Annotated in this window: 60 protein-coding genes (2 of these 60 cut by a window edge); 16 read left to right on the forward strand and 44 right to left on the reverse strand. The window is 38.1% G+C overall.

Annotation, left to right across the window (positions count from 1 at the left end):
- From CKK03_RS14135 to CKK03_RS14170, 8 genes are all read right to left on the reverse strand, one after another.
- Positions 1–238, reverse strand: partial view of a DUF58 domain-containing protein gene (locus CKK03_RS14135; RefSeq protein WP_099363186.1) — the beginning only. It extends 953 nt beyond the left edge of the window; only the first 238 of its 1,191 coding nucleotides appear in the window; its start codon is at positions 236–238; its stop codon lies beyond the left edge, outside the window.
- Positions 238–1,188 carry an AAA family ATPase gene (locus CKK03_RS14140; RefSeq protein WP_099363187.1) on the reverse strand — a complete coding sequence of 317 codons (951 nt, stop codon included), beginning with the start codon at positions 1,186–1,188 and terminating at the stop codon, positions 238–240. The genes CKK03_RS14135 and CKK03_RS14140 overlap by 1 nt, the downstream gene beginning before the upstream one ends.
- Before the next feature lie 202 nt (positions 1,189–1,390).
- Positions 1,391–3,418, reverse strand: a complete 2,028-nt coding sequence (gene ptsG, locus CKK03_RS14145) for a glucose-specific PTS transporter subunit IIBC (protein WP_099363188.1) — start codon at positions 3,416–3,418, stop codon at positions 1,391–1,393.
- A gap of 200 nt (positions 3,419–3,618) precedes the next feature.
- A complete protein-coding gene (glcT, locus tag CKK03_RS14150; protein WP_099363189.1) occupies positions 3,619–4,461 on the reverse strand; it encodes a glucose PTS transporter transcription antiterminator GlcT in 843 nt (280 codons plus the stop codon).
- A 153-nt stretch (positions 4,462–4,614) separates the two neighbouring features.
- Positions 4,615–5,883 (reverse strand): ATP-binding protein, encoded by a 1,269-nt coding sequence (locus CKK03_RS14155; RefSeq protein WP_099363190.1) that lies wholly within the window; start codon positions 5,881–5,883, stop codon positions 4,615–4,617.
- Positions 5,884–6,200: 317 nt separating this feature from the next.
- Positions 6,201–6,956 carry a VOC family protein gene (locus tag CKK03_RS14160; protein ID WP_099363191.1) on the reverse strand — a complete coding sequence of 252 codons (756 nt, stop codon included), beginning with the start codon at positions 6,954–6,956 and terminating at the stop codon, positions 6,201–6,203.
- An 85-nt stretch (positions 6,957–7,041) separates the two neighbouring features.
- Complete coding sequence (locus CKK03_RS14165) at positions 7,042–8,424, reverse strand: L-cystine transporter (RefSeq protein WP_099363192.1); 1,383 nt, start codon at positions 8,422–8,424, stop codon at positions 7,042–7,044.
- Between the two features lie 156 nt (positions 8,425–8,580).
- Positions 8,581–8,988 (reverse strand): VWA-like domain-containing protein, encoded by a 408-nt coding sequence (locus CKK03_RS14170; RefSeq protein ID WP_099363193.1) that lies wholly within the window; start codon positions 8,986–8,988, stop codon positions 8,581–8,583.
- 337 nt (positions 8,989–9,325) lie between these two features.
- On the opposite strand from CKK03_RS14170, the gene CKK03_RS14175 reads away from it, so the two are divergent.
- Both CKK03_RS14175 and CKK03_RS14180 read left to right on the forward strand, forming a co-directional pair.
- A complete protein-coding gene (locus tag CKK03_RS14175; protein WP_099363194.1) occupies positions 9,326–9,604 on the forward strand; it encodes a hypothetical protein in 279 nt (92 codons plus the stop codon).
- Between the two features lie 75 nt (positions 9,605–9,679).
- Positions 9,680–10,240 carry a thioredoxin family protein gene (locus CKK03_RS14180; RefSeq protein ID WP_099363195.1) on the forward strand — a complete coding sequence of 187 codons (561 nt, stop codon included), beginning with the start codon at positions 9,680–9,682 and terminating at the stop codon, positions 10,238–10,240.
- A gap of 108 nt (positions 10,241–10,348) precedes the next feature.
- Here the strand turns inward: CKK03_RS14180 and CKK03_RS14185 are convergent, their stop codons facing one another.
- Positions 10,349–10,849 (reverse strand): hypothetical protein, encoded by a 501-nt coding sequence (locus CKK03_RS14185; protein WP_099363196.1) that lies wholly within the window; start codon positions 10,847–10,849, stop codon positions 10,349–10,351.
- 669 nt (positions 10,850–11,518) lie between these two features.
- On the opposite strand from CKK03_RS14185, the gene CKK03_RS14190 reads away from it, so the two are divergent.
- Positions 11,519–11,749 carry a group-specific protein gene (locus CKK03_RS14190; protein WP_099363197.1) on the forward strand — a complete coding sequence of 77 codons (231 nt, stop codon included), beginning with the start codon at positions 11,519–11,521 and terminating at the stop codon, positions 11,747–11,749.
- A 53-nt stretch (positions 11,750–11,802) separates the two neighbouring features.
- Here CKK03_RS14190 and CKK03_RS14195 read toward each other — a convergent pair whose 3' ends face one another.
- Both CKK03_RS14195 and recQ read right to left on the reverse strand, forming a co-directional pair.
- Positions 11,803–12,303 carry a spore coat protein gene (locus tag CKK03_RS14195; protein ID WP_099363198.1) on the reverse strand — a complete coding sequence of 167 codons (501 nt, stop codon included), beginning with the start codon at positions 12,301–12,303 and terminating at the stop codon, positions 11,803–11,805.
- A 91-nt stretch (positions 12,304–12,394) separates the two neighbouring features.
- Positions 12,395–14,182 (reverse strand): DNA helicase RecQ, encoded by a 1,788-nt coding sequence (gene recQ / locus CKK03_RS14200; protein WP_099363199.1) that lies wholly within the window; start codon positions 14,180–14,182, stop codon positions 12,395–12,397.
- A gap of 331 nt (positions 14,183–14,513) precedes the next feature.
- Here recQ and CKK03_RS14205 point away from each other — a divergent pair, with 331 nt between their 5' ends.
- On the forward strand, positions 14,514–15,566 hold the full coding sequence (locus tag CKK03_RS14205) for a YeiH family protein (protein WP_180271252.1): 1,053 nt from the start codon (positions 14,514–14,516) through the stop codon (positions 15,564–15,566).
- A 728-nt stretch (positions 15,567–16,294) separates the two neighbouring features.
- Here the strand turns inward: CKK03_RS14205 and CKK03_RS14210 are convergent.
- The 5 genes from CKK03_RS14210 to CKK03_RS24150 form a co-directional block, all read right to left on the reverse strand.
- Positions 16,295–16,717 carry a hypothetical protein gene (locus CKK03_RS14210; RefSeq protein WP_099363282.1) on the reverse strand — a complete coding sequence of 141 codons (423 nt, stop codon included), beginning with the start codon at positions 16,715–16,717 and terminating at the stop codon, positions 16,295–16,297.
- Between the two features lie 94 nt (positions 16,718–16,811).
- On the reverse strand, positions 16,812–19,175 hold the full coding sequence (locus CKK03_RS14215; RefSeq protein ID WP_099363201.1) for an FdhF/YdeP family oxidoreductase: 2,364 nt from the start codon (positions 19,173–19,175) through the stop codon (positions 16,812–16,814).
- 366 nt (positions 19,176–19,541) lie between these two features.
- Positions 19,542–19,904 (reverse strand): Na-translocating system protein MpsC family protein, encoded by a 363-nt coding sequence (locus CKK03_RS14220; protein WP_099363202.1) that lies wholly within the window; start codon positions 19,902–19,904, stop codon positions 19,542–19,544.
- A 61-nt stretch (positions 19,905–19,965) separates the two neighbouring features.
- Complete coding sequence (locus tag CKK03_RS14225; protein WP_099363203.1) at positions 19,966–21,231, reverse strand: L-lactate MFS transporter; 1,266 nt, start codon at positions 21,229–21,231, stop codon at positions 19,966–19,968.
- Between the two features lie 76 nt (positions 21,232–21,307).
- On the reverse strand, positions 21,308–21,439 hold the full coding sequence (locus tag CKK03_RS24150) for a hypothetical protein (protein ID WP_281254505.1): 132 nt from the start codon (positions 21,437–21,439) through the stop codon (positions 21,308–21,310).
- A 185-nt stretch (positions 21,440–21,624) separates the two neighbouring features.
- On the opposite strand from CKK03_RS24150, the gene fdhD reads away from it, so the two are divergent.
- A complete protein-coding gene (gene fdhD, locus CKK03_RS14230; protein WP_099363204.1) occupies positions 21,625–22,434 on the forward strand; it encodes a formate dehydrogenase accessory sulfurtransferase FdhD in 810 nt (269 codons plus the stop codon).
- A 139-nt stretch (positions 22,435–22,573) separates the two neighbouring features.
- Here fdhD and CKK03_RS14235 read toward each other — a convergent pair whose 3' ends face one another.
- Complete coding sequence (locus tag CKK03_RS14235; RefSeq protein WP_099363205.1) at positions 22,574–23,023, reverse strand: SRPBCC family protein; 450 nt, start codon at positions 23,021–23,023, stop codon at positions 22,574–22,576.
- A gap of 173 nt (positions 23,024–23,196) precedes the next feature.
- Here CKK03_RS14235 and CKK03_RS14240 point away from each other — a divergent pair, with 173 nt between their 5' ends.
- Together CKK03_RS14240 and mscL are read left to right on the forward strand one after the other, a co-directional pair.
- A complete protein-coding gene (locus tag CKK03_RS14240; RefSeq protein ID WP_099363206.1) occupies positions 23,197–23,493 on the forward strand; it encodes a hypothetical protein in 297 nt (98 codons plus the stop codon).
- Positions 23,494–23,567: 74 nt separating this feature from the next.
- Complete coding sequence (gene mscL / locus CKK03_RS14245) at positions 23,568–23,945, forward strand: large conductance mechanosensitive channel protein MscL (RefSeq protein ID WP_099363207.1); 378 nt, start codon at positions 23,568–23,570, stop codon at positions 23,943–23,945.
- Positions 23,946–23,990: 45 nt separating this feature from the next.
- Here mscL and CKK03_RS14250 read toward each other — a convergent pair whose 3' ends face one another.
- From CKK03_RS14250 to CKK03_RS23720, 7 genes are all read right to left on the reverse strand, one after another.
- Positions 23,991–24,509, reverse strand: a complete 519-nt coding sequence (locus tag CKK03_RS14250; RefSeq protein WP_099363208.1) for an acyl-CoA thioesterase — start codon at positions 24,507–24,509, stop codon at positions 23,991–23,993.
- A gap of 41 nt (positions 24,510–24,550) precedes the next feature.
- Complete coding sequence (locus CKK03_RS14255; RefSeq protein WP_342744909.1) at positions 24,551–24,985, reverse strand: GNAT family N-acetyltransferase; 435 nt, start codon at positions 24,983–24,985, stop codon at positions 24,551–24,553.
- Between the two features lie 133 nt (positions 24,986–25,118).
- A complete protein-coding gene (locus CKK03_RS14260) occupies positions 25,119–26,084 on the reverse strand; it encodes a bile acid:sodium symporter family protein (RefSeq protein ID WP_099353655.1) in 966 nt (321 codons plus the stop codon).
- A gap of 140 nt (positions 26,085–26,224) precedes the next feature.
- Complete coding sequence (locus tag CKK03_RS14265) at positions 26,225–26,953, reverse strand: exonuclease domain-containing protein (RefSeq protein ID WP_099363210.1); 729 nt, start codon at positions 26,951–26,953, stop codon at positions 26,225–26,227.
- Between the two features lie 15 nt (positions 26,954–26,968).
- The gene (locus CKK03_RS14270) at positions 26,969–27,940 is read right to left on the reverse strand and encodes a DUF294 nucleotidyltransferase-like domain-containing protein (protein WP_099363211.1); all 972 of its coding nucleotides are present in this window, start codon (positions 27,938–27,940) and stop codon (positions 26,969–26,971) included.
- A 64-nt stretch (positions 27,941–28,004) separates the two neighbouring features.
- Complete coding sequence (locus CKK03_RS14275) at positions 28,005–29,267, reverse strand: ammonium transporter (RefSeq protein ID WP_099363212.1); 1,263 nt, start codon at positions 29,265–29,267, stop codon at positions 28,005–28,007.
- A gap of 211 nt (positions 29,268–29,478) precedes the next feature.
- Positions 29,479–29,631 carry a hypothetical protein gene (locus tag CKK03_RS23720; protein WP_180271253.1) on the reverse strand — a complete coding sequence of 51 codons (153 nt, stop codon included), beginning with the start codon at positions 29,629–29,631 and terminating at the stop codon, positions 29,479–29,481.
- Positions 29,632–30,035: 404 nt separating this feature from the next.
- Between CKK03_RS23720 and CKK03_RS14280 the strand changes: the two genes are divergently transcribed.
- Complete coding sequence (locus CKK03_RS14280) at positions 30,036–31,397, forward strand: YjiH family protein (RefSeq protein ID WP_099363213.1); 1,362 nt, start codon at positions 30,036–30,038, stop codon at positions 31,395–31,397.
- Between the two features lie 209 nt (positions 31,398–31,606).
- Here the strand turns inward: CKK03_RS14280 and CKK03_RS14285 are convergent, their stop codons facing one another.
- From CKK03_RS14285 to CKK03_RS14300, 4 genes are all read right to left on the reverse strand, one after another.
- The gene (locus CKK03_RS14285) at positions 31,607–32,614 is read right to left on the reverse strand and encodes an ABC transporter ATP-binding protein (protein WP_099363214.1); all 1,008 of its coding nucleotides are present in this window, start codon (positions 32,612–32,614) and stop codon (positions 31,607–31,609) included.
- 19 nt (positions 32,615–32,633) lie between these two features.
- On the reverse strand, positions 32,634–33,443 hold the full coding sequence (locus CKK03_RS14290; RefSeq protein ID WP_099363215.1) for an ABC transporter permease: 810 nt from the start codon (positions 33,441–33,443) through the stop codon (positions 32,634–32,636).
- A 3-nt stretch (positions 33,444–33,446) separates the two neighbouring features.
- Positions 33,447–34,250, reverse strand: a complete 804-nt coding sequence (locus tag CKK03_RS14295) for an ABC transporter permease (RefSeq protein WP_099363216.1) — start codon at positions 34,248–34,250, stop codon at positions 33,447–33,449.
- 108 nt (positions 34,251–34,358) lie between these two features.
- The gene (locus CKK03_RS14300) at positions 34,359–35,660 is read right to left on the reverse strand and encodes a purine/pyrimidine permease (protein WP_099363283.1); all 1,302 of its coding nucleotides are present in this window, start codon (positions 35,658–35,660) and stop codon (positions 34,359–34,361) included.
- A gap of 340 nt (positions 35,661–36,000) precedes the next feature.
- Here CKK03_RS14300 and CKK03_RS14305 point away from each other — a divergent pair, with 340 nt between their 5' ends.
- Positions 36,001–36,984 (forward strand): Gfo/Idh/MocA family protein, encoded by a 984-nt coding sequence (locus CKK03_RS14305; protein WP_099363217.1) that lies wholly within the window; start codon positions 36,001–36,003, stop codon positions 36,982–36,984.
- A 37-nt stretch (positions 36,985–37,021) separates the two neighbouring features.
- Here the strand turns inward: CKK03_RS14305 and CKK03_RS14310 are convergent, their stop codons facing one another.
- The 3 genes from CKK03_RS14310 to CKK03_RS14320 all read right to left on the reverse strand — a co-directional run bounded on the left by CKK03_RS14310 (position 37,022) and on the right by CKK03_RS14320 (position 39,820).
- Positions 37,022–37,675, reverse strand: a complete 654-nt coding sequence (locus tag CKK03_RS14310; RefSeq protein ID WP_099363218.1) for an SDR family oxidoreductase — start codon at positions 37,673–37,675, stop codon at positions 37,022–37,024.
- A 70-nt stretch (positions 37,676–37,745) separates the two neighbouring features.
- Complete coding sequence (locus CKK03_RS14315; RefSeq protein WP_245864119.1) at positions 37,746–39,335, reverse strand: PH domain-containing protein; 1,590 nt, start codon at positions 39,333–39,335, stop codon at positions 37,746–37,748.
- Complete coding sequence (locus CKK03_RS14320) at positions 39,332–39,820, reverse strand: PH domain-containing protein (protein WP_245864120.1); 489 nt, start codon at positions 39,818–39,820, stop codon at positions 39,332–39,334. Before CKK03_RS14320 ends, CKK03_RS14315 begins: the two co-directional genes overlap by 4 nt.
- 213 nt (positions 39,821–40,033) lie before the next feature.
- Here CKK03_RS14320 and CKK03_RS14325 point away from each other — a divergent pair, with 213 nt between their 5' ends.
- A complete protein-coding gene (locus CKK03_RS14325) occupies positions 40,034–40,474 on the forward strand; it encodes a cell wall hydrolase (RefSeq protein WP_099363220.1) in 441 nt (146 codons plus the stop codon).
- 48 nt (positions 40,475–40,522) lie between these two features.
- On the opposite strand, the gene CKK03_RS14330 is transcribed toward CKK03_RS14325, so the two are convergent.
- The 4 genes from CKK03_RS14330 to ltaS form a co-directional block, all read right to left on the reverse strand.
- Positions 40,523–41,581: a tartrate dehydrogenase gene (locus tag CKK03_RS14330; RefSeq protein WP_099363221.1), complete on the reverse strand. Its 1,059-nt coding sequence runs from the start codon at positions 41,579–41,581 to the stop codon at positions 40,523–40,525.
- A 102-nt stretch (positions 41,582–41,683) separates the two neighbouring features.
- On the reverse strand, positions 41,684–43,144 hold the full coding sequence (panF, locus tag CKK03_RS14335) for a sodium/pantothenate symporter (RefSeq protein WP_099363222.1): 1,461 nt from the start codon (positions 43,142–43,144) through the stop codon (positions 41,684–41,686).
- Positions 43,141–43,428 (reverse strand): YhdT family protein, encoded by a 288-nt coding sequence (locus CKK03_RS14340; protein WP_099363223.1) that lies wholly within the window; start codon positions 43,426–43,428, stop codon positions 43,141–43,143. The genes panF and CKK03_RS14340 overlap by 4 nt, the downstream gene beginning before the upstream one ends.
- 123 nt (positions 43,429–43,551) lie before the next feature.
- Positions 43,552–45,507, reverse strand: coding sequence for a lipoteichoic acid synthase (ltaS, locus tag CKK03_RS14345; RefSeq protein WP_180271254.1), 1,956 nt, complete (start codon positions 45,505–45,507; stop codon positions 43,552–43,554).
- 501 nt (positions 45,508–46,008) lie between these two features.
- On the opposite strand from ltaS, the gene CKK03_RS14350 reads away from it, so the two are divergent.
- A complete protein-coding gene (locus CKK03_RS14350) occupies positions 46,009–46,647 on the forward strand; it encodes a metallophosphoesterase (protein WP_245864121.1) in 639 nt (212 codons plus the stop codon).
- Between the two features lie 169 nt (positions 46,648–46,816).
- Here CKK03_RS14350 and CKK03_RS14355 read toward each other — a convergent pair whose 3' ends face one another.
- Positions 46,817–47,242 (reverse strand): DoxX family protein, encoded by a 426-nt coding sequence (locus tag CKK03_RS14355; RefSeq protein WP_099363224.1) that lies wholly within the window; start codon positions 47,240–47,242, stop codon positions 46,817–46,819.
- On the reverse strand, positions 47,232–47,897 hold the full coding sequence (locus tag CKK03_RS14360) for an alpha/beta hydrolase (RefSeq protein WP_099363225.1): 666 nt from the start codon (positions 47,895–47,897) through the stop codon (positions 47,232–47,234). The genes CKK03_RS14355 and CKK03_RS14360 overlap by 11 nt, the downstream gene beginning before the upstream one ends.
- 243 nt (positions 47,898–48,140) lie before the next feature.
- Here CKK03_RS14360 and CKK03_RS14365 point away from each other — a divergent pair, with 243 nt between their 5' ends.
- Together CKK03_RS14365 and guaC are read left to right on the forward strand one after the other, a co-directional pair.
- Entirely contained in the window at positions 48,141–48,680 is a 540-nt protein-coding gene (locus CKK03_RS14365) for a helix-turn-helix domain-containing protein (protein WP_099353672.1), read from the forward strand.
- A 166-nt stretch (positions 48,681–48,846) separates the two neighbouring features.
- Positions 48,847–49,830 (forward strand): GMP reductase, encoded by a 984-nt coding sequence (guaC, locus tag CKK03_RS14370; protein WP_099363226.1) that lies wholly within the window; start codon positions 48,847–48,849, stop codon positions 49,828–49,830.
- 46 nt (positions 49,831–49,876) lie between these two features.
- Here the strand turns inward: guaC and CKK03_RS14375 are convergent, their stop codons facing one another.
- A complete protein-coding gene (locus CKK03_RS14375) occupies positions 49,877–50,305 on the reverse strand; it encodes a hypothetical protein (RefSeq protein WP_099363227.1) in 429 nt (142 codons plus the stop codon).
- Between the two features lie 35 nt (positions 50,306–50,340).
- Between CKK03_RS14375 and CKK03_RS14380 the strand changes: the two genes are divergently transcribed.
- A complete protein-coding gene (locus tag CKK03_RS14380; protein WP_099363228.1) occupies positions 50,341–50,586 on the forward strand; it encodes a DUF2164 domain-containing protein in 246 nt (81 codons plus the stop codon).
- Between the two features lie 49 nt (positions 50,587–50,635).
- Positions 50,636–50,800 carry a hypothetical protein gene (locus CKK03_RS23725; RefSeq protein ID WP_180271255.1) on the forward strand — a complete coding sequence of 55 codons (165 nt, stop codon included), beginning with the start codon at positions 50,636–50,638 and terminating at the stop codon, positions 50,798–50,800.
- Positions 50,801–50,893: 93 nt separating this feature from the next.
- On the opposite strand, the gene CKK03_RS14385 is transcribed toward CKK03_RS23725, so the two are convergent.
- A complete protein-coding gene (locus CKK03_RS14385) occupies positions 50,894–52,249 on the reverse strand; it encodes an MFS transporter (protein WP_099363229.1) in 1,356 nt (451 codons plus the stop codon).
- Between the two features lie 140 nt (positions 52,250–52,389).
- Here CKK03_RS14385 and CKK03_RS23730 point away from each other — a divergent pair, with 140 nt between their 5' ends.
- Positions 52,390–52,566 (forward strand): hypothetical protein, encoded by a 177-nt coding sequence (locus CKK03_RS23730; protein ID WP_180271256.1) that lies wholly within the window; start codon positions 52,390–52,392, stop codon positions 52,564–52,566.
- 16 nt (positions 52,567–52,582) lie between these two features.
- Here CKK03_RS23730 and CKK03_RS14390 read toward each other — a convergent pair whose 3' ends face one another.
- The 5 genes from CKK03_RS14390 to CKK03_RS14410 form a co-directional block, all read right to left on the reverse strand.
- Positions 52,583–52,813 carry a helix-hairpin-helix domain-containing protein gene (locus tag CKK03_RS14390; protein ID WP_142354023.1) on the reverse strand — a complete coding sequence of 77 codons (231 nt, stop codon included), beginning with the start codon at positions 52,811–52,813 and terminating at the stop codon, positions 52,583–52,585.
- Complete coding sequence (locus tag CKK03_RS14395; protein WP_099363230.1) at positions 52,797–54,410, reverse strand: ABC1 kinase family protein; 1,614 nt, start codon at positions 54,408–54,410, stop codon at positions 52,797–52,799. Before CKK03_RS14395 ends, CKK03_RS14390 begins: the two co-directional genes overlap by 17 nt.
- 96 nt (positions 54,411–54,506) lie before the next feature.
- Positions 54,507–55,565 carry an ABC transporter permease gene (locus tag CKK03_RS14400; RefSeq protein WP_099363231.1) on the reverse strand — a complete coding sequence of 353 codons (1,059 nt, stop codon included), beginning with the start codon at positions 55,563–55,565 and terminating at the stop codon, positions 54,507–54,509.
- Positions 55,566–57,056, reverse strand: a complete 1,491-nt coding sequence (locus CKK03_RS14405; RefSeq protein WP_425432869.1) for a sugar ABC transporter ATP-binding protein — start codon at positions 57,054–57,056, stop codon at positions 55,566–55,568.
- A gap of 110 nt (positions 57,057–57,166) precedes the next feature.
- On the reverse strand, positions 57,167–57,671 hold the 3' portion of the coding sequence (locus tag CKK03_RS14410) for an ABC transporter substrate-binding protein (protein ID WP_099363233.1). It continues 479 nt past the right edge of the window; only the last 505 of its 984 coding nucleotides appear in the window; its start codon lies off the right edge, out of view — the gene reads right to left on this strand; the stop codon is at positions 57,167–57,169.

The raw sequence follows: 57,671 nt of genomic DNA on the forward strand, positions 1-57,671 counted from the left end.
AAAAATCACCATCTTCTCCTTTAAAGAGCTTTACGGTTTCTTTATCGATCGAAACGTTGATTTTATTTCCAACATGTTTTAAATAAAATTTGTTCACAAATACATATAAAAGAAACAAGACCCCTACAAAAAGAAGCAAAAATACCTGTGAAAGAATCCCTACAAGTATAAAAACAGAAGAAAGAAATGACATATACGACAATTCATTTCCAATGGATATTTGCCGTTTCCAGTCCATTACTTCACTGCTCCAGCTTCCACCGGGACAGAAACCGTTGATAGCAGTTCATGTATAACCTGGCGATTTGTTTTCTTTAGTGACCCCTCCATCGTGAGCACCAGCCGATGAGAAATGACATATGGAGCCATATATTTAATATCCTCTGGGGTTACAAACATACGCCCATCCAAATACGCTTTTCCTTGAGCAGCCTTCATAAGTGCTAGAGTCCCCCTCGGACTGACTCCCACTTCAACATCAGTATGCTTTCTTGTTGAGTGTACGATTCTTAGTAAATAGTCTTCTACTTCATCAGAAAGTTTCACTTGCCCGACCTCAGCTTGCATCGATATAATCTCTTCTTTTATAAGGACCTCCAAAATTTCCTCAATCGGATTATTTTGACGATAGGTTCTCATAATTTGCTTTTCCTCTTCAAAGCTTGGATAACCTAAATCAATTTGGACAAAGAAACGGTCCATTTGCGCCTCAGGCAATGGAAAAGTCCCCTGCTGTGATTCGATTGGGTTTTGAGTTGCGATCACTACAAACGGTGATGGAAGTTTTAACGTTTCTCCATCGATCGTTACCTGACGCTCCTCCATGACCTCGAGCAAACTTGATTGAGTCCTAGGAGTTGCACGGTTAATTTCATCGGCTAATAGAATATTAGTCATTACCGGACCAGGGCGTAGCTGAAATTCCTGCTCTTTCGGATTAAAAAATTGAATCCCAGAAATATCACTAGGCAGTACGTCTGGTGTAAATTGAATGCGCTTAAAAATACCACTAATAGACTTTGCAAAACTCTTCGCAAGCATCGTTTTTCCCGTACCAGGAACACTTTCTAGTAAAATATGACCTTTATTAATAAGGGAATTTAGGACAAGTTCAATCACTTCGTCCTTCCCAATGATGACTTTCCCAATATTCTCTTTGATTTTTAGAACATTCTCTTTTGCAGACATAATTGCCCCCTGTTTTTATTAAATTATTAATCATGTGACAATTTAAATTTATCAAAAATGTGGGTATTTTCCAACATAATTATCCTGCATTGTATGAATTTTGTCCGTAAAAAAAAAAAGAGAGTACTAAACTCTCATTGCGCTCCTTTAAATAAAAACAGACAGACCCCTAGAATTAACCATGATCTGTCTGTTGTATTGATTATCCTTTTGTAATCTCGATGATATTTTCTTCAGAAAGATTTATGTTTCCTTGCTTTTTAAGAACGATTTCTTCGCCCTCTGCAAGGTTTGTAAAGACAATTGGAGTAATAATGGACGTTGCATTTTTCTTAATAAAGTCTAAATCAACTTTTAAAAGTTGTTGACCTTTTTCGACCTTATCATTCTCAATCACAAACGTTTCAAACCCTTGTCCTTTAAGATTAACTGTGTCAATCCCAACATGAATCAGAATTTCTCGGCCTGAATCAGATAGAATCCCAATCGCGTGTTTTGTAGGGAACAAGTTGATTACCTTTCCATTAACAGGTGAAACAATGACACCTTCAGATGGTACAATTGCAAAACCATCACCCATCATTTTACCAGAAAACACCGCATCTGGAACTTCAGTAATTGGCTTTATTTCACCTTTAATAGGCGAATAAAAACGATCAACACTTTGTTGTTCACTACTTACTGGATTTGTTTTTTCAATTTGGTTCGTTTCTACTTCACGGGGTTTCTTTCCGTTCATTACGTCTTGCATTTGGCTTTTAATTATTTCAGAACGTGGTCCAAAAATGGCTTGAATATTATTTCCAACCTCTAGCACACCAGCTGCGCCTAGTTTTTTCAATTCATCTTTATCCACATTTTTTATATCGTTCACAGAGACACGTAGTCGGGTGATACATGCATCAAGATGGGCAATATTTTCTTGTCCACCCATTGCATTCATGATGTTATAAGCGAGATCTCCAGCCTGACCTTTCTTTTCCTCTTCACCTTTTACTTCGCGTCCAGGTGTCATGAGATTAAACTTTTTTATTGCAAAACGGAAAACAAAATAATAGATAACTGCAAAAACGAGACCTACTAATATAGCAATCCACCAAGGCTCTCTACCTGGCAATATACCAAATAAGAAAAAGTCAATTCCTCCACCGGAGAAGGTGTAGCCGATATTAACACTTAAAGCTGTCATTAAAACAAATGATAATCCGTCCAGCACTGCATGGATTAAGAAAAGAATAGGTGACACAAACATAAATGAAAATTCAAGTGGCTCTGTGATACCCGTTAAGAACGATGTTAAGGCACCTGAACCTAATAAACCAGCTACTAATTTTTTATTTTCCGGACGTGCAGCATGATACATGGCAAGCGCAGCAGCCGGTAAACCAAACATCATAATTGGAAATTCACCAGCCATAAAGTTACCAGCGGTAATTTCCACTCCATCTTTCAATTGTGAAAAGAAGATCGTCATATCTCCCCTAACGACTTGACCAGATGCGGTTGTATAAGAACCGAATTCATACCAGAACGGCGCATGGAAAATATGATGTAAACCAAACGGAATTAACAATCTTTTTATAAATCCAAAGAAAAACACAGCAAAATACGAACCTTCTTCTATCAACCAAAGTGACGCACTATTCATTGCCTCTTGGACTGGTGGCCACACGACCAATAATAAAAGACCGGCTATAAAAGAAAACGCGGCAGTTGCAATCGGAACAAATCGTTTCCCTGCAAAAAAACCAAGAAATGAAGGCATTTCAATATCATGAAAGCGGTTATAAGCAAAAGCAGCTATAAGACCAACAATAATACCTCCAAATACACCTGTTTGTAATGTAGGTATTCCTAATACAGATGATAAAGCAGGATTATCAGAAAGCATATCAGGAGTAACTCCCTGCCATGAGCTCATTACCTGATTTAGAACTAAATAACCGACTAATGCAGCAAGTGCTGCTGCACCATCTCCAGCTAAACCAATCGCTACCCCAACTGCAAAGAGAAGGGCTAGATTACTAAATATGATTCCCCCAGCATCCTCCATTACCGAAGCAATAAGTTGAATCCAATCAGCTTCTAGGAACGGAAGATATTGAAGCATTGTTTCTTGCTGCATCGCATTTCCTATTCCAAGTAATAGACCTGCTGCTGGTAAAAGGGCTACAGGAAGCATTAGCGCTTTACCAATCTTTTGCAGGACACCAAAAACTTTTTTAAACACGGTTTAAAACCCCCTACTAATTTTTCATTCTCATGAGGTAGTCGCATAAACATAAAAAAGGCATGAGAAAGAGGTTAATCGAAAGAAGTTACGCGAATAATATTCCCCCAATAAAGGGCAATATATCCTGTCATACTTATTTCAATCATTCTCTTTACTCATGCCTGATCGAATCAGTAACACGTTAAAAACAATGTATACTATTTAATTTTCTTCTGAAGCCTTTGCAGATGCATCGTTATATAGACTGCTTCTGCGTCAAAAACTGGTTTCTTCATCGCTTGCTGTATTACCTTAATGAGTTTCCACGAGAGATTATAACATAACGGATATTCTTCTTTCAAGAGAGCAGTGATTTTTTCTGGTTCTTCTACTTTTTCTCCCACTTTTACACGTTCAATGACGAATCTCAAATGTCGTACAAGTCTCATATAATCAATGCTCTGTTTGTCGATCACCATTTTCAACTGATCCTCTACCAACTGAACTAATTTTGTCATTAGTTGAGAATGCTGATTTACTTCAGATAATTCTTTATTGGTTATTGCACTGTGGATGTGAAGGGCGATAAAACCAGCTTCTCCCTCGGGCAAATGTATATTACATTCTTCTCTAAATAATTCCATTACTTCCTTGGCAATATCGTATTCCCTAGGATACATGGTTTTCGTTTCTATTAAAAAAGGATTTCGGATTTCTAACCCCTGTGAAACCCTGGCAACAGTATACATCAAGTGATCGGTCAAGGCTACATGGATATGCTCATTCAACGAAGCATCTGTTCTGCTTTTGATTAACTCAATAGCGGAAATAATCACACTCTGTAAATCATCCTCTAAGTATGGTAGAAGCTTAATATAGTTCGTTTGTATTTTTTCATTTTTCAGGACGAACAGCTTTTCTACGCTAGCCGCTTCGAGCACCTCTTTCTGCTTTCGGTTAAAGCCGATGCCCTTTCCTATTAAAACGACCTCCCCATAGTCGGAGTGATCTGCAATGACGACATTATTATTCAAAACTTTAGATATAGTAATGACGGACATCTTAATTCCCCACTTTTTGACTTTGACATACAATTCATATCGTATATGAGAGAGAAAAAGAAATCAATATTTTTACCTTGTAATGAATTGTGTTAATCATGTGAAAGTCAAAGTGAACGAACAAAAAGAAGGAGTTTATTTCAACTATCCTTTTTATAATGTCTGTCTGACAGGTAAAGTAATGATAACTTTTGTGCCTAACCCAACCTTACTCTGAATACTAAAGTTTCCTTTATGGTCTTGGATAATCTTGTTACTCATTGTGAGCCCAAGTCCCATACCTTTTTCTTTTAATGTGAAAAATGGTTCCCCAATTTTTTCAAGTCTCTCTTTAGGGATACCCACCCCTGTGTCAATCACTTCAATTTGAACATGATCTCCCACTACTTTAGTACGAATTTTCGTTCTTCCTCCATCTGGCATCGCATCAATTGAATTTTTAATGACATTGACAAACACTTGGATTAATTCATTTATATCGCCATAAAGAACAGCATGTTCAGCGTCATTTTCCACGATAACCTTGACATTATATAGGGTAGCTTCGTGTGATGTGAGCTTGATGACATAATTAATCAGTTCTTTTAATTCGAATTCCTTTAAGGTTTTGCTTTGAGGCTTGGAAAATACGAGTAATTCACTCACAATCTGATTAATCCGATCAAGTTCTGAAAGGATAATATCGGAAATATGAGATGTTGATTCATTCTTTTCCTTCTGCAATTGGACAAAGCCTTTAATCGTCGTAAGTGGATTACGTATTTCATGGGCTATTCCCGCAGCCAACTCACCTACTACAGAAAGTTTCTCCCTTCTTAGCGCAAGCTCTTCAGCGGCTTTTACTTTTGAGATATCACGACCAATTGTTACCAGACCTTTTCTTCTTCCTTCATCGTCGAATAAAGGAACCTTGATTACATCAAATGTCTTGATTTCTCCACTTAGGAGAGGAAATGATTCTTCCACACGAGTAGTCATTCCTTGTTTCCATGCTTCCTCATCCGAGTCAACACAACCTAAGAATGGCTCTTTAAAGAACGGAAACATTTCTGCCAGTTCTTTATCTGTTTTGTTTTTATAAGGTTTACCATGAAGTTGGTAGAGGTCTTTTCCATATTCATTTACACGGATCCACCTACCCTCTCCGTCTTTAAAACAGACAAAATCAGGCATCGCATTAATAAGTGTCGACAACTCATTTTGTTCCTCTATTGCCTTGATATAGGCATCATGTTTCTTAATAATAAGATGAATAAGAACGGTTGTGAAAACGACAAAGATCAACCCTTTACCGATTTGATAATAATTATCATAAACGGAAGGAAATAGATCAATCACATATTCAGAGAAAGTTATCCATATTAGGCTTGCCAAGAAATAGATAAGTAGCAATCTCTTCTTGAAAAGTGTTTTTACAGACATGACAAGCACCCCACTACCATTTGACAACAAGAATATTTTCCTGTATAATAAAAATTTGTTCCCTATTAACTTTAACATAATTATTATATATAGATATAGATAAATTTAATTTTACGTTTTATCTTTTACATTTGAGAAAGACTTATTCACACTGGACCGGCTTCGGAGCCGAAAGGACGAAAGAGAGGTAGGGCTTTCGTTGTTTAAGATTTTCAAAATCTACCGCGGCATGTATGTATCATCAATTATGTAAATAAAGTTTTATTACGCTCAGAAATTAGAACCAACCGTGTATATACGGTTGGTTCTTTTTCGTTTTACAATAAATACTTAGCGCCGTGGAGACTAATCTCCTTTTGTGCTTTAGGTTCTATTCCAACTAGAAAAGGACGTTCCCCTCTTGGATGTTCCTTTAAGCTAATAAAGTATACATCGATTGTGTCAAAATGGACCTTTATTGCTTTTTGTTCAGTACCCGGTATCGTTGAGTTATCAACTGTGCCATTTAATACTTTTGCCCAAATATCTGCAAGATTTTCTGCCTGTTCCACAGCGTATGCAATGAAGGAAATGGATTTTGAGTCTGGAACATAAACCTCTTTTTCAATAAGCTCTTGTTCCCTAACTTTATCGTCATCCCCCCACTCAATGAAAAATGGCATTGGCTGGGTAAGATCAATAAAGAGCATCGACCATTGGAGAAGGGAGCCATCTGGTCGCATTCTGGAGCCTGGGAAAGGTCCTATTGTTTTGATGCCTTTTTGGGTAAGTTCCTGGTTGGTTTGATCTATCGAGTTGGTCCGAAAGGCAATTTGTGAAAGACCTTCTCCTCGTTTAAAGTCTTCATACAAATGACGGCTAAACGGGTGACTACCTTCCTTTGTAACCTCTAGATGGTTAATCCCAATCCATTCGATATAGGCAAGATTTTTAAAATAACAAAGGGTATTATAGGTCCCCCAAATCTCGTGATTACCACCTTTTGCCGTATGGAAACCAAGAAGTCGAAATGCTGTCATTGCCTCAAAAGGATCATTAACATAATGGACAACATGGTCAAAACGAATATCCACCCTATCATCTCCCTAGCCTATTTTTAATACATTTTATCATAAAAAAATAAGACCCTTACAATCGGGGTCTTATTTTTCACTTCTCTTATGCACCCAGTTGTTGAGATGGGTTTGTGTACGTTTCAGTGTCAAGTTCTTTCGTTACTTTACTTGTCAGAACACCTGCTGTCATACTACCGCTAACGTTCAGTGCTGTACGTCCCATGTCAATTAAAGGTTCAACAGATATTAATAAACCTGCTAATGCTACTGGAAGGTCAAGTGCTGACAATACGAGAATGGCAGCAAAAGTTGCTCCTCCCCCAACACCAGCAACACCAAAGGAACTAATTGCTACAATTACTACAACTGTTAAGATAAAGGTTGGATCCAATGGATTGATACCAACTGTTGGTGCAATCATTATCGCGAGCATCGCAGGGTATACACCTGCACACCCGTTTTGTCCAATGGAAAGTCCAAATGAACCTGCAAAGTTTGCAATTCCTTCTGGAACACCTAAATCATTTGTTTGTGCTTTGATGTTAAGTGGTAATGTCCCTGCACTACTACGAGACGTAAACGCGAAAGTTAACACAGGGAAAGCCTTCTTCACATACGTAATCGGATTTAATCCAGCTAATGTAATTAACAATAAATGAATTGCAAACACAATCAATAACGCAACATAAGATGCTACAACAAATTTACCAAGCTTATAAATCGCACCATAATCACTCGTAGCTGTCACTCGTGTCATAATCGCAAGTACTCCATACGGAGTTAAACGTAAAATTAACGTTACAACGCGCATGATCACCGAATAAAGGGCATCGATAATTTTCGCAAACAATTCTGCATTCTCAGGATCTTTGCGACGAACTCCAAGGAAAGCAATTCCTATGAACGCTGCAAAGATAACAATAGCAATCGTTGATGTGGAACGAGCCCCAGTAAAGTCTAAGAATGGGTTAGCAGGCAATAAGTCAACAATCTGTTCTGGGAATGTTTTATCTTGAATACCCGCATATCGTTCTTCTATCGAAGCACCTCTTGCTTGTTCAGCCTCTCCAGCTTCGATTTGAACAGCCTCTAAGTCAAATGCAACCGTTGTTCCAATTCCAACAAGTGCTGAGATTGCAGTTGTACCTATTAGAATTCCAAGGATCAGAACACTAATTTTTCCGATATTATTTGCCAATTTCATTTTTGTAAAAGCTGATACAATGGAAATGAACACTAGTGGCATTACGATCATTTGTAAAAACTTCACATAACCATTTCCGACAATATTAAACCAACTAATTGACTCAGAAATGATTTCTGAATCAACACCATAAATGAGTTGTAGGACGAGACCAAAGACAATCCCTAGTCCAAGTGCTGCAAATACACGTTTTGAAAACGAGACATGTTTTTTCTGCATATAAAACAATAATAGTAGTAATAAGACCATAAAAACGATATTTACAATACCAAGTAAACTCATATGTATTACCCCCTTTTTATTTACTAATGTATTAAAATATAATTGCTTACTGACCTTACGTCAAGTACAAAATAGCCTAATTCCAAATTTTTATGGATTTCCCCTCAAATTTAATACGCCTAGAACCACATGATTCTAGACGCGTTCATCCAATCTTTATGCAACTTTTATAGCCTTGCCAAACGGGACTTTTGGTACATAATCATCTGGTACAAGCCAAAACACTTCAGACTTTACATCTAACTCATCGTAAAAATAACCGGTAACATCGGTTATATAAAAAAGCGTATCAATTTTCTCTTCGTCCGCCCATTCCAGTACCTCAGTATAGGAGGACTTGCCATGCGTATAATATTTAATGGTAGGGTTTTGAATCGCTGTGATGGTTCTTATTTTAAAATCTGCTTGGACTAGCTGTGTTTCTGGGATCATTTCACCAAAAAACTTTATGATATTGTTTATCAAAACTGAACGGACCTGATTGGTTGATGTATCAACTGCTATTGCTATTTTTTTGCCTTTACGGTCCTTAAGTAAACCCATTAGTGACCTTTGCCATCTCACGCATCCTCAACTCCTCATGCATAATCACCAAAGGATGATTACCTGTCTACCTTAAGCGACTAGAAACTCGAGAAATTTCAACTCCTCCGAAGAGGCAAAAGGCGCCTCTTAGTCGGAGTCTCCGACGCACAGGAAGTGCTAGTGCCGACTTTACCACAGGACGTGGTGCCTTAGTCGGCCAATTTTCTCGTCTCTGGGCGAGTCGCTCTCAGTTTTCTCCTTGGCTCCACTATTTTGTCTCGTTTTTCGGCCAAATATGAACGGTTTAAATAACAATACTTGGATAGGTTATCGGCGTGCGCAAAGGTAAAACTATCAATAATTGGGGGAATGAAAAATGAAAATTACGAAACAAGAGTTAGTTCAAAAACTTGAATCAAATAACGGATATGGATTTGTTGAATTAAATGGTGTACTGCATGAGATTAGACTCCTTGCTGGAAATCAAATTGCTTTTTCAGGTGCATGTTGGAGATGGGAACAAACAGAAATGCCATCATCCAATGGGGACTATAACGTGGTAACAGATGTACTTATAGAAGGGGAACCGGTTATACCACGTTTTCCTACTCAGGATTCCTATGAATTCTACGAAACGGTTACAGATTTTTCATAAGCATCTTTGTGGTTAGATTTTCCTTTTTCATTTATAGTAAATGCAAACAAGTAAAAATTGAAGGAGGAATACATAATGTCAAACTTAAAACCATGGTTTGAAAAAGGCATGAACCAATACGATTACATTAACAGCATGCAAGTTCACAAGGAGAACCTATTAAAAGTATATAATGGGTTTCAATTAGACGAATCTGACAAAGAATTACTTCATGCGCTTCAGGAAAAAGAGTTAAAAGCAATCATTTTAGCAGCTGATTGGTGTGGAGATGCAATGGTCAATCTCCCTATTTTAATGAGAATTGCAGATGAGGCCTTACTTGAAACTCGCTATTTAATCCGTGATGAGAATTTAGAGTTGATGGATCAATACCTTACAAATGGAAAAGCCCGTTCGATTCCAATCATCGTTTTCGTTAATAAAGAGTTTGAAGAGGTTGGTAAATGGGGACCAAGATCTCCAGAGGCACAAGCGGTTGCTGATGAATTGAAGGCAAATGTACCTGATAAAGAGTCCCCTGAATACGAGGCGGCATTCAAAGCATTTGTTAAATCATTCACAGAACGGATCACTACAGATGAAGTACTTTGGAGAGACATTAAAAATAGCATAATGGCTACATTAAAAAACGCATAATTATTGAACACTAAAACATATACTATATTTGAGACCGTCCACCACTTCCAACTTCGCAACGTTTGCGGGACTAACCAGACCGGAATTGCGGGCGGTCTCTTTATGTGTTTAAATGGGTAAAAATAAATGCAACAAAAAGAGAAAAGTAAAAAGAAAAGCCGATGTGTAGTGGAACTTCCGGCGAAACCCGGAGGATTTTTTATGACGTAGGTATCCTGCAAAAAGAGTAATTGCTAGTAATAGAATGGCTAACATCCCACTAATCATCTTTGGATTTGTATACCCGATTAACTCCCCTAGCTTTACGAGCATGATTCCCCCATGAAACACAATTAATATCGTTCCGATGATCGCAAGCTTGATATGGGATTTCATCATTTGTCGTGACATTTTCGCAAGTGTTATTTTGAGTTTCCGTACCTTCGTCCTGCGGATGACGAGAAAGATAAAATACATATTTACATTTACGATAAATAAAATGATTGCGATTTGAGCGAAAACCTGCCCAAGTGTGACGATTTGCGATTCATGCGACCTAAAAATCCATATGTATATAAACGTACTGATCACGAGTAGTGCATTTAAAAGAATCCAAATATAATAGGCCATCTCTTACCTCCCCTTCTATCTTGTTCCCATTTTAACAGATGGTTATGAAACTGGTTGTGTGGGATGTCACTAGGTGTACTTGTAGTATAGGACTGCTTTATCCCATTTTTTTACATATACAGGGATGATAGACTGGTTTGCTGGTTCGCTTTTTCCTGATTTTATCCAATCAAAAGGTTGTTTACTAGGTTTTCTGGTTCGCTCTCTCCTAATTTCATCCAAGTGCAAGGATGATAACTAGGTTTGCTGGTTCGTTTTCTCCTAATTTCATCCAAATGCAAGGATGTTTACTAGGTTTGCTGGTTCGCTCTCTCCTAATTTTATCCAAGTGCAAGGATGTTTACTAGGTTTGCTGGTTCACTCTCTCCTAATTTTATCCAAATATAAGGATGATAACTGCGTTTGCTGGTTCGATTCCTCCTAAATATATCCAAATGCAAGAATGTTTACTAGGTTTTCCGGTTCGCCCCTTCCTAATTTTATCCAAATATAAGGATGATAACTAGGTTACTCACTCCTAATTTCACCCAAACAAAATGAAGGTACACAGTTTTCCAACAAACATTCTTCCCACAGGCTTCTCATTTACTGCATATTAGTTTCCATCCTCCTAACCTACTTACAAAATGTGCTAAAATTAAAATAGAAAAGGAAAATGGAGGGAAATTGATGTCTACTTGTAATATCGATCATTCGAAAGCCGATGTTGTTAAAAAGCTCCAGAGCCAGGAAAGCTTTTTACCCAAAAATCTCTATAACAAGGCGGCTCTGTTTTTAGAGCAAGAGCACACGCAGCTAACATTAAATGCATTGTTTCACCTATTAAAGAAATATGATTTAGCAACTAAAGAAGAACAGCAAAAGCGTAATCTTGCAATGGAGGAACTGTTTCAATTATAATTTTCAAATTTAAAAGGCACCGAAATGAGGTGCCTTTTTATCTTTGCCTCTCCTTACATAGAAAGGGCCTTATTAGCTAAAGTAACATCATTCCTAAGTAATTTTTCTAAATCGTAGGACGGGTAATAGCCGTTTTTAAGCATATAATTATATACATTTGCATGACATTGGATGGCTTTTTGAAGATGCTTTGAAAAAACATTTCGTAATTGTGGTGTAGCTGTTTCAGTTATCGCAATTGCATAATTACGCACAGCTGTTTTTGCGAAAGCTAATAAATCACCTGAATAAAATGCAGGATCCAGGCGTCTTTCATCTACTTCTCCACGCGGTGTCATTTTGTAAAACAGTAGTAACTCGTTTAGATTTGCTTCTAAGTCCCTGATTGTTTGTTGATAAAGTTGCTTTAATTCACGGTCTTGAACTTTCCCAATCGCATCCTTAAGCTTTATAAGTCCAATTGACTGATATACTACTAGCTCATGAAGTTCAAGTGTTTCATGCCAAGCAAGTGTTTTTTGTCTTTCGTCATTTGGGTTGCTATTATAAGTCATACTTTTCTCTCCCTACAAAATAGTCCTTAACAGTACTATTCAATAGGTGCTGTGATAGTTAATTGTCCTAGGTAAAATGGGCTAAGACCAATTAATTTGTGAGCGCACTTTTCTCCTCGACGTACTTGCGAATCACAGAAAGGAAATCCTCGCCATATCGTTCAAGCTTCATCTGGGCAACGCCTTTAATTTCAAGCAACTCTTTTTCTTCCGTCGGCGCCACTTCGCTCATTTCACGTAATGTACTATCTGAAAAGACAATATACGGCGGCACTTGATCCCTGGTCGAGATTTCTTTTCTGACCTCGCGAAGAATTTCAAATAGTGTATTATCAGTAACAACCTGTTTTTTCATCACCTGTTCCTTCTTATAAATTTTTACTTCCCCTTTAAGAACAGGCAGAGCTTTTGCATCAAGAATAAGCACTGGGTACTGAGAGTTTGTCAGTTTAACATATCCTTCGGCAGCTAAATAGTCAATTAATCCGACAATTTGTTTTTCGGAATATTGCTTGAGCAGTCCATATGTGGATAAGGATGTAAACCCTAATTCAAGGATTTTTTTGTTTCTTGATCCTTTCAACACCTGGGAAACCAGCGTTTTTCCAAATCGTTCTTTCATTCGTTTGATACAAGAAAACACCATTAGCGCTTCTGTGGTTACATCTATTTTTTCACGGTCATCCGTACAGTTAAAACAACGACCACATTCGGGACTTTCGTTCTCCCCGAAGTATTCTAAAATATAGGTTTGTAGGCATTTTTCTGTATGACAATAATCAATCATTTGCTGTAGCTTATGATATTCTTGCTCTTTTTTGCCTTCATCCATTGTCGATTGCTCAATCAAGAACTTTTGTAGCTGGATATCCTGTGAAGCGAATAATAGGTAACAATCACTTTTTTCACCATCACGCCCTGCTCGTCCCGCTTCTTGATAATACGCTTCTATATTTTTCGGGAGGTTATAGTGGATGACAAATCTTACGTTGCTTTTGTCGATCCCCATCCCAAACGCATTTGTCGCAATCATGACATTGACCGTATCAAATAAGAAATCCTCTTGAGCCCTTTTTCGCTCCTCATCAGAAAGTCCAGCATGATATTTTCCTACTAAATGTCCCTCTTTTTCTAAAGACGCATGAAGTTCATTGACTTCCCGGCGCGTTGCAGCATACACAATTCCAGATTGGTTCTTATTTTCTTTTAAAAAGCTTTTGACAAAATCTCGCTTGTTCTCACCTTTTAGGATATTAAATGTTAGATTTTCTCTAGCAAACCCGGTAATAAAAACAGCAGATGGGGTAATTTGCAATTGGCTGCAAATATCATCCTTTACTTCAACCGTTGCGGTTGCAGTCAAAGCAGCAACAACGGGCTTTTCCGGTAATTCCGCAATCATATATTGGATGTTTCGATAGCTAGGCCTGAAATCATGTCCCCACTGTGAAATACAGTGTGCTTCATCAACGGCAATCATTGAAATGGGGATAGAAGATAATAGGGATCGAAATTGAGAGGATTCGAGTCGTTCAGGAGCAATATAAATGATTTTATATCGGCCAAGCCTTGCATCCTGCAGTCTTTCCTGAATTTCCTGCAAGGAAATACTACTATTGATATAAGTAGCCGCAATTCCAACTCCGAGCAAAGTGTCTACCTGGTCCTTCATCAAGGAAATCAAAGGAGAAATAACGATTGTTATTCCTTCAAAAATCAAGGCTGGAATTTGATAGCATAAAGACTTCCCGCCCCCAGTTGGCATAATCGCGAGTGTATCGTTTCCTTCTAAAATGTTCTCAATAATGGATTCCTGCCCAGGTCTGAAGGAAGAATATCCAAAATACGACTGTAATACCTGTTTCGCTTGTTCAATCATAAAAAACACCTTTTTAAAATTTTTTTATTGATTTTGGCAAAAATGTGCGTTTGACGTAGTGTACTACCCCACATGTCCGCATGACTTTGTGCATACTATACAGTGTGGTGTTAGCTCCTTATTCTTTATCTGTTCGTGTTAGGAAGTGAGTATTCACTTCCTCTTTTTTAGTCCCAAACGTTTTGAGTTTGCGAAGACGTTGCCACAGGACGTGGCATTCTTTGTCTTTGATCAATAGATAAGATAATTATAAAGGAAGAACTTAAAGGTGTGAAGGGTGTCCACGATATGGTAAGATAAAACTTATTAAATATATTGAGGGATGAAACACGTGAGTAATGCAAATCTACAAGTATCACAATCTTACGAAAAAAAATCTTTTTTATTAGAGCATACACATTCACTTCGAAATAAACTTCCTGGTGTTGCTCTCGTTTTTATTATAGGCGTTTTGGCGAACTCACTAGGTAAGGATTTTCCGTTGATCGGTGGGGCTGTAATTGCCATCATCATCGGAATCATGGTCCGAAACTTTTTGGGTATTCCGACTGTTTTCTCAGAAGGAATTTCCTACACGTTGAAAACGTTGCTTAAGACAGCCATTGTTCTACTTGGTTTTGGTCTTAGTTATGCGAGTATCTTTCAACTAGGATATGAAGCCATTTTATTAGTTGTAGTAGCGGTTTTAGCGGGAATTCTTTTTACATTTTTATTGGCCAAGCTCTTTAGGTTGAGTGGAAATATTCCCATTCTTGTTTCTCTAGGAACGGCGATATGTGGAGCTACAGCCATTGTGACCTCAAGCCCCATTGTTCGTGCAAAAGAGGAAGAAACCGCATATGCGATTAATACCATCTTTGCTTTCAACGTTTTGGCGGTGTTGTTCTACCCACTAATAGGACAACTTATTTCCATGCCAGACCATATTTTCGGAATTTGGGCAGGTGTCGCAATACATGATACTTCATCCGTAGTAGCTGCTGGATATAGCTATAGTAGTGCTGCTGGCGATACTTCTGTCATTATTAAGTTGATTCGAACACTTATGCTCGTGCCAGTTACTCTCATTCTATCTATCATTGTTTCTATGAAATCAAAGGGAGCCGCAGGCAGCAAAGTCAAAATAAGCAAGGTATTTCCGATTTTTATCTTATTTTTCGCTGGAGCGGTGGCGGTCAATACGATCTTCTCGCTTCCAACATCGATTACGAGTGTAACAGATGGGGTTGCTAAATTTCTAATCCTTATGGTCATGGCAAGTGTGGGGCTCGGTACTGATTTCAAAAAGATCAAATCAGTGGGCCTACGTCCATTATTCTTAGGGTTACTCTCATCTGTCATGATGGGGCTGTTAACACTAACTATTATCCAACTTCTTTATTAAAAAAGATATTGAGGGTTTCCCTCAAGAGAGTATGGAAGTTAGTGATATTCTGGATAAAAAATAATTGCGTGTCACCTTTAATTAGGTTGACATGCTTTTTTATGTTCTTGTCGAAGAAACCAAGGTTCTCTTTACTAGATTTGTAGTACGTTCGCGGGTTAGGAATGTGGGTAACTCAGACTAAGACCAATTAGTTCCAAGGTTGGTTGTCATAATTCGTGGCTGATTGGGACTCTTCATAAGAAATTCCGGCGATGGATGTCAGAATCCATGACTCATTCGGACTCTATTTGATAATTTCCGACGATGGCTGTCAGAATCCATACCTGATTCGGACTCTTCATAAGAAATTCCGACGACGGCTGTCAGAATCCACAGCTGATTCGGACTCTTCATAAGAAATTCCGACGATGGCTGTCAGAATCCATACCTGATTCGGACTCTTCTTGATTATTTCCGGGGTTGGCTGTCAGAATCCATTGCTGATTCAGACTCTACTTGATAATTTCCGGCAATGGCTGTCAGAATCCCTCGTTGATTCAGACTCTACTTGATAATTTCCGAAGATGACTGTCAGAATTCACAGCTGATTCTGACCCAACTTTATAATTCCCGGCGATTACTGTCCGAAACCTCAACTATTACATTCTTGTTAAAGCGCTTCACCAATACTTGTTCAAAATATCTTTTTCTGTAGTTAGTAACAAGCCTAGTGTGATACCACAAATTCATTCCCCAACTTCTTTTCGTTCCTCTAAGATGTCACAAATCATTTGGATGTGAAATGTTGCCCATGCTTTTTCACGAAAATGAAGAATCACACTAAAGAAAAGCAAGGCAAAGTAAATGATACTGAAAAGAATCAAATACAAATAACCCTTCCCAAACAGGAACTTTTGCAATTGGCTTGCAAAAAGAAACAAAAACCACGGGATTGCCGTAATTAATATAGGAATGATGCCAGAACCATTTTGCTCTTTTAACATGCGGTAATAAATGATTTGTAACGTGTGTGAATCAATTTTTCCATAAAAAGACTTGATACCTCGCACTTCCTCCATATCTTTAACATGTTGGAAAGTGGAATCATGATCTATATTCTTTTTTAGCCTAAGATAAATTTTATGTGCATCTCCACGAAACGAAATCAACGGTAACATCCCTTCATCCAATCAGAGTATATTGTTAGCCATTCCCGCTTTTGCACATGAAAATGCCCCCAATTTTCGCTTGGGGACATTAGTTTTATGCTGGAGGATCAATATTTAAATCATCCGCAATTTCTTTTTCTTGATATTGTGTATCTTTTCGAGCATTGAAGCGCTCTGCTTTTTCCACATACACCGCAATATTGTAATCAGGAATACCAGCAAATTTTTCATAGCGTCCTCTTGGTAATAAAAAGTTACCTTCTGGGAAGTGAACGCCTAGATTTTTTCTGGCGATATCAGCAAATTTGGCTTTTCCTTGGAATACTCCAAACCCATTGTGAACAACGATTGCTTCACCGTCTGCAACACGAAGCTCCTTCGCGTCCATTGGATTTATTAGTACATCATAACGGCCAGCCCCATTGAATGGATCAACCTCTTTATAAATCATCGAATTAAATTGCTTTCCACGGCGAGTCGTGAGTACGAATTGTTCTTCCTTTTTACCGAAATCAGGGATATCAACAGAGATTAGACTTCCCTTGCCATCCGGAGTCGGACACACTCCACCTTCACAAAGCCATGCTCCTCCCCATTGGAACACATCCCCTTTTTTCTTGAGGTGTTGTATGCCGTTGTAGTTCGGATTGGCAATGGCAATTTCATCACGAATTTCCTGTCCGCTTTTAAAATCAATTAAATGTGCGTTTTCAGGTTTAACTCGCTTGGCAAGGTCAACATAGATCTTCCACTCAGCGCGTGCTTCAGCAATTTCGTTTTTATTGCCTTCAATTTCAGGTGAAAAATAAACCATACGCTCAGTTGATGTTGAAGTTCCTCCACCCTCTTGTTCATATCTTGTTTTTGCCGGTAAAACAATAACGGCTTCTTTTGCATCCACGAGTGTTGAAGTGTTTAAAATAATATCTTGATGCACACGGATATCTAGTTCAGACAATGCTTTTTCAACAAACGTAGGGTCTGGCATCGTTTCAAGGAAATTGCCTCCAGACATATAATAAAGTTTTACCTTTCGCTCATGATCCTCTGGGAGTACGATATTTTCGAGAGTAACACCCACAATATCCCCTTGCCATTTTTGTATCTCAAAGCCCCAAATCTCTTCAAGGCGCTTCCTATTTTTTTCATCAAATTCGCCACCTGGCAGTACAAATGGATCGGCTCCCATTTCACCAGAACCTTGTACAGAAGAGTGCCCACGAAATGGCATTAGTCCATTATACTTGCGACCTAAGTGGCCTCGAAGCAAGGCAAGATTTGCCACCTGTGAAATATTATCTGTTGCAAATGAATGCATCGTTAAGCCCATTGCCCATGTGTACACGGCATTTTTACTCTTGGCTAAAAGTTCTGCAAGTTCTCCGATTCTCTCTTTTGATACACCGGATGACTTTTCAATTTCATCCCAACTTTGCGCTTGGGCATGCGCTTTCAATTCTTCATACCCATTTACATGTTGATTCACGAACTTATGATTAATCGCAGAACTTTGATGTTTTTCTTCCATTTCAAACCAATGCTTCATAATTCCAAACATGAAGGCAATGTCTCCACCAATGCTAACTTGGTAAAAATCATCTGTGAGTTTTGTTCCGAATAGGGCAGATTCCATATTAGATGGGATCCAGTATTTATCCATTGCAGGTTCCCTGTGTGGGTTAATTACAATAATTTTTGTACCACGCTTTTTAGCTTCAAGCATGTATTTCGTTGAAACAGGTGAACTGTTTGATGCAACACTTCCCCAGAATACCAATACGTCTGTACCCATCCAGTCCTGATAGTTGGAAGTTGATGCCCCAACACCGATCGAACGCTTCATCGCTGTTTTACTTGGCGAATGACAAATACGGGAAGCGTTATCAATATGGTTCGTTCCTAAGAAACGAGATACCTTAGCCGCCACATAATAAGATTCATTGGTAATCCCTCGAGAAGTCAGATAAAAAGCATACTGCTTCGGGTTTAACTTTTTCATTTTGTTTGCAATCATATCCATCGCTTCATCCCAGGAGATTCTGGAAAACTTTCTTTCTCCTTTACGACGGATCATCGGATATGGAATTCTTCCGAGCTTTCTTAGTTCAGTGCTATTAAGCTTACGAAGTTCATCGATATCTGCATGAAGAATATCCGATTGAATCGCTGGCATTGTACTTAAGCGCAGTACATTTAAACGTGTCGTGCACATATGTGGACCTGTCAATGTTTGATCATATAGACCAGAAACACCAAGTGCACATCCGTCACAAACACCTTGTGTTAAAATACGTGTCGCATACCCTAGATTGTCCTTATTTTCCCAAGCAACTTTCATTGTATCTCGTATGTGTTTCGGTTTCACTTTTCCTAAACCAAATGGGATTGGACTGACCCAATGCTTTGGTTGTGGCATTTTAGTTGATTTTATAGGTCCCTGATGCTTTGTTTCTCCCACGCTTTACTCCTCCTTCTACACATTTCGTTATTACTATGTCTATGGTCAAAGTCAACTTATATTAACTAAGCTTTCGGCATTAAACTGCTTAATCCTTCTAAAACTCTAAAATTATAGAAAAAACCACCGAAACATGATTCTCTACGAACATAGAGAAATGAAACGGTGGTTAGTCTTTAGCAGGGTCGCTACCAAGTGCCAACACATAAGGTTGTTCAAAAATTCGGCCGAAAATGACGCATCGAATTTCTGCGTTGGCTTGCTTCTCCGTTCCTCACGTATTAACTGCATACGCTCCGGTACTCAAAGCTGCGCCGCCTTGAAATTCTCGGTCCTTTTCAACCTCCTTTTGAACACATATTATTGTTATTTAGTTGTAAACTTTTTTTCTAGATCTTGATCAAATACAAAGACTGACATTCCGAAATCTCGATCAATATCAATATCAACAAATAAATCTACTAGGTTTGCACCTAAAAACTCTTCCATTTCAATGGGTCTATTTTTTCGGTACATTTCTTTTACCATTTCGGTTCTTGCCGCACGAAGCATTTGTTTTCCTTCATCCGCACCGGCAATAAATTTTTCTACTGGAGATAGGTTTCCTTCCATCTCACAAATGGCCCAATATTTACAAAAGGTTGTGGTGATTTTACTAGGTCCTTTCCCCATGTGCTTTTTGCGAAAGGACCTTACTAGATTGCTAAACTCGGCTTCGTATCTATTCATTTTTTGTCTACCTCTTACTCGTTACTCATTAACCTTAAGTTAATCAAGATTACAAAGAATGTCAACCAGCAAGCTCAGCGTTATTCGTAGATTGATTCTTTTTCAATTTGTTAATATCCAAACGAATTAGAAGTGAAACCGCAAGTGCTACCGCAAATAGCGCAGTAAATACTGTTAAGCTTTGTGTATAGCTTCCAGTTGTGTCCCGTATCCAAGATGCGAACATTGGACCAGCAAGACCTGCGGCTGCCCAAGCCGTTAAAATGTAGCCGTGAATTGCACCAAGCTGTTTTGTTCCAAACAAGTCCCCAATGTAAGCCGGGATTGCGGCAAACCCACCACCATAACATGTATAAATAAGTGCGAGTAATACCTGAAATAACACTGGGTTCGACACATGTGGTAGTAACGGAAACGCAATTACTTGGATAACGAAAAATACTGTATATGTATTAGGCCTCCCTAAGTAATCAGACACAGACGCCCAACCAATACGACCAAGCCCGTTAAAAGCACCTAAAACTCCTACTAACGCCGCAGCTGCAACTGGAGTTAAACCTACGCTTTCCTGTGCAAGTGGAGATGCAGCAGAGATGATCGCTATACCGCACGTAACATTGATAAAGAGCATGAGCCATAAATAATAAAAACGTTTTGTCTTTACCGCTTGGTTTGCCGTTAATTGTGATAAATCCTGTTTTACCTTCTTCGCTCCACTCGAAACCTTCTCTTTAAAGCCAGCCGGTAACCAGCCTTCCTTCGGTGGTGCAAGGTAAAGTGACGCCAAGATCATAATGATAAAATAAGAGATTCCAAGAATATAAAACGTATTAGCAATTCCTACTGATACAATGAGTTTTTGCATAATGGGACTACTGATTAATGACGCAAATCCAAACCCCATAATCGCAAGGCCCGTTGCCATGCCACGTCTGTCGGGGAACCATTTTACAAGTGTTGATACTGGAGCAATGTATCCAACGCCCAGACCAATTCCACCCAACGCACCATAGAATAAATACAATAATGGCAATGATTCTAGGTTAATCGCAAGACCAGATCCCGTGATACCGACGCCAAAGAATATTGCAGCTAGAATGCCAGATGCGCGAGGTCCATATTTTTCAACGAAATGCCCTAGGAAAGCTGCTGATAATCCTAAGAAAAGAATCGCGATACTAAAGGTCATGCTGATATCGGTTAAATCCCATCCGAATTCTGATTGTAGTGGTTTTGTAAATACACTCCAGGCGTAAACTGAACCGATTGATAAGTGAATTCCAACGGCCGAGGCTGCAATCAGCCAACGATTTTTTGTCTTTTCCATTTCTTCTCTCCTTTGTTTTGAAATAATAGGTTAGATTTTGCAGTAGTTATAAAAAACAAAAAAACCGCCAGCAGCCTTATGCTTGAATAAGCATAAAAAGGATGATGACGGTTAATTTCCCTAGCAGGATCGCTACTACAAAATTAACAGTAATCGCTTCCAATACCGCACCTTTTGCAGCAGAGACAGGTTCGCTATCCTGTGACAAAAGTGTGTCAATATTGTGAACTATATAATAAAATATTACCAAAGCTAGCAAAATAAAACAATAGCTTTTAATTAACTATTTCGAGTAGTGAAAATTTTTTATTGTTGTCCTTCCAATAAAAGTATGATTATATATTTAATAACTAGATGCGTTATTCAATCTTAAAAGGAAAGTGAGGTGTATCGATGATGGATTCCATTACTGTTAGAAAAGGGATTATCAAATTTGAAGATGGTCAGCTTTTTGACGAGGAAGATCAAATTGTGACTGAATTTCCTTTGACTATTATCTTGAACCAGCAGGAATTTGCAACGATGGTTTGTACCCCTTCAGAGCTTGATGAACTGGTAATTGGCTTTTTAGCTTCAGAAGGAGTCATCCGTTTTAGAGACGAAATTAAAAGTCTCCATATCGATGAAGGCCAAGGCTATGCGTATGTTGATACGACTAAAGAAGTAACAACAAGCCAGGAATATTATTCAAAGCGGTTTATCGGTTCCTGTTGCGGAAAAGGAAGACAATTCTATTTTGTCAATGACTCAAAAACAGCCAAAACATCAACATCAACCATTACCCTCACACCTGAAGAATGCATTACCTTAATGAACGAAATGCAGGAAAACAGTGTTGTCTTTAAAGATACAGGCGGTGTGCACAATGCAGCGCTTTGCACGCCAAACGAAATGATTGTGAATCGAACCGATATTGGCAGACATAATGCTCTTGATAAAATCTATGGATATTGCTTAAATCATAAAATACCTGTTCGTGATAAAGTGATTGTGTTTAGTGGTAGAATTTCTTCTGAGGTATTATTAAAGGCCGCGAAAATTGGAGTTGGGATTGTTTTATCAAAGTCAGCACCAACCGACTTGGCTATTAAAATGGCTGAAGAACTAAATATAACTGCCGTTGGTTTTATCCGCGGCGGAAAGCTAAATGTCTATTCACATCCAGAACGAATTGTGCAGGATTCGTTTGAAACTACGAGTTAAAAAGAAAAAGAGATTAGTAGGCTTCCCTCTACTAATCTCTTTTTTTGATAAATTTTTCCTATTGGCTATATTTTTTCGGTATCAGCCATAAATTCAAATTATCAGCCAAATTTTTCATTTATTGGCCATACCCACTTATTTACGTGTGTTGAAATAGCTCTTGTACATTTTTCATGAACTCCTCAGACTGTTTATTGCTCGACCCTTTCATTAAAAGCTCTCCAATTGAAGCTAATTTACCGGTCATTTCAAAATCCATTTCATATTCAACGAGCGTTTGATTCGGTTCGATTGTTTTTAAGTTTGCAGTAAGGGTATTTGTAAAGGAACCCGCAAGTGAAACGGGTTTTCCTTTCATTTCGACGACAATCTTTTCATTTTCGATTGACTCTTTTAACTCCCCTACTCCCTGAATTTTGATTGGGACAAACTGTACCTTGACCTCTACCAATGTTTCATATTTTGTTGGACTTAATTGCTTAACTTTTTTACAGCCGGGAAAACAGGGGCCTAATTTCATTGGGTCCATAAAAACAGAATAGACACTTTCTCGGTCTGCATGTACGATAAATTTGTTAGCTTTTTTCAAGATCCCACTCCTTACGATTTTTTCTAAGATGATGTTACAATTTTATTAGTAAAATTTTGTTATAGAACTAAAATGATAAATCGTAAGACAACTGTCATAGTCTATTATTAAAAATGCTTTTTGATATAATGGTTAAAATAAGGATAGATGTTTGTATAGAGGAGAGACTTTTTATGGCTTTTGGAATTAGACGCAAGGAGCTTCTCGAGTGGAAAAGGAAGGTTTCACAAGGAGAAATTGCGTTTTTGACACATTATTGGATTGACGACCGTTTTCCTGGGATGACGACCGTGACAAAAGTCGGCTGTGCTGACCTTGAAAAACTTAAAAATTGGGGCAAACAATATGGCATTCCTTCAAAGTATATCCATAACCATACTGGATTCCCCCACTTTGATTTATTAGGAGAACGACAAATCGAGATCTTAAAAAATGAAAACATGTTACACCAATTAGACAGATTCAAGTGATAAGTCTTTTGTACTATTTTTCTTTCCAATTGATTTGCGTAAAATAAGATATGATTTGAAAGGAGAATTTACTCATGATTAATGAATTTAAAAACTTTGCCCTCAAAGGCAATGTGATTGATCTTGCGGTCGGGGTTATCATTGGTGGGGCATTTGGAAAAATCGTAACATCACTCGTGAATGATATTATTATGCCTTTAGTTGGTTTCTTACTAGGTGGGGTCGATATATCTAAAGCTTCTATCCCCTTTAATGGTGAAAAAATCATGTACGGTGCTTTTCTACAAACAGTCGTGGACTTTTTAATTATTTCCTTTTCTATTTTTCTCTTTATTCGCTTTTTCCAACGGTTTAAGAAAAAAGAAGAAGAAAAGCCTGCTGATCCAACTCCATCAAAAGAGGAGCTATTACTTACTGAAATTCGTGATTTACTAAAAGAACAACGCAGCTAATTGAAAAAGGTTGTCCGAGTCGTGTTGACTATGGACAACCTTTTTTTATACTTCCCAAGGTAATGCAATGCTAAATTTAGACGCCATTTTTTCGTTTTCTTTTTTGCGTCTTTTCCGATTTTCTGCACGGTCTTTTGCTGATTCATGAAGCATCTTTTCTTCTTCAGACTTCGGAATGACCTTTGGAACGGGTTTTGGTTTCCCATTCTCATCTAAGGCAACAAAGGTTAAAAACGACAATGCGCAAATATGACGTTCTCCCGTATACAAGTCCTCTGCAATCACCTTTACAAAGACCTCCATAGACGATCGCCCCGTGTAGGTGACAAAAGCCTCTAAACAAACAGAGCTTCCTTCATTAATCGGATGAAGAAAATCCACAGAATCTGTTGATGCTGTTACAACCGGTGAACGTGAATGACGCACAGCTGAAATAGAAGCCACATCATCAATATAAGCCATCAGTTTACCACCGAACATGGTTCCATGGTAATTTGTATCAGGCGGGAAAACATTACTTGTCTTCACAACAAAGGATTCTTTGCAGTACTTTGCCTCTTCCATATGTATGCCCTCCTTCGTTATTTTTTTATATTCTTCACGTATTAGATCAATTTCAAACTAACGAGTTTTTCTCCCCAAGGTGCTACCCCATTCTGTTGAAAGCCTGCTCGTAAATACGTTCTTTCTGCTTCAATATTATCTGGGTTATACCCGATGATGATTTCTTTGGCATCTGGTTTACCTTTAATATTTTCAATTACCTGTAAAAGAGCGTTAGTGCCGTAACCATTCCCCTGGTATTTTTCATCAATCATAATACGGTAAATCCAATAATTATGATCATCCTCATCTAAACCGTACATTGTAAAACCCACCATTTTGTCATCTGCATAAATAGCAAGCGCCTCAAAGTTTGGCAAGTACTGTACTTCTGCTAGTGAATAAAGATTTGATGCGATAAAACCTTGCTGGTCCTTACTTACTCTTAAATCAATACATTCTTCCCAATTATCACGTGTGATTTTTTGTAAGGTCACTGTCAAGTGAGTATCCCCCGATACATTAGTATAAGAAGGTTTTATGGCCTCCCAACATATAATCGTATGCGTTCGGGCTAAATATTTCAATCTTTTTTTAAAGAAAAAACGTTAGCCAAATGACTAACGTTTGTTATGCGGTGAACTTTTGTTCAACACGTTCAAATGAATATACGCGATCAATGAAGAATGCATAGATCGAAGCTAGTATTTGCTGGAAAAGCATTCCTACAACGACAGGAACCGCAACCTCGGCTGGGAAGAAGGCAATCGCAATGACGGCACCTGCGCTAATATTCCGCATCCCCCCTGTAAAAATAAGGGCAATGATGACATCCGATTCTAGCTTTAGCAGGCGACCGATTCCCCATGAAATCATATAACCACAAAATGCAATAAAAAATACAACTGCGCCCGTCATGATTAGTTTCAAATCCACATTTTTCAAATAAGGTGCTATCGTTGCACTATTGATCATCACCACGACACCGAGACCAATCTTTGAAAAAGGAGCCAAAGTCGGACTAAGTGTTTTTGTACATTTGCCTTTTGTAAAATGATTGACAAGCATACCAAGGATAGAGGGCAGCACAACCATAAAAAGGAGCCCTTGCATGATGCTAAGAATATCCATTTCAACATTACTGCCGACAAACAAAGTTAAACTATACGGCACAACAAACGGAGAAATTAATGTATCAATTAAGATAATTGAAAGCGTCAATGCAATATTACCATGCTTCATTGCCACCCAGATAAAGCTCGATATCCCCGTCGGTATCACAACTGCTAAAATCATTCCGGTGATCGTAAAACTGTCACCAGGAAAGGTTAAATGCCCGACAACCCAAGCCCAAGCTGGCATGATTAAATGTAGAGTAATAAGTGCAATCAAGATGGGAAATGGATGAGTGAGAGCTCTCTTTAAAGAACTAAAACTTGAACTTAACGCTCCTGAAAAAGTGATAAATGCAAAAATCCAAGGGACTAAATATGAAAGCGGAGCTAAATATGCAGTTAATAAAACACCAAGTACTACACTTGTAGGTGTAATGAGTGGCATAAGTTTTTCTAGTTTTTTATTGAGTTTCTGTAACATTATCATTCTCCTAAGGACTGAGTATCATTTCTTTAAGACCGTTATTTTAGTATACTACAATTTTAGCACGACAGTAGTTGTCCAACACAAATTTGGGTAAAATTAACACAAAAAAAGAAACACCTTAAATGAGTGCTTCCTTACAGTTTTGCTAGCCGAACATAAACATCCCTTAATGTACGGAATCCTAACTCTTGGATTTTTTGTAGATAAAGTGACCAAAGCTTGGCTGTTAAAACAGCATCTCCTAACGCATGATGTCGATTCGTTACCGCGATTTGGTGATATTCGCATAAGTCTTCTAATCTAGTTAATCGTAAATCCGGTTCTACTAACCTGTATAAAAAGGAGGTATCAATAATCCGATGTTTAAATGGGGTGCGAAATTGCTTCCAACTTGCTGTATGCATGAAAGTCTTCTCATGATTCGCATGATGTGCTACGAGAGGATTCCCTTTTGCAAATTCAAAAAATTGAATGAGAACCTCCGAAAGTGGTGGGGCATTTTTTAACGTTTCAGATGTTATTCCCGTTAATTCTTGAATCTTCTCAGGGACCTCATTTTTAGAGGATACAAGCGAATAAAATAGTTCATTTTCGCGAATTGCTCCTCCCTCCACTTTAATTGCACCAAGTGAAATAATTTCATCCCCTTGGTCTGGGTAGAAGCCTGTTGTTTCGATATCAAAAACGACAACAGATAGCTCATCTAACGGTACTGTCAACTTATCTTCTTGTTGAAGATCTCTATGAATTTGACGTAGAAAGGCAACCTGCTGAAAGCTAAGGCCTTGATTCCCACCCATTCCACTTGTATTTACTTTTCCATGAAGCCCACGTACAAATTGAACAAATGGTTCAAATGCCATACTTCAACCACTCCTCTAGACGATAATTGAACGAACATACTGATGTAGTTTGTAACCACTCTTCAAAATTTCGCGGAGTTCTTTTTTTCGTCTTTTATCTAAACTTTTAAGGGGTATATAATGACTTGCTTCGTAAGACTGAGAATGATTGTAGAGATTATTCCTTAGTGCGAGTAAAAGCTTGAAATGTTCAAGATAATCCTTAAAATCAGGGGGATATCCTCTCTTTAGTAAAGCTTCAATACGATCAATCGTGGATGTTTCTAACAAGCCTTCCTTTATCGCAAGCACTCGAATCGCGTTTACATAAGGTAGAAAAGCAGTCTGCTTTAAATCGACAGATCCTACGTATTCTCCTTTTTCTTCTCCGACAAGTTGACCAAGTGGACCCATCGCTTTTTTGACAAACATAATGTTTTCCATATGCCTTGTTAACAGGTTCGTGTTTACCTCCTGATTGGCAAGCATATGGAACTTTATCTCACGTAATAATTGATTACTTCCTACAAGAACTCGTGAATCATAAAAAATCTGTAAATAACGTATGGCCTCCCAACTTTCCCTTTCCATCCATAATGAAATCTGATGTTGCCACCCCTCTACCGAGTTACACCATAGAGGATTGGATGGCATAATTTTACCCTCACAATATGGATATCCAATTTTGTATAAACCATAAGAAAGCTCTTTTCCTAATTCACTAAAAAAATGAGAAGCTTCTTTTGTATGTTCAGCGTAAATAATCCCATGATCTTGGTCGCTTACATACCCTTGCTCAAATCTACCTCCACTACCAGTAATAAACCATACAAATTCACAGGGAGGAGTTTTTATTTTTTGCACCTGCTGCTCAAGCGCCAAATGAAAAATATATTTCATTACCTTATCATGAAAATGGTTTAAGGAATTTTCATCAATCTGATATTGGAAAATCAACTTCTCCCTTAAATTTTTAATTGATTCATATGTTTGCTTGTTCTTGCTCATCCATTCACCCCCTAAAACATAATGATTGCAAGCACCTCTATCGCTAGAGGGCTTGCTGTTTCTATTACGAACTTAACTTATCTTCTTTAGCTAAGAAAACTTCAGGATATCCATAGCTGCCATGTTCGCTAATGTCTAACCCCATAATTTCTTCTTCTTCTGTTACGCGTAAACCACCCATAACCTTTTTCAGAACCGCAAGAATGATAAAGGAAACAACAAATGCATAGAGACCTGATGTAGCAACTCCTAAGAACTGTACGCCTAATTGCGTGAATCCACCACCATAAAACAATCCTGCCTGCCCAACCGTTGCAAGCTCTGGTGTTGCAAAAAATCCAGTCGATAATGTACCCCAAATACCTGCTGCTCCGTGAACTGATAAAGCGAAAATCGGGTCATCGATCATTCTCTTTTCAAAGAATCGCGCACTATAGAAGACAAGAATTCCGGCTACAAAACCAATTACCACAGCTGCCCATGTATCTACAAATGCGCAAGATGCTGTAATTGCAACTAGCCCTGCTAATGCACCATTTAACATGGTCGGAATATCTGATTTACCTAATACAATCCATGAAATGAATAATGCCGCTACCACCCCAGCTCCCGCTGCCAGATTTGTATTTAATGCAACGAATCCAAAGAATCCAGCATCTACAGATACCGTGCTACCTGCATTAAATCCAAACCAACCGATCCAAAGTATTAATACCCCTAACGCTGTATACACTTGGTTATGTCCAAACAGAGTATTCGATGAACCATCCTTATTGTATTTTCCAATACGCGGCTTCAATAAAATCGTGGCTGCAAAAGCTGCCATTGCACCTGTTAAATGAACAACCGTCGAACCCGCGAAGTCTTGCTTACCATGCTCCGCTAACCAGCCGCCACCCCAAATCCAGTGAGCAACCACTGGATAAACAATCGCTGCGAAAAGGATGGTAAATACAAGGTACACTGATAATTTCGCTCTTTCTGCAAAACCACCTGTTGCAATTGTAATCGCTATTCCTGCAAATGCTAATTGAAATAAAAAGAAAACAGATGAATTAAGACCTAAATCGAGTTCTTTTCCAGAATAAAAGAATTCCGATAAACCTATAAAAAAGTTTGCGTTGCCACCGAAGATAAATCCAAATCCAACTGCCCAAAACACTAATGACGAAAGTCCGAATGTAAAAATTGTTTTACCTGCGATATGCCCTGCATTTTTCATTCGGGTTGAACCTGCTTCAAGAAGTATGAATCCACCTAACATAAAAATAACTAAAATTGCTCCAACCATTACCCATAGACTGTTCATTAAATAAGAAACGTCCATTTTCAACTTCCCCCTTTAAGCAAACTGTTATTTTACATTACATATAATGTTAGAAAATATAACATCATGTATATGATTATTAATATTAATCTAAAATATAGATTGAAATCAACTATTTTTTAAAATTTTTAGATTAATCGTGTTAGAAAGTATAACATCAAGCGAAAAAAGAAGCATAATCACCATAGTGATATGCTTCTTAACGACTTCTTTAGCTAGGATCATTTTCGTCATAAGACAAGGTCGTAACCTGTGTGTAATCGCCCTTTTCTATCTCTTCCATTGTTGCTTCCTCTTGTAAATCATTTTCTGTGTCCATTCCAACTGCAATGGTTGCATTGTCCTTCTTTTGGCGTTTCTTCATCAATATCCACCCCTTTCTTTTAGTATCCCCATATATGTTTTAGTTTGAGTTGGGAAGGCTAAAAAATATGCTGGTAATTAAAATCAAATACGCTAAGGCGTATTTGCGCCCAGATTTTTTCGAGCTTGCTCGAAAGACTTCCTTTGAAAATCTGTGGCATACGCCGGAGGCTTAACTTTATTCAGCCATTGTTTGAATTCTTTACTAAATGAGCTGCTCAAATTTCATTCATTAACCACATAAAAAGTTAAGGTACTACTACTGAATAAAGTTAACCGCTTTTTCAGAATAGTATTTTTATACGTTTGGAAGCATTTTTATTTAAAAATCCCTCGCATTTTTATGCAAATTGTTATAAAGTAATCATTGTGACTTTTTCTGAATAGTATTTGAGGTGAAACAACATGGCAATCCAGAAACAACACGAAAAACCAGCAATAACTGAATATTTAAGATTTCTAATCCCATCTTTAATCGGTATTATGTTATTTATTGTACCGTTCCAATACAAAGATTCTTTCACGATCCCGGTTGCGATTTTGGCGGGCATTGTTCAAGAGTTATTAGGCGGTTCAATTCCTTATATTATGACGGCATTGATTACAATTACCGGGATTATTTCTATGTTGACCGTTTTCTTTAAACCTTCATTCATTACAAAATCTCCCTTTTTATCTGGACTCTTTTATGTATCTCCAGTATGGGTAATTGCACGAATTCTTGGAACGATTTTCGCTATTATGACGTTATACAAGGTTGGTCCATCCGCAATTTGGTCAGATTCAACTGGTGGAACGTTGCTATTTGATCTGATTCCTGTATTATTTTCGGTATTTTTATTTGCAGGACTCTTTTTACCATTGCTACTTGATTTTGGCTTATTAGAGCTATTTGGAGCATTGTTAACAAAGGTGATGCGTCCTCTTTTCAGATTACCCGGACGTTCATCTGTTGACGCTATCGCTTCATGGTTAGGTGATGGAACCGTTGGGGTCCTTCTTACCAATAAACAATACGAAGAAGGCTATTATACAAAAAGGGAAGCAGCTATCATCGGAACAACATTCTCTGTTGTTTCCATCACGTTTACAGTCGTTATTTTAGCCCAAATGCGTTTAGAGCATATGTTTGTACCTTTTTATTTCACAATCTTACTTGCAGGCTTGGTTGCGGCAATCATTATGCCAAGGATCCCGCCATTATCAAGGAAGTCGGATACGTATTATGAAGGCACTACTCAAAAGGCGGACGAAAACATTCCGGCGAATGTAAGTCGTTTTCAGTGGGGCATGGAGCAAGCAGTTATTCAAGCGAGAAAAAGTGGAGACTTTTCGAAAGTGTTAAAAGGCGGAGTTCAGAACGTGTTAGATATGTGGCTGGGTGTCGTTCCAGTCGTAATGGCAATCGGAACAATCGCACTTATTATAGCGGAGTTCACTCCATTCTTCACCTATTTAGGGGCTCCATTTGTACCGATTCTCTCACTTCTTCAAGTGCCAGAAGCGGCTGCCGCAGCCCAAACTATGGTCATTGGATTTGCAGATATGTTCTTACCGGCCATTATTGGCGCAGACATTCCAAATGATCTAACACGATTTGTAATTGCAGGAGTATCCATCACTCAGTTAATCTACATGTCAGAGGTTGGTGGATTGTTACTTGGTTCAAAATTACCTGTTTCTTTCTTGGACTTAGTATTGATTTTCTTACTACGTACGTTTATTACCTTACCAATTATTGTTGGAATGGCGTATTTGTTTTTTTAAGATAATAATTTAAGCCTCGAAGCTGATTCGGGGCTTTTTTGTGCAAAAGCCATAAAGTAGAATTATTAGCCATAATTAGTAAATAACAGCTATAAGTTCTGTTTATCGGCTATAATATCTGATTAACAGCCATAACACAAAATTAACGGCCATAAAGCAAAACAAGCCCCACGAAGCTATCCTTCGCAGGGCTGAAATACGTCAAAATACTAGACTTTCACAGGAACTTCTTCCTTCGTGAATCCTTCTTGATAAATTCGGCTGATGATTGACTCAATTTCCGGCTCTTCCACTGTTAAATCAGTAATATTATGAGTTTGCGTAATTTGTGAAATCACGTCCGAAGCGGAAAAGTCATCACGGTTGAAACGAATCCACTTACGGTTCCCTTCCTCTTTTATGAGTTCCCCGTTTGAAACGTGTAAATCCACGCCATTTTCCTCAACATCAACGATCAACGTCCGCATTTTTCCAAAGCGCGACTTAACTGCTGCGATATCACCGTCATAGACCTTTTGGCCATGGTCAATTAATATCATTCGTTTACAAAGCTTTTCAATATCCTCCATATCATGTGTCGTTAAAATCACCGTCACATCGCGAAGTTTATTAATTTCCTGTATAAATTCACGCATTTTCTGTTTCGCAACAACATCCAGTCCAATCGTTGGTTCATCTAAAAATAAAATCTCAGGGTCATGTAAAAGGGATGCTGCGATATCCGCTCTCATACGTTGACCTAACGATAGCTGTCGAACTGGCGTGTTCAAAAACTCGCCTAAGCCAAGAATATCCGAGAAGGTATTCATGTTCTCTTTATAACGCTCATCTGGAACCCGGTATATTTCTTTTAATAATTCAAATGATTCAATTGTCGGGAGGTCCCACCATAGCTGTGTCCGTTGACCAAACACGACACCAATGTTTTTCGCATTTTCCTTACGATTTTCATACGGTACAATCCCGTTTACAATAATGGAGCCGTTTGATGGAACAAGAATACCTGTAAGCATTTTGATCGTAGTTGATTTCCCCGCTCCATTTGGTCCAATATATCCAACCATTTCCCCTTTCTCGATGGAAAAGGAAATATCTTTTACCGCTTCTTTCGTGACAAACTGGCGGTTTACGACACTTTTTAATGCCCCCACAAAACCCGTTTCTCTTTTTGCAATTTTAAATTCTTTGTTTAAATGTTCTACTTCAATTATGGCCAAGACACAATCCCCCCTTTAATCACGACCCCGCACTCTTATATCGACTTAAGCCGAGCATCCAAACATAATATGCAATGACAAAAAACACGATACCCACAAGCGGTGTAAAATAGCCGATATAGGAAGGAAAATTAGGTGTATCCTTATCTAATATAACCGCTGCTGGGAAGTAATTTACAAACCCAAAAGGAACAACAAATGCTGTTACCCATTGAACAATCTTAGGATAGATAGCAAGTGGATAGTTTGTTAAATTTCGAGCTGGGTACATCACAACCCAGTAAAAGCGCTCTGACTTCGTCGTCCAGAAGGCAATGGCTGAAATGAAAACAAGCAGTCCACCTTGAACCAAGATCCCACCGATAATTGCCCCAAGTAAAAAGAGGACTTTTCCAAATTGCCAATGAATATCAAGGGCATTACTGACCCATATAAATACAAGAATACTAAAAATAAATTGACCTGCAGCACCAATATCAAATTTCATCGCCATAAAATGAAAAAATGGATTGATTGGACGAACGAGAAATCGGTCAAAGGTTCCATTCACAATATACGTATCCAAACTTCTAAAATGGAAAAAGAGGATAATACAGAATCCCCATGATAGAACAGCTAACGCAAATAGAAATAACAGCTCATAAAAATTCCATTTTCCTAGTTCTTTAAATTGATAGAGCATGATCCACATTGTTACCGCCGTCCCCGTGTAGGCCGCGACCATACCGACAATGCGCATGATGAACGCAAAACGATACTGCATTTGGGCACGTACTCCCGCTCCGACTAGTCGGAAATACAAACGAACATATTCAATAATCTTTGTCATCCTTTACCCTCCCTGCACAATCACTTTGTTTGATGCTTTTCGCCAAACAAAACGGAGGATTGCATAGGACACAGCTACCCAAAACAACTGAATCCCAATTGAAATAAACACATCTTTGCCAGAAATTTCTTCGATAAAAATCGCATTTGGAATAAAATAAATCCCTTGGAATGGTAAATACGTTGCAAACGTTTGCAACCAACCCGGGAAAAACCACAACGGAATAACTGAACCCGATAAAAGGGATACAGAAAAATAGAAGATATCCTCTATTCCTCCTGTTTCAATAAGCCAAAATGTAAATAATCCAAATGTCAGCTCAATACAGTATCGAATTAAAAATCCTAAAAACCCGGAAATAATAAATAAAATCCACGTCATCCATGATGTCGGCAGGCTTAAATCAACAAAGAAAAACAAGAGAACATATAAAGGGACAAGCGCAGTCAGCATATAAAAAGCTACACTACCAAAGTCAGCAAATAAATAACGTAGTGGTACATCAAATGGCCTCATAAGTTCGAGTGCAATGTCTCCTGTACGAACCTTTTCTTGCAGTTCCCACAACGGTGTTCCAGCACCATTGACTGCCGTTAAAAACTGACTGACAACAACATATGTAAGCATTGCCGTTAAGGAGATTCCACTCGCCTCTTCTTTGCCAGCATAAAGTGCATACCAAATTGACATCCACATTAACAAAAAGATGATATTTGAAAACAGCCTTGTCCACACGTCAAAACGATAGGCAGCTGATCTCATAAAGGCTTTCTTTGTAAAAGCCGTATACATTTTTACCGTATCCATTCATTCACCTCTAGTAAACTATGAAACACAAGTTAAAAGTAAGGTATGACAAACTCCCTTACTTTTAACAGATTTTTCTCTATAGTAGCATAATTCTACCACTTCCGACTAGACTCTTTCTTTCTTTTTAGAACCAAGTCTTGAAACGGTTTGTTCAATCAAGACGGCCACAACCGTTCCAAGCACAAGACCGTTGTTCAAGATTGAAGTTAAAATAGGCGGTATATCCGTAAACGCTTCTGAAGGTACAAACATCGCCCCTACCCCAACGAATAACGAAAAAACGATAATCAGTCTGGATTGATATTTGTTTTCAAGATTTTCAAACATCGCTAAAGACGGTAGCATAAGGTTAGCGAAAATGATAAATACCGTTGCATACCCCACTGGTGCAGGCAAGCCTGAAACAAAATTCATCACTTTCGGAAGGAAACTAATACCGACCAAGATGAAGCTTCCAACAATGAATGGGAGTCTAGTATTAATTTTCGTAGTGGCGATGAATCCCGCAGCCCCTGATATCGGAACAGGTGCGACCGCTGAGAAGAGACCAGCTAACATTTGGTTAATTCCTGCCATAAAGCCAGCTGGACGAAATCTTGTTTTTTCTAATGATACGTTTTGTGATTGAAGCACTTGTTCAACGACCTTTACACTAGCTATAAGGTTGGTTAAAAGCAACAGCGTCACAAGGATTGAGGTCGTAATCATTCCACTATCAAAGATTGGCTGACCGAAAGGAAAGATTTCAGGTACCTCTATCCATTTATTTGACGTAACTTTGGTTGGTTCATTTAATCCAAGCACAGCAAAAATAATCCAACCAAGGGCCAAGCTGATTAAAACGGAGTATTGTCTTAGAGCTCGAGGTCCTTTTTCGGCAAAAACAAAGGTAAATAGAATAATAAATAAACAAATACCGGCGATTTTTAAGTTAACCGTCTCTGCACCACGGTAACCAACACCGAAAATGCCATTTAAAAAAGAACCGCTCAATTGTAGCGAAAGTAAAATTAAATAAGTGCCTGTTACAACTGGCGTAAATAATTTCGACAGTCGATCAATAATCCCGAAGATACTTAAGAACATAAAAAGAATCCCACTCACCAAAATACCTGCTTCAATCGCCCGAAGTGTTTCTTCACCTGAACCATATAACGTCGGACCCAAGCTTGCATAGATAATAAATACGCCCCACCATAAGCCAGCAGGTCCTTCATTGATCGGCAAACGGTGTCCAAAATACACTTGTATTAAACAGGATAAACCTAATACGAGGAAGGTCCTTTGGACAAAACTCGCTGTCTCAACTGGGTCCATTCCATATAGAGCTGCAATCGCAATTGGTGCGACTATGGAACTAGCAATGATAAAGGCTAGCCATTGTATTGAACTAAAAAAAACTTTCAAAATTCTCATCCCTATTCTTCTATCAAATACGCCTTGGCGTATTTGCGCCCGATTTTTAGGCCCACAGGAAGTGGGTCATAAAGACGTTGCCACACGATGTGGCGTTCTTAGTCTTTGAACTTACTGCTCGAAAAATTACCTCTGAAAAATCGTGGCATCCGCCGGAGGCTATAACTTTATTCATTATCGGTTTGACCACCTTGTAACTCTTTCTGCATTAATCTCAGTATATTGTGACTTCTGATGAATTAAGTTATGTGCTCTCCCATTTTATCACTTTTTTATAAATTTGCATGTTTGATATAATGAATATATATGCTTTACTTTTGGAGGAAAATTTATGATTCGTTTTGGAGTTATAGGAACTAACTGGATTACAGATTCATTTTTAGAAGCAGCAAAGGAAATTGAGGAATTTTCATTAACCGCTGTATATTCACGAACGGATGAGCGCGCAAAGGAGTTTGCCACTAAACACCTTGCACCTTACACCTTTACTTCAATTGAAGAAATGGCGCAATCTGATGTAGTAGATGCTGTGTACATAGCAAGTCCTACTTCCTTTCACGCCTCTCATGCAATTAGTCTATTGAAACACGGAAAACATGTTCTTTGTGAAAAGCCAATTGCCTCAAACACGAAAGAGCTTATGGAAATGATTCAGGCAGCAAAGGAAAATAAAGTGCTGTTAATGGAGGCGCTCAAATCAGGCTTTCTCCCTTCCTATTCAAGCATTCGGGAGAACTTACATAAAATCGGACCGGTTCGTCGTTATTTTGCGAGCTATTGCCAATATTCATCCCGCTATGATGCGTATAAAGAAGGAACAGTGTTGAATGCCTTTAAACCGGAATTTTCAAATGGTTCATTAATGGATATTGGGGTGTATTGTATTTATCCGATGGTGCAATTATTCGGAAAACCAGATTCAATCAAAGCAAGTGGGCTTATGCTCGAGTCAGGTGTCGATGGTGAAGGCGGTATTCTTGCCCATTACACGGACATGGAAGGTACGGTGATGTTTTCAAAAATCACGAACTCCTACATCCCTTCAGAAATTCAAGGTGAAAAAGGCAGTATTCTCATCGATAAAATTTCAGAACCTGAAAAAGTAGAAATCCGCTATCGGGACGGTCGAGTTGAAGATATCTCTAACCTCCCGGAGCACCACACTATGTATTATGAAACCAAAGAATTTATTGAACTGATTAAAAATGGTTCCTTAGAATCGACCGTAAACACGCATCAAAACTCGATTACAGTCATGGAACTATTAGACGAAGCCCGCAAGCAAATCGGGTTAAAGTTTCCTGCTGACAGGTAAAAAAACGCTTGCGACCAAACCGTCGCAAGCGTCTCCTTTAATCACCTTTTACATTTTTCAATGCATCTACAATTGGAATTTCTCCACTTACAAGATCAAATGATTGATAATATGTATTTTCCTCAGATAAGGAAGCTACTATCACTTTTGCTACATCCGCACGGGGAATTGTATTTCTTGTCAAATTCTCCCCAATTGCAACCTTCCCAGTGCCTTCTTCATTCAACAAGCCCCCAGGTCGAACGATTGTATACGTTAAATCACTTTGTTCAAGAATTCGATCAGCATAGTGTTTTGCTACATAGTATGGACGAATTGCCTCATTCCATTTTTCACGTTGATTCGCACCTAACGCACTTACCATCACAAAGCGCTTAACGCCTGTCTTTTCTGCCGCTTCAACCGTTTTTACCGCACCATCAAGGTCGATTAGCAACGTTTGATCAGGACCTGTATGTCCACCTGAGCCTGCAGTAAACACACACGCATCAAAGCCTGTAATGGCTTCTGCTATTTTATCAACACTATCTGCAATACTTGCCAAAACGGTTTCGACACCTACGTTCTCAAAATGGGCTACTTGCTCTTGTTTACGCACCATCGCAATGGGTGTATGCTCACTACTTTCCTTTAGAAGCTCCACCACTTGTTTTCCAATTTGACCATTCGCACCGACTACACAAACTTTCATCAATCTAGCCCCTTTCTTTTCCATTTCCTTTATTATTACAAGTTAGGAAATAGATAGCAAATGATAGGGCTTATGATTCCAAATTGCTATTACGTTCTTCTACAAGATCGACATCTTCGCGACGCTTCAAATACCATTTTTCAAATGCTTGAGCAAACGGTAATGGAATATCATCAATAGTCTCAATATGTGTTGGAGTTGAACGATTCATCGTTGTAATCGAGGCAACTTTGAAAAGACTTTGCAATTTCGATTGAGAGTAAGACATTTCAATCAAATATCTCCGTTTCGTTATAAACATGCGACTGGTTAGTCCACCATGCCACCATTGTACCTGTGCCTCATTCACGGCATATCTCGTATGATGATAATCAAGAAACCTCTGCAATATAATGAAGCATAGTAAGACAACAGATAAGATCCACCAGATTTGCTCAATCCCAAAAAACTCAGGTTTAAAGTAAAATAAACCGATTGTTGCGATAAGCCATAACCAGCTTGGTTTCAGTAATTTAACCCACAACGATTTGCGTGGTAACCTTTCTAATTTACTTGTTTTCACCTGATAGATCGGTAGCAATTCTTCAATTAAATCATATGCTTTTTGGAGAGGTAAAAATGGATAAAGTGAGTTCACATTGATGGATTCATCGCCTTTATTTGGATTGGCAGAACTGATTAATTTGACTTCCGCTAACCCAAATATTCGCTTCATCAACGTCTGCTTTATTTCTAGACCTTGAATTTTCTTTTTTTCAATCGCAAAATAACTTTCATCAAGTACCCCTCGGTCTATGTAAATATATCGTGAATCTGAAGAAATTTCATACCTTCCATAGCGGATAAATGTTCGAGCTACACCAAATGTAACGGCAATAATGATCGCAAAAATCAGGACAATAACAAACAGCCATTTACTTGCAAGCAAGACCTGAAGTACTCCTTCTGTATCAGGTAAGAACGGTCTTAACGTATCCAGCCCGGCAAAAATAATTGGAATAATAGCTAGGAAGCTTAGGGAGGTAAAACTAGCCTTCCACAAGTCCTTTTTTTCTGGCGTAAAATGAACATGACGTCTTTTATCAAGAACATTCTGCTGTTCATTTTCTACGTATCCCAGTACATTCTCATCGTATTTTTCTAATGACTCTTCATCTGCATAATCCAGTTCATGATTATCATGAATCCGCTCTACATGTTCAAATTTAAGCGCTCCCGCCTGTTGCTTACCAGGCTGAACGAGGTCAATTAGAGAATCGGCATGTTTTTTTGATAGTACGTCGAAATGGATGGAATCGTCCTCCCCGTCCATTGCCGTTTCAAACGTAAGAGATGTTAGACCAACGATTTTATGAAAGAGGGTGGTTTTTCGAGTTACGTTTTGGATTCTGGAAAACGGAATGGTGCTTGTACGCTTCACAAAAAGCCCTTTATGAATATGGAATGTACGGTCTTTCCACTCATATTTTTCCACAAACCAACTAGCCACTATGTAAAGTAATCGCAAAAATACAAATACTAAAAACGCATACCTTCCATACACAAAGTACCAAGACTCTGAATCTCTTTGGATAACAAACAAAAGTACCAACAAGATGAAGTTGTTCTTTATTAGTTGATAGATCTTAAAACCAATACCAAGTGGATGATATTTCATCATTCATCTACTTCCTTTAACTTTGCATATTCTGCTAATCTCTCTCTTAATTCCAGGGCAATACCCTCTTCCAAAGCAGGTATTGTATGAGATGAGCCCATTGTTTCGATTTTAATGGAACGCGCCTGATATTTTTTCAAAATGGGACCCTGGCTTGTCGAAACCGACTGGATTTTCGTCATTGGCACAGTCACCCATTCTTTCGTTAGTACTCCATAACGCATTTGAAGGAACTCATCATCAAACTGATAACTCCAGTTTCGATAAAGCAATTGGGGTTCAATAAAAGACCAAATCGTTCCGAGAATGGCAAACGCAAGAAGAGCAATTAAAATCCAAAACGCCCAAGTTGGCCAGGTAAAATAATAGTTCAACCAAAACAAGAATCCCAGAACCATAAATCCGATCATATTCGTAATCGATTCAGATAGTAGTCGTATTTTAGGAAAATCAGGGGATAATTGATTTTCTAATTTTACATCAATCACTTCTAGCAGCTCCTTATGATAAATCGTATTAGACATATTTACGATAACTATAGCAATAAAGTTTCATGATTTACTATTTTTATAGAAGTTTGATCAAAAAATAGCTTATCCTTGATAACCATTGGATATCTGTTTGAAAATTAGGTTTAAATTTATGGAAAACCGACATCTTTTGAGGGTGTTTTCATACAATTTTTGTAGAGGTGATGGAAAATGGCAAGAGTAAAACATACAGACAAGGACGTTGATTTAGTAGCAAGGATGATGAGGGCAGAAGCTGAAGGTGAAGGTCGACAAGGCATGCTTATGGTTGGTAACGTCATTGTCAATCGAGCTGTAGCGGATTGTTTAGATTTTAGAGATGTAAGAACAATAAGGGAAGTGATTTTTCAAGTACAAGGTGGAAATTATTCCTTTGAAGCGGTACAAAAAGGGAACCTGTTCTATAATCCAGCAAGAGAGGTTGAAAGAAAATTGGCTAGGCAAACCTTAACCTTTTGGCGCGAACATCCTTCAAAGTATTCTCTTTGGTATTTTAATCCATATGCTCCTTGTCCACCTACATGGTACGGTCAACCATTTGCAGGACAATTCAAAGACCATTGTTATTATGAACCACAGGCAGGTTCATGTGAGAGTGTTTATCGCGGTTAACCCCCATTAAGTATGGGGGTTTTTAATTAAGTAACATCAAATTTTTTTCTATAATGCCTTTAATCTTGCAATGATCTCGGTTGTAACTTCAGACGTCGTATGAGTCCCGCCGAGATCCTGTGTATAAATGCCATCACTTGTTACACTCTCAATAACACTTAACAACAGCGAGCCAAGTTCCTCTTCACCAAAATGGTCTAACATCATTTTCGCTGTCCATATTTGACCAACTGGATTTGCGATCCCTTGCCCAATGATATCTGGTGCAGACCCATGTACAGGCTCAAACATCGACGGATATTTTCCATTCACATTGATATTGGCAGCTGGTGCAACGCCAATGCTCCCCATAATGGCAGCACCTAGATCTGTTAAAACATCGCCGAAAAGATTACTTGCAACAATCACATCAAAACGTTCTGGACGAGTCACAAAGAAAGCTGCCAAAGCATCAATATGCTGTGAGTCAGTATTGATTTCAGGATAATCCTTCGCTACGTCCTGAAATATTTCATCCCAAAATGGCATCGAATAGACAATTCCATTTGATTTGGTCGCACTGGTTACATGTTGGTTTCGCTTCTTCGCCAATTCAAACGCATAGCGCATTGCCCGTTCTGTGGCCTTTCTTGAAAAAATAGCATTTTGAATCGCTATTTCATCTTCTCCTTTATAAATTCTACCTCCAACAGAACTATACTCCCCTTCGCTGTTTTCGCGAACGACAAGTAAATCAAAGTCCTTCGGGTTAACTAGGGGTGAACGAATCCCTTTTAAAAGCTTTGCAGGTCGAAGGTTAATCACTTGCTCAAATTCACGACGAAGCCTTATTAATAACCCCCAAAGGGAAATATGATCGGGAACAAGTTTCACATTTCCAACCGCCCCAAGGAAGATGGCATCAAAATGCTTTAATCGTTCTAGACCATCGGGTGCCATCATATCACCATGTTCCAAATAATACTCACAGCTATAGGGAAACTCGATAAATTCAAATTTTATTCCACCATGTATGTCTGCTACTGCATGTAAAACCTCTATCGCTGCAGGTACTACCTCTTTTCCTATCCCATCCCCGGGTATTGACGCAATCTTCAAATTTTTCAAAGCGCAAAACCTCCCTTAAGCTAGTCTCTTTTGTTCAAATCGTATCATATTGAACAGCATTCGGACATCATAGAAAAATCGACAAGTTCAGGCACTTGCCGATTAATAAAACTTCGCATCCATATTTCGTAAATGTTCGAGGTCATTTTCCTTCACCAATAAGCTCACACCAATATACGCAATGAGTGAGAATAGCACTGGCAGGACAACTGAATGCATACCAAATGGTTCTGGTGAAATTGTATGGATTAGAATATAACTTCCTACCCCTACGAGAATAGAAGAAATGGCTCCGTATTTATTTCCTTTTCTCCAATATAATCCAAGTACGACCGGCCAGATAAACGCAGCTTCAAGACCTCCAAACGCAAACAAATTCAACCAAATAAGTAAATCAGGAGGATTAATTGCTAATAAAAAGACAAGAATACCAATCAGCCCAGTAACTGACATACTTAGTCTTTTAACTGTTAGATCCGATGCATCTGGTTTTATGTAATTCAAATAGATATCCTTCACAATCGAAGAACCAACGATTAATAATAAAGAGTTAACGGTAGACATAATCGCTGCCATCGGTGCAGAAAGAACAACTCCTGCTAGCCAGGGCGGTAATACCTCCATTGCAAGCAATGGCATAACCGTATCAGGAACTTCCACCCCCGGAATAATGACTCTTGCGAATACCCCAGATAAATGCATCCCAAGCATAATAAATCCGACAACGACGGTTCCTATAATCATCGCTTGGTGCATTGCCTTTGAATGCCTGTACGACATAGCTCGGACCGCAATTTGCGGCAATCCAACAACTCCAATCCCTACAAGAATCCAAAATGATGATAAATATAATGGAGTAAGGGAGCCATCAGGCCCAAACGGTGATACGAGATTTGGATTATCGGATATAAGTTCTTTCATTATCGCTGGTACACCACCGCCAGCGATAATTGTGCCAATTAGGATGATTAAGGTCCCAATAAACATGATGATCCCTTGTATCGTCTCTGTTAAAGCTACAGCTCGAAATCCACCAATCGTGACATAAATTAAAATGGAAAGAGCAAAAATGAACAATGAACTCGTATAGGACAAACCTGTTAACGATTCAATTAATCTTCCCCCACCAACCCATTGGGCGGACATTGACGCAAACAAAAAGATAATTATACTGCTTGCCGATAGCAAAACTACCCACTTCGAATTGTAGCGTTCCTTTAAAAAATCAATGAGAGTTACAGCATTGATTTTTCGTGCAACGATCGCAAATTTTTTCCCTAAAACCGCTAGAACAAAATAACCGGTAACTACTTGAATCATGGCTAGTAGTACCCATCCAAGCCCCATCGTGTAAGCAGCACCAGGGCCACCAATAAAGCTACTGGCACTCCCGTAGGTAGCAACCATTGTCATCGCAAGAACAAATCCACCTAGCTCCCGACTCCCCAGAAAATAATCTTGGAGAAATCCCGCGCTCTCTTTTAAGCGACCTGCAGCATATATACCAACAATAAAAATAATCACTAATAAAGCTATGAAAGGGATCAATACTTCCCAATTCATAAGGAGTCACCCCCCTCGTTATCATCAAACGGTACCTCTTTAAATACCTTTTTTACAAGAATGATGACTAACATAACAACAACTAGAAACCCAACCACACAACTGTAAAAAAACCAGCTAGGTAAACCCCAAATATATGTATACTCTTCTACTGGCTTTGACCCTAAGCCATATGCAAAGCCAAACCACCATAGGAAGTTAAGAACCGCTAGTCCTATCCCAAGAATAGCCTCTTTTTTGGCAACCTTGTATCTTCGGTCACCTGAATGTTTACTCTTATTCATCACGACTTCTCCTTACAATTATCAAAACATTGACGTAGTCTCATATCCTCTATACTGCCCCAAAATTCCCTCTTACCATCAAAAAAGCTACCTAAGAACGAACCTTAGGTAGCTTTATACTTATTATTCAGCTGATTCCTCATCAATTAAATAATTGTAATCTGAACGATCAACCGGTTCAAATCCTGGTGGAGTATAGAAACGTAATAAGTCACCATTTACAACTTTATCAGAAGTTGCTAATTTTTCTTCAACGATGTCTTGAAGTTTCTTAGCAGTATCTAATTGATCCTCTGCAATCTCAACTCCAGTCGTAGAATCATAAAACTTACCATCGACTGATGAAATAGTTGGACTTACGAAATCTCCATTACGGAATGGTACAACTTGATCATGTTGTTGTGATAATAAATCCGTTCCGAATTGAACATACTCTTTTGTATCAATTCCAAGCAAGTGTAGAAGTGTTGGAAGAAGGTCAATTTGACCACCATATTGATGGTTTACCCCACCTTCCATTCCTGGAACACGGATAAACAATGGTACCCGTTGAAGGGATGCATTATCAAATGCAGTGATTTCTTCTTTGTCTAGGACTTGCTTCATGGCTTTATTATGGTTTTCAGAAATACCATAGTGGTCACCATACATAATAATGATCGAATTATCGTATAATCCTTTTTCTTTTAAGTCATTGAAGAATTGCTCTAAAGCTTCATCTGCATAACGTGCAGTTTGGAAATAACCATCAACAGAACGATCACCTGTTGTATGAGGCGCAATGGTTGCATCCTCTTCACTAATGCGGTACGGATAGTGATGCGTTACTGTAATAAATTTTGAATAAAATGGCTGCGGTAATGTATCTAGTAAATCCGCAGACTGCTCATAAAATGGCTTATCCATTAATCCATATTCAGCAAGATCTTCTGGATTCATTTGATAAAAACTTGAATCAAAGAAGTGATTAAAGCCAAATGACTTATAAATTTCATTACGGTTCCAGAAGCTTCCTGAGTTACCGTGGAACACTGCTGACGTATAGCCTTGCTGACCAAGAATCGCTGGGGCCGCTTGATATGTGTTCATGCCTTTTGTTGTAAAAGCTGAACCCTGCGGAAGACCATACATTGAGTTTTCAAGAATAAACTCAGCATCAGCAGTCTTACCTTGAGCTGTCTGATGGAAGAAATTATCAAAATACATTGTATTTTCTTCTTTAGTTAATGAGTTAAGGAACGGTGTTACTTCTTCCCCATTTAACTTGTAATCAATTAAGAAGTTTTGCATGGATTCAAGATGAAGGTAAATAACGTTCATCCCTTTACCTACTCCAAAATACTCCGGATTTGGTTCAGCATAGTTTGCTTTCGTATAGTTAATCACTTCGATACTGTCATTACTGTCTGCTAACGCTCTTTGCGTTGAAGCTTTTGTACTTTGAACAGCATCATAAATAGTATAGTTGTACATACCTAGATATTTCACAATATAGTGGCGGTCAAATCCACGTGTTAATAGCTGTGGACGATCAGCCTCGGCAAGAGAAAGATTAATAGCTGAAATCAAAATCGCAAACGCGAATAAGGCAGCCACTTTCATTCCTCTTAAGCTTGTTGTCGTTTCAACCTTAATCACTTTGAAGACTACAAGTGCTACTAATACAATAAAGTCAACAAAGAACAAGAAATCATATGGTTTTAAAAGTGAAGTTATACTTCCACTCACATCACCAAAGTTTTGTGTTTGGAACAATGTTGGCAATGTAATAAAGTCACTAAAGAATCGGTAATACATAATATTTGCGTATAAAAGGAATGACATTAGAAAATAGATAATAAGCAGTCTTCTATATCTCTTTTTCCCTTTACCCAAAAATGATAAACCTAAGAAAAATAAAGCCGATCCAAGTGGATTTAATACTAATAGAAACGTCTGTAATGAGTTATCAATACTCAAGTTAAATTCAGTTGATTGTGAAATATATGTTTTCATCCATAGGAGTAACACTGCTAATAAATAAAAGCCAAAAAAGCTAGTGAAGATATTTTGACCACGTTTTAGAATGTTCTTTTTCATGATTGCACCTACCTTCAATTTAAACAAAAAAATTATATTCTCTTCTACGAAAACTCAAAAACCATTCTATCAAGTAATTATGAACAAATTATTAACATACGTAATAAAATTTACATTTGCGGTACATTCACTTACTTTACTACGTTTCTTTAAAAAGTCAAGAGTCCTAAAAAACCCCGAAATTTTCTTGCAACTTATGTATCCCCTTACACTCTAGCCTGTACACCATTTTTACAAACTTTTATAAAATACGTTACATCCTTCAAAATTATGACCACTTTTCCTTTACAAAAAAGAGCAATATCAAAGACGAAACAATCTATTTCAATTATACTACTATAATAGGAATTACTTTATTTGGAAAGGGCTATTCGAACTATGTTTCTTCTTGCAATTTTCCTATTTCTCTTAGTTTATTGTGGTATGTGTTTCTTTTTTGGGTATATGGGATGGAAATGGCTCAAACACTCATTTTTATTTCGACATAAAAAGACATACATATTGGTTATTCTCGTTTTATCATTAAGCATTTTTGTAGGTTACTCCACTTCCTCTGCAATCTTACAAACAATTGGCTATTATTGGTTAACACTGACAGGTTATGGGCTCATTCTTATGCCAATCGCAATTCTATTATTTTTTCTATTTAAAAAGAAAGGTATTCGCGTAATTGGCTTTGGTGTACTTTTGGTGTATATCCTTATTTTGGGTTTCGGGACGTACTATGCATGGAGTCCTGTTGAGAGAACCTATGAAGTCTCGATAAACAAAAATTCGGATCGGGACGATTTAAAAATCTTAATGGCTTCCGACTTTCACCTTGGTAGTATCGTTGGTGAAAACCATCTTAAAAGGTTCGTCCATTTAGTAGAAGAAACTCGTCCAGATATCGTGTTAATCCCTGGAGATCTAATCGACGATCATATTGAGCCCTTTTTAAAGGAGAAGATGGGTAAAACCATGATGGAAATTAAGGCACCACTTGGAGTATATGCTACTCTTGGAAATCATGATTATTACGGAAATGATGATGAAAAAATTGTCGAAGAAATGGAAAAGCTCGGTATCGAGGTTTTAACAGACGAAGTTACCATGAACGATTCAGAAATGGAAAACTTTTACAATTTTTATCTCCTATGAATTCATTTCTACCTTTTTTTGGATTTTGCGTATGTCTTTATACTGCTAAACTAAAAAAAGCATACGCATTTCTTCTTTGCGTATGCTTTAGTCGCTATTTTACTTAAAAAACGATTCACAAGTGGATACTATTTATGTTTTTTCTAATTTGAAAACCTTATAATTTACATTAGTTTACTGATGTTGTCTTATTTTCTTTTCCTTTACCAATAAGTTGGTCAAGAGCAAATGCTTTAGAACCAGTTATCGCAAGCATCACAGCCATTGCAAGAAACGCTAAGTCTAATTCATAACCTGCCATCTGACCGTTACCTAGAAACCCTATTGCAAGTTTTACTTTTACAATGGCACCAACCATAACTACAGCAAAAAGAATCGAAACAACTCGACTAAATAAGCCAAGAACTAACATAATTCCTCCAACAAGTTCAATAACTGCTACACCATAAGCCGCAACACCAGGGATTCCTATGCTCTCAAACCAGCCAGCAGTATTTTCAACTCCACCTTGGAACTTATCTAACCCATGAATAAAAAACGTAATCCCTAAAACAACTCTTATAATTAATTGACCTAATTCAAATTTATTTTCCATTTGTATTTCCCCCATTTTTTATAATGTTTGTGATCCATTCAATGAAATCACGATAATTTTGTAATGAAACTGTATGTCCTTCTGGATAAGAATGAAAACTTACACTTGCCTTTTCCTTTTCAAAAAACTCCTCGCTCTCTACTCCCCATTCAAATGGAAGAACAGGATCATGTTGCCCGTGCGAAATGAAGATTGAAAGGTTTTCGACGGGTTGTATATCATAATCCTCTTTAACGAAGGCAGGAATATACCCACTTAATGCAACAATGCCCTTAATACGATTTCCTAAGACAAGCCCTAAAGTCATTGAAACGATTGCTCCTTGGCTAAATCCTAGTAAATAGATGCTATCTTGATCGATTGGATAATTTTGCGAAGCATATTCAAGAAAATTTTTAAGTTGACCAATGCTTTGGTCGAATACCTCTCTGTGTGGCTTGCCATAACCCTCAATTGTAAAGAATGCATACCCTGGTGGCTGTGTTAATGGCCCACGAATACTAAATATATAAAAAGTATCCTCCAACCCTCTTACTAACGAAAGAAGATCTTGTTCATTGCTCCCCATACCATGCATTAAAAATAGAGCAGGATATTTTTTATCAGGATCAATTGTTGAAGGATGGCGCAGTTCATAGGTAAATGGTGAATTCAAGTAATGTTCCCCTCCTTTATGTTATTTACTTATTAAAAGTTTCCTCACAGCGCGGTATTTACATATAGAGATAAAATATTCTTATTAAGAAACTATCGGACAAAAAGAAAAACCTATACAGGTTTTGTTTTCTAATATGAATATTTGTTGTTTATAAGATAACAAGGAACCTAGTAGCTTGTCAACATTTTTTTTGCTACTATTAAAGAAAGTTTCATACTAGAAAACATGTGAGGTAAAGCTATGGATATTGGTACAAAAATTCGTGCGATACGAAATCGAAAAAAAATCACAATCGCCCAAATGTGTGAAGGCACTGGTCTATCTAAAGGTTTTATTAGTAATGTTGAAAACAATAATACGTCTCCATCCATTAATACACTAAAAACAATCGCTGATTTTCTTGAAATTCCACTTCCCTACTTATTATTAGAAAAGAAAGAACATATGCGTGTTGTTCGTAAGGATGATAGAACGACTACCTCCTTTAACAATTTAAAAGTAGAACACCTCACCTCTAAAGGCGGGCTTCGTATGATGATTGTCGAATGTCCACCTGGTGCATCAATGGGAGAGCCGAACGCCCATGAAGGGGAAGAATGCCATTTGGTCTTACAAGGAAAAATTCTTGCTGAACAAGGGGAAGATTCCGTTATTGTTGAAGAGGGAGATTCTTTCAGCTGGAATGCAAGTGTCCCGCATTTCGTAAAAAACATTGGAGATACGAAGGCTGTAATCTTAATCTCCGTTTATTCTGATTCAGAATTGAATGATATTTTATAGTACAAGCTTGCGTACAACGTAGGCTTTTTTTCATGGTTATTCGTTAGTTCGTATGCCAATACTAAAAAAGCTTTGACAACGGTTTAAAAATCATGTAAATTATCTAATGTACGAACATTATTGAACAACCAAGAAAATAATATTCGGTTTTAGGAGTGTTTTTAAAATGGAAAATGTATTTGATTATGAAGATATTCAGTTAATCCCTGCAAAATGTATTGTTAACAGTCGTTCAGAGTGTGACACAACAGTTGAATTTGGTGGCCACACATTTAAACTTCCGGTTGTCCCTGCAAACATGCAGACCATTATAGATGAGAACATCGCATTATTTTTAGCTGAAAATGGCTATTTCTATATCATGCACCGTTTCAACCCAGAAAAACGTGTCGATTTTATTAAGGATATGCAATCTCGCGGTTTAATCGCTTCTATCAGTGTTGGAGTGAAGCCTGAGGAATACACTTTCGTTGAACAACTTGCTGAAGAAAATCTTATACCTGAATTTATTACAATTGACATTGCACATGGTCATTCGAATTCAGTGATTGAAATGATTAAACATATAAAAGCGCATTTACCAAAAAGCTTCGTGATTGCTGGTAACGTTGGTACTCCAGAAGCAGTAAGAGAACTAGAAAATGCTGGAGCTGATGCTACAAAGGTTGGAATTGGCCCTGGTAAAGTGTGTATCACAAAAATTAAAACTGGCTTTGGAACTGGCGGCTGGCAGCTAGCTGCACTTCGTTGGTGTGCAAAGGCTGCAACTAAGCCGATCATTGCTGACGGTGGTATCCGTACACATGGTGATATCGCAAAATCAATTCGCTTCGGTGCAAAAATGGTCATGATCGGTTCCCTTTTCGCAGGACATGAAGAGTCACCAGGTGAAACAACAGAAGTCGAAGGTAAGCTAGTTAAGGAATACTTCGGTTCAGCATCTGAATTCCAAAAAGGTGAAAAGAAGAATGTTGAAGGTAAGAAAATCTATGTAGAGCACAAAGGCTCATTAAAAGATACACTAAAAGAAATGGAACAAGACCTTCAGTCTTCTATCTCTTATGCTGGAGGAACGAAACTAGATTCCATCCGCCACGTTGATTATGTGATCGTTAAGAACTCAATCTTTAATGGTGACCGAATCTATTAATTATAAAAGGATGAGCTATCGCAGCTCATCCTTTTTCTTTTACCGTTTAGTCTTGGTTTTGATTTTCTTGTTTACTCACTGATTTTTCAACTAGCTCGTCAATGAACTCGTATTCAAGTTCCGTATCAGTAGATGTATAAAAGAACCCTTTATACCTAATGGTGTCACTTGAATTTATGATCAACTCCTTCATGGACTCTCCGTTTGTATCGTATATCGTTGTGTCAAAGCGGTATCCCATATAACCAGCTGAAAGCTTTCCTTTTTTAAAGGTCCCTTCATTTAAATTCGTAATAATACGGTTGATTTCTTGTTCGGATGTAATATCCATTCTGTATCCAGAATTTCCGTCTACAATATGGATTTTTGAAACCTCATCGGGATTGATATCAAAAACCTTGTGAGGAACATATGTAAAACTGTATAGTAAAACAATAAGCAGTGGTACGATAATTAAAATTGTTTTTAATTTCATCATGCTTCCACCTTTATAGAATAGGAGTGTTTTGATTGTTTATTAAGCTATCGAAAGAACAACAGCAAATGATGATTTCGGACATACAAGCCTTTTTCTCGTTAGAAAGAGATGAAGAAATCAGCGAGTTTGCGGCAGAACAAGTTTTACATTTTGTCAAAGAAAAACTAGCACCACATATTTACAATGCTGCAGTACATGACGTGAAAGCGGTGGTGGACCAACAGTTCGCCTCTCTTGACGACGAAATTTTAACACTTGAACGCCCTATAAGAAAGTAGAGTATATTTCACTCAATTGCCTACACTACCTTTAAGGGGTGAAATGCATATGACAAAAGACAAACAAAACTCTTTTGATCCAAATGATACATATGGCATTTTAAAGTCTGAGATGGAAGTTGATACAGATGTCAACGAAGATCAGAATCGAGAAAGGCTACTTGATGACTCAGTTGAAGCATTTTTAGAACTTAAAAAAAGCCTAACTGAATAGTTCGTGGAAAAGAGCGAGAATCCTTCTTAACTTGGTATTATTTTGTAACACAAAAACAAGCCATCATGCCCCTGCTGCATGATGGCTTTTCCTTTACCACTGTTCCGTCTTTACTTTTTGATTCGTTACATAAAGCATTCCAGGTATGATAAGCAGCGAAACGGCCAATAAAGCGATTGTCATCGAATTTTTACTACTATCATGTAATCCAACGGCAAACACAACCCCGTATATGCTTGAGGCTAAAATATTCCCGATAAACCTTGAGGTCATTAAGAGACCCGAGGCGATTCCCGATTGAGCAACGCTGATAAAACTATACAATAAGTTTTGGAGGCTAATGTTCATCAGTCCGTTACTTATTCCAAACAATGCTAATACGATGATTATCCAGAGCAATGAGGAATTTTTCGTAGTCGCAAACAGGAATCCCACTCCTACAATGCCCACTGCTGCCCCAACTAGCAATGGAACTCGGTACCCTACTCTTTCTGCCCATCTTGTTGCAACTGGCGTTGTGATCATGGCACATACCGATAGCGCCAACATCATCAATCCTGTATATTCCGAACCTAAACCGATCACTTCCTGCAAATAAGTCGGTGTAAACAACAAGATCGAAAAGAATATCAATGTTGATAAAATGTACTGCGCATAAACAACGGAAATAGTCGGATTCTTTCTCAAAAATACAACATTGATTAACGGGTCTGCTTTCTTTTTTTCGTATATATAAAAAAGAACAGATAATCCTAGTGATAGGACGAAGTACCCTATATTAAATCCGCCTTCCAATGATAGCAAAAAGACCATCCAACTCGTGATGAATGCACTAAATAACAGCATCCCAATGATGTCCCACTTAAAAGCGGTCCCTTTTGTTGGCTCGTCTTTTGGAATATAGAACACGGTTAAAAATGCGGAAAGGAAAATGACTGGGAGATTCACATAAAAAATAACCGGCCAGCCCCCATATTGAATGAGCAGTCCACTAATTGTTGGTCCAAACGCAGCAGATGTTGTTGCGAACACCGCCAATGTTCCGATTACCCGATTTTGATTTTGTTTAATATACAAGCGGACCATTCCAATCCCTGCAGGATAGAGGGCAGAAGTGCCAATGGCTTGAATCAATCTCAGGCCAAGTAATGTCATCATGTTTTGTGACAAGGGTGCTAAAACAGATGATAGTAAAACGAGCAATAACCCGATGAGAAAGATTTTTTTCCTACCATAATGGTCGCTGAGTCTTCCGATAATGGGTAAAAAAATAGCACTTACAATGAAGTAAGAGGCGATTAACCACGAAATATCCTTAGAAGAAAGCGTAAAATCGTGCTGAATCGAAGGTAAGGCAACTGTAATCATCGTGGTATTAAGCGGATTTAAAATCGCACCCAATGCGATTGCAATGATTACTAATCTTGGTTTTTTTATAGTTTCAGACATTCTGAATTCCCCTTTTAGCCAATTGCTAATAGTGTATCACACAAACAAATTAGGCGGGTGAAGAACAATTCAATGAAAAACGGATAATCTCATCTAAGTCGTAAAAGCTACAAATAGACTAAACTAATTGGAGGTTTGATATGATTAGTAGAGCAACCAAAATCACAACATTGTTTTATATTGGGATTTTTGCGGTTATCTTAACAACAATTTATACGATTATCATCATGATTCAAGGTAGTAGAACTATGAAGATGATTCGTTACATGTACAATCAAACTAAACAAAGTGTAGAACATGAAAATCGCGGGGGATAACCCTCGCGATTCTATTTTACGCTTCTGTTTTAAAAGCAAGTCCCTTTTCCCCTAGCGCTAATCGAAGCTCCCTAATGGCAGTCGGACCCACACCATGTAAAGCCAATACTTCTCTCTCAGTCAGCTTTGTGAACTGTTCTAGCATGATGTATCCCGCTCCATGCAAAGCACGTAATGCTGGTTTGCTTAATTTTAACTCATCAATTTCAGACAAAAGAAACACTCCTTTTTCATCTCCGTTTTTCATGCATATACCTCATCCATTTTTTCTGTTTCTGTGTAACATTAAAATATCCAATACCTGAGATTGCTGTTAGTCCACCAGAAAGATAAAGCAAAATTAAATGTGAAGTAAAAATACTGGCTGCCATTCCTACAATGCCAAATAAAGACAACTGAAATAAATGCTTTTTATTCGTTTCATAAATCGTAAATTGGAATTCTCTTCTTTGTTCAATTTCCTTCAAATCCTCTAATTTTTGAGGTAACTGCAAAAACTGTTGGACTGAATGGAAAATCTTAAACACTGGCTGTGCCTGAATCCATTGCCAGACCAATGACCATTTCTGATTGCCTTCCTTGTTCAACCAGCTCGTGAGCACTGGTTTTACAATTTCCACTATATCATCCTCTGAGATTAGATTGAGAGTAATCCCTTCAATTGCTACAAAGGATCGGCCTAAAAAGATAAATCGTGTTGGGACTTGGATCGGTAGTGCTTGAATGATATCATTCATGTCACGTTTAAAGGCAATAAGGTCTATCTCCTTTAATTGAGACAGTTCAAACGACATCAATTCCTCTAACAGCTTTTCCATTGTACGATGGTCAGCCTCAGGCAATAAAAATCCTAATTGTGATAAACAATCAACCGTTTTTGAATAGTTCTTGGTAAGAAAGCTTTCAATTAAACCTTGAAACTGTTTCGCATCTTTTTTCGAAATTTCCCCAATCATCCCGAAATCAAGTAAGATGATTTTCCCTTCCTTTGATAGCAGAACATTCCCAGGGTGAGGGTCGGCATGAAACATACCTGGTTCCAGCCATTGTGGAAGGAAAAGTTCTATTAAACTCTGGGCAATCTTTTTCCGGTCAATGGATTGGATATCCTCGATACTTGATATCTTTATACCATCAACCCATTCCATGACAAGAACCTTTGAAGTACTGTACTCTGGGTAGACCATTGGAATTTTGACATTGTACATATCCTTAAACCGCTCGGAAAAGGACTCAAGTGTTTGTCTTTCTTTTGTATAATTTAACTCTCGCTCAATTACTTGTTTTATTTCTTTAAATAGGACCTTGAAATTAATAAACCCCTTCGGAACTGGTACAAAATGATCAGCAAACCAAATAATGATCGCTAACGACCGGAAATCCGTTTTTAAAATCGACTGAATATCTGGCCTTTGGACTTTGATTGCAACTTTCGCTCCATTTTTAAGAACACCCTGATATACTTCACCAATGGACGCAGAAGCAATTGCCTCTTTCTCAATTGATTGAAAAATGCTATAAATAGGACGATCCCACTCGTCGTTAAGAATTCTTTCAATATCACTCCAATTTGAAGAAGGAACCTTATCTGTTAGATCCTCTATTTGCTTAATAAAAGGTTTGGGAAGCAGATCAGCCCTGGTGCTTAATATTTGTCCAACCTTAATTAGTAAACCTTCTAATTCAAAAAGCGTTTTGCGAAATTTTGTACCTATCTGCTCCCAAAGTTTATCCCATTCAGCTTGTGGCTTTCTACGAATCTTATACCAGTAGATTTTACTAAAAATCATAAAAGCCATCGAAAGAACCTTGGTCATTCGAACCAACTTATTTTTCGTCTTCATTTAGAAACCTCTCATTTCCTAAACTTCCCATAATAAAATATTTCAATAAAAAAAGCATTTCTCCTTTAAAAAGAAATGCACTTGATAAATATCATCTTATGACGTTTTTTCTTTTTTCTGCAATAAAACAGCGGCAATTACAATTACACCTTTAAATGCTTCCCTTAAAAATGGTGGTACCCCGAATAGGTTAAGAAGGTTATTCATGACGGCAATGATTAGCATCCCGTAGACCGTTCCTAGAATGAATCCTCTTCCGCCCATCATGTTTGTTCCTCCTACAACCGCCGCAGCGATTGCATCCATTTCCATTCCTCTTCCTGCATTCGAAAAGTCCATTGATCCAATTCTTGAAACCTGGATGATTGCGGCTATGGACACAAGTAGCCCCATAAGGGCATATACCTTTAGTTTTACTTTTTCCACATTAATACCGGAAAGCTTAGCTGCTCTTTCATTGGATCCAACCGCAATGATATGTCTTCCAAATGTTGTTCTTTTCGATACGTAGTAAAGTATATAGGCAATGATCGCCCAATAGATTATTGGCATAATCATATAGTTTCCAATTTTAAAGCTTGCGATTTGTAAAAATTCAACTGGAACAGTAGGATTATATCCTTGCATGAAGTGTTGTGTCACACTTCTAAAAATCATCATAGCTCCTAATGTTGCAATAAACGGAGGAACATTCCCTTTTGTAATACTAACTCCGATAAGTGAACCTAATAGATACCCTGCTAGTAAAACCAGTAGAATTGTGATGATAAATGCAGGTGCACCTGTGATTCCCATCATTCCCAGAAACCCTTTTGTACCCGTATCTAGTAGCATCATCGAAAAGGCGCCAGTGACAACCAAGGTTGAACCAACAGCTAAATCAATTCCGCCTGTCATGATAACAAAGGTCATCCCTAAAGCAACAATCGCTGTCCCTGCATTATTGCGTAAAATATTAATCCAGTTATTGATCCACGACTGAAACCATTCTCCAAATGAATCATAATCAAAACCTAAAACCAATGTTTGTAAAATAACCATAATGATTAATGCAATTGCGATACTGAATAGTGGGTCATTTGACCATTTATATTTAAACCATTCCAAAAAGTTTTTCTTATTCTTGATTGTTGTTTGATCGATACTTGGCTTCATTTAGCTCACCTCTCCCTCACTTAAGTCCCCACCCGTAGCAAGACTCATGATGGAATGCTCATTCATATCTTCTCCAGCGACTTCCCCCTGGATGGTACCATGATACATGACGATTGCTCGATCACAGACGCGTATGATTTCTTTCGCTTCACTGGAAAGAACAACAACTGCAATATTTTCTTCAGCTAGTTTTAAGATAATGTCATAGATATCTTCCTTCGCCCCAACATCAACACCTTGGGTAGGATTGTCCAAGATAAGAAGTTTTGGGTTAGCAGCCAACCATTTTGCTAGGACAACCTTTTGTTGATTTCCTCCAGAGAGACTCGTTATACTGTCAGTAAGGTCACCCATTTTCAATCGTAATGCTTTTCTATGCTCTTCAAAAATCTCCTGATGCTTTTTTGTATTAATCGTTCCCCGCTTTGAAAACGTAGGCCAAGTAACGATTGAAGCATTTTCTAAAATGTTCATATCCTTGATAATGGCATTTTCTTTGCGATTTCGTGGCAAATAGGCAATTCCTTCCTTGATTGCTTTCGTCGTACTCGTTATCTTTACTTCCTTACCGTTAAGGAAAATCTTCCCTGATGTAATCTCATCTGCTCCAAAAATAGATTGAAAAAGTTCACTACGTCCATCACCGAGAAGCCCTGTAAAACCGACAATTTCACCCGCTTGAACTGAAAAGCTAATATCCCTAAAGATATGACTAGAAGTTATTCCTTCAACACGTAGAATCTCATTACCTAACTTCTTCTCTCTGATTAGAGATTCTGTTCTCACATCATGTCCCACCATATATCGTGCAAGATCATTCGTTGTCACTTCACTGACATTACCTTCAGACACCAAGTTACCATCACGAAGCACAAGATAGCGATTACAAATTTCCATAACCTCATTTAATTTATGTGAAATAAAGATAATACCGACATTATGATCCTTTAAGGTTCTCATCATCGAAAAGACTCGCTCAATTTCCTGATCTGTTAAAGAAGTAGTCGGTTCGTCCATAATAATAATCGACGCATTTGTCATCATTGCCCGGCATATTTCGATGATTTGTTTATAGGAGGCATCAAGTTCTCGAACCAATTTATTCGGATCAAGATCTACGTTCATTTTATTAAACATCTCTTTTGTTTCTTGATACATTTTTTCTAAATCCAAGCTACCTCTCTTTGTTTTCAACTCTCGGCCAAGGAACATATTTTCATAGATTGGTAAATCGTTGATTAAGTTGAGCTCTTGGTGGATGAAGGCAATTCCGGCATCCTGTGATTGTGCTGGTGTAGCAAATTCCACTAGTTTCCCGTCAATGTGTATAGAGCCAAAGTCCGTTTGCAAAACTCCACCCAAAATATTCATCAACGTAGATTTTCCTGCCCCATTTTCCCCAAGCAATGCGCAGATTTCACCGCCTTTTAAGGAAAAAGATACAACCTTAAGTACATGGTTGCTTCCAAAGGATTTTCGGATTTGTTTCATTTCAATTAACACGTCATCACTTCCAAACCTTTAAAGTCACTACAAAGCTCACAAAAAAGGTAAAAGAGAGAGGCTATAGCAGTGTTGCCATAGCCCTCGAGCTCTATTTCTTAGTAAGGTGAACCCTCATCGAGGAAATCTTTATAATTATCTCTGTCTACAATCGTTGTAGGAATAATGGTTTCCATTTCAGCCTCTTCACCTTTTAATACCTTAAGTGCAACATCAACAGCATCCTTTACCATGGCCGGGCTATATAGAGCAGACTGAATCCAGATATCTTCGTTTTCAGGCATCAGATTAAAATACTCCTGCATACCACCGCCGCCGGTTACTACTTTAATATCTGTTCTTCCAGCCTCTTTAATTGCTTGTAAAACACCAATGGAAGTTTCATCATCCAAGGAATAGACCGCATCAATTTTATCTAAGCTTGTTAAAATATCCGCAAAATCTTTTAATCCATCTTCTCTTGTAAACTGAGTTGCATACGTGTGAAGCTCAATATCCGGAGCGATTTCTTCAATGGTTTCAACAAATCCCTTCTTACGCAATTCAGAAACAGAGCCTGAGGAAGGTACCTCTAGAATAACGACATTTCCTTCTTTACCGATC

It is taken from the genome of Fredinandcohnia onubensis (assembly GCF_002734215.1).
GTDB classification, from domain to species: Bacteria; Bacillota; Bacilli; order Bacillales; family Bacillaceae_L; genus Ferdinandcohnia; species Ferdinandcohnia onubensis.

Coding starts and splice junctions, on each gene's coding strand:
- CKK03_RS14140 (WP_099363187.1), bottom strand. CDS start 1,188: ATGTCTGCAAAAGAGAATGTTCTAAAAATCAAAGAGAATATTGGGAAA.
- glcT (WP_099363189.1), bottom strand. CDS start 4,461: ATGTCCGTCATTACTATATCTAAAGTTTTGAATAATAATGTCGTCATT.
- CKK03_RS14155 (WP_099363190.1), bottom strand. CDS start 5,883: ATGTCTGTAAAAACACTTTTCAAGAAGAGATTGCTACTTATCTATTTC.
- CKK03_RS14165 (WP_099363192.1), bottom strand. CDS start 8,424: ATGAGTTTACTTGGTATTGTAAATATCGTTTTTATGGTCTTATTACTA.
- CKK03_RS14175 (WP_099363194.1), top strand. CDS start 9,326: ATGAAAATTACGAAACAAGAGTTAGTTCAAAAACTTGAATCAAATAAC.
- CKK03_RS14180 (WP_099363195.1), top strand. CDS start 9,680: ATGTCAAACTTAAAACCATGGTTTGAAAAAGGCATGAACCAATACGAT.
- CKK03_RS14185 (WP_099363196.1), bottom strand. CDS start 10,849: ATGGCCTATTATATTTGGATTCTTTTAAATGCACTACTCGTGATCAGT.
- CKK03_RS14190 (WP_099363197.1), top strand. CDS start 11,519: ATGTCTACTTGTAATATCGATCATTCGAAAGCCGATGTTGTTAAAAAG.
- CKK03_RS14195 (WP_099363198.1), bottom strand. CDS start 12,303: ATGACTTATAATAGCAACCCAAATGACGAAAGACAAAAAACACTTGCT.
- recQ (WP_099363199.1), bottom strand. CDS start 14,182: ATGATTGAACAAGCGAAACAGGTATTACAGTCGTATTTTGGATATTCT.
- CKK03_RS14220 (WP_099363202.1), bottom strand. CDS start 19,904: ATGAATAGATACGAAGCCGAGTTTAGCAATCTAGTAAGGTCCTTTCGC.
- CKK03_RS14225 (WP_099363203.1), bottom strand. CDS start 21,231: ATGGAAAAGACAAAAAATCGTTGGCTGATTGCAGCCTCGGCCGTTGGA.
- fdhD (WP_099363204.1), top strand. CDS start 21,625: ATGATGGATTCCATTACTGTTAGAAAAGGGATTATCAAATTTGAAGAT.
- CKK03_RS14240 (WP_099363206.1), top strand. CDS start 23,197: ATGGCTTTTGGAATTAGACGCAAGGAGCTTCTCGAGTGGAAAAGGAAG.
- mscL (WP_099363207.1), top strand. CDS start 23,568: ATGATTAATGAATTTAAAAACTTTGCCCTCAAAGGCAATGTGATTGAT.
- CKK03_RS14250 (WP_099363208.1), bottom strand. CDS start 24,509: ATGGAAGAGGCAAAGTACTGCAAAGAATCCTTTGTTGTGAAGACAAGT.
- CKK03_RS14260 (WP_099353655.1), bottom strand. CDS start 26,084: ATGTTACAGAAACTCAATAAAAAACTAGAAAAACTTATGCCACTCATT.
- CKK03_RS14265 (WP_099363210.1), bottom strand. CDS start 26,953: ATGGCATTTGAACCATTTGTTCAATTTGTACGTGGGCTTCATGGAAAA.
- CKK03_RS14270 (WP_099363211.1), bottom strand. CDS start 27,940: ATGAGCAAGAACAAGCAAACATATGAATCAATTAAAAATTTAAGGGAG.
- CKK03_RS14275 (WP_099363212.1), bottom strand. CDS start 29,267: ATGGACGTTTCTTATTTAATGAACAGTCTATGGGTAATGGTTGGAGCA.
- CKK03_RS23720 (WP_180271253.1), bottom strand. CDS start 29,631: ATGAAGAAACGCCAAAAGAAGGACAATGCAACCATTGCAGTTGGAATG.
- CKK03_RS14280 (WP_099363213.1), top strand. CDS start 30,036: ATGGCAATCCAGAAACAACACGAAAAACCAGCAATAACTGAATATTTA.
- CKK03_RS14290 (WP_099363215.1), bottom strand. CDS start 33,443: ATGACAAAGATTATTGAATATGTTCGTTTGTATTTCCGACTAGTCGGA.
- CKK03_RS14295 (WP_099363216.1), bottom strand. CDS start 34,250: ATGGATACGGTAAAAATGTATACGGCTTTTACAAAGAAAGCCTTTATG.
- CKK03_RS14305 (WP_099363217.1), top strand. CDS start 36,001: ATGATTCGTTTTGGAGTTATAGGAACTAACTGGATTACAGATTCATTT.
- CKK03_RS14310 (WP_099363218.1), bottom strand. CDS start 37,675: ATGAAAGTTTGTGTAGTCGGTGCGAATGGTCAAATTGGAAAACAAGTG.
- CKK03_RS14315 (WP_245864119.1), bottom strand. CDS start 39,335: ATGATGAAATATCATCCACTTGGTATTGGTTTTAAGATCTATCAACTA.
- CKK03_RS14325 (WP_099363220.1), top strand. CDS start 40,034: ATGGCAAGAGTAAAACATACAGACAAGGACGTTGATTTAGTAGCAAGG.
- panF (WP_099363222.1), bottom strand. CDS start 43,144: ATGAATTGGGAAGTATTGATCCCTTTCATAGCTTTATTAGTGATTATT.
- CKK03_RS14340 (WP_099363223.1), bottom strand. CDS start 43,428: ATGAATAAGAGTAAACATTCAGGTGACCGAAGATACAAGGTTGCCAAA.
- ltaS (WP_180271254.1), bottom strand. CDS start 45,507: ATGAAAAAGAACATTCTAAAACGTGGTCAAAATATCTTCACTAGCTTT.
- CKK03_RS14355 (WP_099363224.1), bottom strand. CDS start 47,242: ATGGAAAATAAATTTGAATTAGGTCAATTAATTATAAGAGTTGTTTTA.
- CKK03_RS14365 (WP_099353672.1), top strand. CDS start 48,141: ATGGATATTGGTACAAAAATTCGTGCGATACGAAATCGAAAAAAAATC.
- guaC (WP_099363226.1), top strand. CDS start 48,847: ATGGAAAATGTATTTGATTATGAAGATATTCAGTTAATCCCTGCAAAA.
- CKK03_RS14375 (WP_099363227.1), bottom strand. CDS start 50,305: ATGAAATTAAAAACAATTTTAATTATCGTACCACTGCTTATTGTTTTA.
- CKK03_RS23725 (WP_180271255.1), top strand. CDS start 50,636: ATGACAAAAGACAAACAAAACTCTTTTGATCCAAATGATACATATGGC.
- CKK03_RS14385 (WP_099363229.1), bottom strand. CDS start 52,249: ATGTCTGAAACTATAAAAAAACCAAGATTAGTAATCATTGCAATCGCA.
- CKK03_RS23730 (WP_180271256.1), top strand. CDS start 52,390: ATGATTAGTAGAGCAACCAAAATCACAACATTGTTTTATATTGGGATT.
- CKK03_RS14390 (WP_142354023.1), bottom strand. CDS start 52,813: ATGAAAAACGGAGATGAAAAAGGAGTGTTTCTTTTGTCTGAAATTGAT.
- CKK03_RS14395 (WP_099363230.1), bottom strand. CDS start 54,410: ATGAAGACGAAAAATAAGTTGGTTCGAATGACCAAGGTTCTTTCGATG.
- CKK03_RS14400 (WP_099363231.1), bottom strand. CDS start 55,565: ATGAAGCCAAGTATCGATCAAACAACAATCAAGAATAAGAAAAACTTT.
- CKK03_RS14405 (WP_425432869.1), bottom strand. CDS start 57,056: ATGAAACAAATCCGAAAATCCTTTGGAAGCAACCATGTACTTAAGGTT.